Annotated in this window: 53 protein-coding genes and 3 pseudogenes (1 of these 56 running past the window's edge); 18 read left to right on the forward strand and 38 right to left on the reverse strand. The window is 41.9% G+C overall.

Translation table 11 applies throughout. The features are described from left to right. Positions 1-180 precede the first annotated feature (180 nt). Together HRM2_RS24470 and HRM2_RS24475 are read left to right on the forward strand one after the other, a co-directional pair. Positions 181-1,002 (forward strand): ParA family protein, encoded by an 822-nt coding sequence (locus HRM2_RS24470; protein ID WP_012663290.1) that lies wholly within the window; start codon positions 181-183, stop codon positions 1,000-1,002. Between the two features lies 1 nt (position 1,003). Next, positions 1,004-2,293 (forward strand): hypothetical protein, encoded by a 1,290-nt coding sequence (locus HRM2_RS24475; RefSeq protein ID WP_012663291.1) that lies wholly within the window; start codon positions 1,004-1,006, stop codon positions 2,291-2,293. 197 nt (positions 2,294-2,490) lie between these two features. Here the strand turns inward: HRM2_RS24475 and HRM2_RS24480 are convergent, their stop codons facing one another. Next, the gene (locus tag HRM2_RS24480; protein ID WP_012663293.1) at positions 2,491-2,688 is read right to left on the reverse strand and encodes a hypothetical protein; all 198 of its coding nucleotides are present in this window, start codon (positions 2,686-2,688) and stop codon (positions 2,491-2,493) included. A 154-nt stretch (positions 2,689-2,842) separates the two neighbouring features. Continuing rightward, entirely contained in the window at positions 2,843-3,109 is a 267-nt protein-coding gene (locus HRM2_RS26800; protein ID WP_012663295.1) for a hypothetical protein, read from the reverse strand. 84 nt (positions 3,110-3,193) lie between these two features. Between HRM2_RS26800 and HRM2_RS24490 the strand changes: the two genes are divergently transcribed. Together HRM2_RS24490 and HRM2_RS24495 are read left to right on the forward strand one after the other, a co-directional pair. Continuing rightward, complete coding sequence (locus HRM2_RS24490) at positions 3,194-3,511, forward strand: hypothetical protein (RefSeq protein WP_012663296.1); 318 nt, start codon at positions 3,194-3,196, stop codon at positions 3,509-3,511. 62 nt (positions 3,512-3,573) lie between these two features. After that, positions 3,574-4,053, forward strand: a complete 480-nt coding sequence (locus HRM2_RS24495; protein WP_041274330.1) for a hypothetical protein — start codon at positions 3,574-3,576, stop codon at positions 4,051-4,053. 2,435 nt (positions 4,054-6,488) lie between these two features. On the opposite strand, the gene HRM2_RS24500 is transcribed toward HRM2_RS24495, so the two are convergent. Beyond that, complete coding sequence (locus HRM2_RS24500) at positions 6,489-6,770, reverse strand: hypothetical protein (RefSeq protein WP_012663299.1); 282 nt, start codon at positions 6,768-6,770, stop codon at positions 6,489-6,491. A gap of 127 nt (positions 6,771-6,897) precedes the next feature. Between HRM2_RS24500 and mobQ the strand changes: the two genes are divergently transcribed. Continuing rightward, the gene (gene mobQ / locus HRM2_RS25710; protein WP_049770554.1) at positions 6,898-8,637 is read left to right on the forward strand and encodes a MobQ family relaxase; all 1,740 of its coding nucleotides are present in this window, start codon (positions 6,898-6,900) and stop codon (positions 8,635-8,637) included. 442 nt (positions 8,638-9,079) lie between these two features. Here mobQ and HRM2_RS24510 read toward each other — a convergent pair whose 3' ends face one another. After that, positions 9,080-10,036 (reverse strand): coiled-coil domain-containing protein, encoded by a 957-nt coding sequence (locus HRM2_RS24510; RefSeq protein WP_012663302.1) that lies wholly within the window; start codon positions 10,034-10,036, stop codon positions 9,080-9,082. Positions 10,037-10,303: 267 nt separating this feature from the next. Here HRM2_RS24510 and HRM2_RS27275 point away from each other — a divergent pair, with 267 nt between their 5' ends. Then, a complete protein-coding gene (locus tag HRM2_RS27275; RefSeq protein ID WP_012663303.1) occupies positions 10,304-10,474 on the forward strand; it encodes a hypothetical protein in 171 nt (56 codons plus the stop codon). An 18-nt stretch (positions 10,475-10,492) separates the two neighbouring features. Further along, entirely contained in the window at positions 10,493-11,299 is an 807-nt protein-coding gene (locus HRM2_RS24515; RefSeq protein WP_012663304.1) for a metallophosphoesterase family protein, read from the forward strand. 15 nt (positions 11,300-11,314) lie between these two features. Here the strand turns inward: HRM2_RS24515 and HRM2_RS27280 are convergent, their stop codons facing one another. The 5 genes from HRM2_RS27280 to HRM2_RS25715 form a co-directional block, all read right to left on the reverse strand. Continuing rightward, the gene (locus tag HRM2_RS27280; RefSeq protein WP_012663305.1) at positions 11,315-11,851 is read right to left on the reverse strand and encodes a CHC2 zinc finger domain-containing protein; all 537 of its coding nucleotides are present in this window, start codon (positions 11,849-11,851) and stop codon (positions 11,315-11,317) included. 8 nt (positions 11,852-11,859) lie between these two features. After that, the gene (locus HRM2_RS24525) at positions 11,860-12,600 is read right to left on the reverse strand and encodes an ATP-binding protein (protein WP_012663306.1); all 741 of its coding nucleotides are present in this window, start codon (positions 12,598-12,600) and stop codon (positions 11,860-11,862) included. Next, positions 12,593-14,095, reverse strand: a complete 1,503-nt coding sequence (locus HRM2_RS24530; protein ID WP_012663307.1) for a helix-turn-helix domain-containing protein — start codon at positions 14,093-14,095, stop codon at positions 12,593-12,595. The genes HRM2_RS24525 and HRM2_RS24530 overlap by 8 nt, the downstream gene beginning before the upstream one ends. Next, the gene (locus HRM2_RS24535; RefSeq protein WP_012663308.1) at positions 14,052-14,975 is read right to left on the reverse strand and encodes a chromosome partitioning protein ParB; all 924 of its coding nucleotides are present in this window, start codon (positions 14,973-14,975) and stop codon (positions 14,052-14,054) included. Before HRM2_RS24535 ends, HRM2_RS24530 begins: the two co-directional genes overlap by 44 nt. Before the next feature lie 86 nt (positions 14,976-15,061). After that, positions 15,062-15,535 (reverse strand): hypothetical protein, encoded by a 474-nt coding sequence (locus HRM2_RS25715; protein ID WP_012663309.1) that lies wholly within the window; start codon positions 15,533-15,535, stop codon positions 15,062-15,064. 1,304 nt (positions 15,536-16,839) lie between these two features. Here HRM2_RS25715 and HRM2_RS25720 point away from each other — a divergent pair. From HRM2_RS25720 to HRM2_RS24565, 4 genes are all read left to right on the forward strand, one after another. Further along, positions 16,840-19,959 carry a cache domain-containing protein gene (locus HRM2_RS25720; protein WP_232364313.1) on the forward strand — a complete coding sequence of 1,040 codons (3,120 nt, stop codon included), beginning with the start codon at positions 16,840-16,842 and terminating at the stop codon, positions 19,957-19,959. Next, positions 19,952-20,698 carry a PAS domain S-box protein gene (locus HRM2_RS24550; protein WP_012663313.1) on the forward strand — a complete coding sequence of 249 codons (747 nt, stop codon included), beginning with the start codon at positions 19,952-19,954 and terminating at the stop codon, positions 20,696-20,698. The genes HRM2_RS25720 and HRM2_RS24550 overlap by 8 nt, the downstream gene beginning before the upstream one ends. A gap of 563 nt (positions 20,699-21,261) precedes the next feature. Then, positions 21,262-23,910 carry a PAS domain-containing hybrid sensor histidine kinase/response regulator gene (locus HRM2_RS25725; protein ID WP_049770555.1) on the forward strand — a complete coding sequence of 883 codons (2,649 nt, stop codon included), beginning with the start codon at positions 21,262-21,264 and terminating at the stop codon, positions 23,908-23,910. A gap of 422 nt (positions 23,911-24,332) precedes the next feature. After that, positions 24,333-24,893 carry a recombinase family protein gene (locus tag HRM2_RS24565; protein ID WP_012663315.1) on the forward strand — a complete coding sequence of 187 codons (561 nt, stop codon included), beginning with the start codon at positions 24,333-24,335 and terminating at the stop codon, positions 24,891-24,893. Positions 24,894-24,916: 23 nt separating this feature from the next. On the opposite strand, the gene HRM2_RS24570 is transcribed toward HRM2_RS24565, so the two are convergent. The 3 genes and pseudogenes from HRM2_RS24570 to HRM2_RS26355 form a co-directional block, all read right to left on the reverse strand. Then, positions 24,917-25,237 carry a helix-turn-helix domain-containing protein gene (locus HRM2_RS24570; RefSeq protein ID WP_012663316.1) on the reverse strand — a complete coding sequence of 107 codons (321 nt, stop codon included), beginning with the start codon at positions 25,235-25,237 and terminating at the stop codon, positions 24,917-24,919. Positions 25,238-25,242: 5 nt separating this feature from the next. Then, positions 25,243-25,593, reverse strand: coding sequence for a type II toxin-antitoxin system RelE/ParE family toxin (locus HRM2_RS24575; protein WP_012663317.1), 351 nt, complete (start codon positions 25,591-25,593; stop codon positions 25,243-25,245). 397 nt (positions 25,594-25,990) lie between these two features. Then, positions 25,991-26,635: pseudogene (locus HRM2_RS26355) on the reverse strand (DUF4158 domain-containing protein); the annotation flags it as partial. A 147-nt stretch (positions 26,636-26,782) separates the two neighbouring features. On the opposite strand from HRM2_RS26355, the pseudogene HRM2_RS24590 reads away from it, so the two are divergent. After that, a pseudogene (locus HRM2_RS24590) lies at positions 26,783-27,025 on the forward strand (recombinase family protein); the annotation flags it as partial. A 175-nt stretch (positions 27,026-27,200) separates the two neighbouring features. On the opposite strand, the gene HRM2_RS25730 reads toward HRM2_RS24590, so the two are convergent. From HRM2_RS25730 to HRM2_RS24605, 3 genes are all read right to left on the reverse strand, one after another. Then, entirely contained in the window at positions 27,201-27,860 is a 660-nt protein-coding gene (locus HRM2_RS25730) for an ATP-binding response regulator (protein WP_012663322.1), read from the reverse strand. A 125-nt stretch (positions 27,861-27,985) separates the two neighbouring features. After that, complete coding sequence (locus tag HRM2_RS25735; RefSeq protein ID WP_012663323.1) at positions 27,986-31,936, reverse strand: PAS domain-containing hybrid sensor histidine kinase/response regulator; 3,951 nt, start codon at positions 31,934-31,936, stop codon at positions 27,986-27,988. Between the two features lie 383 nt (positions 31,937-32,319). Further along, positions 32,320-33,960, reverse strand: a complete 1,641-nt coding sequence (locus tag HRM2_RS24605) for an IS1634 family transposase (RefSeq protein ID WP_012663325.1) — start codon at positions 33,958-33,960, stop codon at positions 32,320-32,322. A gap of 377 nt (positions 33,961-34,337) precedes the next feature. Here HRM2_RS24605 and HRM2_RS24610 point away from each other — a divergent pair, with 377 nt between their 5' ends. The 6 genes and pseudogenes from HRM2_RS24610 to HRM2_RS24635 form a co-directional block, all read left to right on the forward strand. After that, positions 34,338-34,946, forward strand: coding sequence for a master DNA invertase Mpi family serine-type recombinase (locus HRM2_RS24610; protein ID WP_012663326.1), 609 nt, complete (start codon positions 34,338-34,340; stop codon positions 34,944-34,946). A 593-nt stretch (positions 34,947-35,539) separates the two neighbouring features. Beyond that, positions 35,540-35,737 (forward strand): methylation-associated defense system helix-turn-helix domain-containing protein MAD1, encoded by a 198-nt coding sequence (gene mads1 / locus HRM2_RS24615; protein ID WP_012663327.1) that lies wholly within the window; start codon positions 35,540-35,542, stop codon positions 35,735-35,737. Then, positions 35,734-38,973, forward strand: coding sequence for a helicase-related protein (locus tag HRM2_RS24620; protein ID WP_012663328.1), 3,240 nt, complete (start codon positions 35,734-35,736; stop codon positions 38,971-38,973). Before mads1 ends, HRM2_RS24620 begins: the two co-directional genes overlap by 4 nt. Continuing rightward, positions 38,963-39,727, forward strand: coding sequence for a DUF4391 domain-containing protein (locus tag HRM2_RS24625; RefSeq protein ID WP_012663329.1), 765 nt, complete (start codon positions 38,963-38,965; stop codon positions 39,725-39,727). Before HRM2_RS24620 ends, HRM2_RS24625 begins: the two co-directional genes overlap by 11 nt. Before the next feature lie 16 nt (positions 39,728-39,743). Continuing rightward, the gene (locus HRM2_RS24630) at positions 39,744-41,648 is read left to right on the forward strand and encodes a site-specific DNA-methyltransferase (RefSeq protein ID WP_012663330.1); all 1,905 of its coding nucleotides are present in this window, start codon (positions 39,744-39,746) and stop codon (positions 41,646-41,648) included. A gap of 1 nt (position 41,649) precedes the next feature. Then, positions 41,650-42,039, forward strand: a pseudogene (locus HRM2_RS24635) (DEAD/DEAH box helicase family protein); the annotation flags it as partial. 395 nt (positions 42,040-42,434) lie between these two features. On the opposite strand, the gene HRM2_RS28220 reads toward HRM2_RS24635, so the two are convergent. The 23 genes from HRM2_RS28220 to HRM2_RS24750 all read right to left on the reverse strand — a co-directional run. Continuing rightward, complete coding sequence (locus HRM2_RS28220) at positions 42,435-42,746, reverse strand: recombinase family protein (RefSeq protein WP_012663332.1); 312 nt, start codon at positions 42,744-42,746, stop codon at positions 42,435-42,437. Positions 42,747-42,934: 188 nt separating this feature from the next. Next, the gene (locus tag HRM2_RS24645; protein WP_012663333.1) at positions 42,935-43,834 is read right to left on the reverse strand and encodes a helix-turn-helix domain-containing protein; all 900 of its coding nucleotides are present in this window, start codon (positions 43,832-43,834) and stop codon (positions 42,935-42,937) included. A gap of 327 nt (positions 43,835-44,161) precedes the next feature. Further along, positions 44,162-44,461: a type II toxin-antitoxin system RelE/ParE family toxin gene (locus tag HRM2_RS24650; RefSeq protein WP_012663335.1), complete on the reverse strand. Its 300-nt coding sequence runs from the start codon at positions 44,459-44,461 to the stop codon at positions 44,162-44,164. Continuing rightward, on the reverse strand, positions 44,451-44,675 hold the full coding sequence (locus HRM2_RS24655) for an addiction module protein (RefSeq protein WP_012663336.1): 225 nt from the start codon (positions 44,673-44,675) through the stop codon (positions 44,451-44,453). The genes HRM2_RS24650 and HRM2_RS24655 overlap by 11 nt, the downstream gene beginning before the upstream one ends. Positions 44,676-44,733: 58 nt before the next feature. After that, positions 44,734-45,306, reverse strand: a complete 573-nt coding sequence (locus HRM2_RS24660) for a recombinase family protein (RefSeq protein WP_012663337.1) — start codon at positions 45,304-45,306, stop codon at positions 44,734-44,736. Positions 45,307-45,683: 377 nt separating this feature from the next. Next, positions 45,684-46,256 (reverse strand): hypothetical protein, encoded by a 573-nt coding sequence (locus HRM2_RS24665; protein ID WP_041274333.1) that lies wholly within the window; start codon positions 46,254-46,256, stop codon positions 45,684-45,686. A gap of 315 nt (positions 46,257-46,571) precedes the next feature. Then, positions 46,572-47,411, reverse strand: a complete 840-nt coding sequence (locus HRM2_RS24670) for a hypothetical protein (RefSeq protein WP_012663339.1) — start codon at positions 47,409-47,411, stop codon at positions 46,572-46,574. Positions 47,412-47,532: 121 nt separating this feature from the next. Continuing rightward, positions 47,533-48,081 (reverse strand): DUF4357 domain-containing protein, encoded by a 549-nt coding sequence (locus HRM2_RS24675; RefSeq protein WP_232364312.1) that lies wholly within the window; start codon positions 48,079-48,081, stop codon positions 47,533-47,535. A 100-nt stretch (positions 48,082-48,181) separates the two neighbouring features. Then, positions 48,182-48,493 (reverse strand): recombinase family protein, encoded by a 312-nt coding sequence (locus HRM2_RS28225; protein WP_012663332.1) that lies wholly within the window; start codon positions 48,491-48,493, stop codon positions 48,182-48,184. Between the two features lie 188 nt (positions 48,494-48,681). Beyond that, complete coding sequence (locus HRM2_RS24685; RefSeq protein WP_012663333.1) at positions 48,682-49,581, reverse strand: helix-turn-helix domain-containing protein; 900 nt, start codon at positions 49,579-49,581, stop codon at positions 48,682-48,684. A gap of 327 nt (positions 49,582-49,908) precedes the next feature. Beyond that, on the reverse strand, positions 49,909-50,208 hold the full coding sequence (locus HRM2_RS24690) for a type II toxin-antitoxin system RelE/ParE family toxin (RefSeq protein ID WP_012663335.1): 300 nt from the start codon (positions 50,206-50,208) through the stop codon (positions 49,909-49,911). Continuing rightward, entirely contained in the window at positions 50,198-50,422 is a 225-nt protein-coding gene (locus HRM2_RS24695; RefSeq protein WP_012663336.1) for an addiction module protein, read from the reverse strand. The genes HRM2_RS24690 and HRM2_RS24695 overlap by 11 nt, the downstream gene beginning before the upstream one ends. A 58-nt stretch (positions 50,423-50,480) precedes the next feature. Next, entirely contained in the window at positions 50,481-51,053 is a 573-nt protein-coding gene (locus HRM2_RS24700; RefSeq protein ID WP_012663337.1) for a recombinase family protein, read from the reverse strand. 377 nt (positions 51,054-51,430) lie between these two features. Further along, positions 51,431-52,003, reverse strand: coding sequence for a hypothetical protein (locus HRM2_RS24705; RefSeq protein ID WP_041274334.1), 573 nt, complete (start codon positions 52,001-52,003; stop codon positions 51,431-51,433). 315 nt (positions 52,004-52,318) lie between these two features. Further along, positions 52,319-53,158 carry a hypothetical protein gene (locus HRM2_RS24710; protein ID WP_012663339.1) on the reverse strand — a complete coding sequence of 280 codons (840 nt, stop codon included), beginning with the start codon at positions 53,156-53,158 and terminating at the stop codon, positions 52,319-52,321. Positions 53,159-53,279: 121 nt separating this feature from the next. Continuing rightward, entirely contained in the window at positions 53,280-54,167 is an 888-nt protein-coding gene (locus tag HRM2_RS24715; protein ID WP_012663341.1) for a GIY-YIG nuclease family protein, read from the reverse strand. Between the two features lie 70 nt (positions 54,168-54,237). Further along, the gene (locus HRM2_RS25740) at positions 54,238-54,846 is read right to left on the reverse strand and encodes a hypothetical protein (RefSeq protein ID WP_012663342.1); all 609 of its coding nucleotides are present in this window, start codon (positions 54,844-54,846) and stop codon (positions 54,238-54,240) included. Between the two features lie 88 nt (positions 54,847-54,934). Beyond that, a complete protein-coding gene (locus HRM2_RS27990; RefSeq protein ID WP_012663343.1) occupies positions 54,935-55,084 on the reverse strand; it encodes a hypothetical protein in 150 nt (49 codons plus the stop codon). A 275-nt stretch (positions 55,085-55,359) separates the two neighbouring features. Next, positions 55,360-55,866: a hypothetical protein gene (locus HRM2_RS24730; protein WP_012663345.1), complete on the reverse strand. Its 507-nt coding sequence runs from the start codon at positions 55,864-55,866 to the stop codon at positions 55,360-55,362. A 17-nt stretch (positions 55,867-55,883) separates the two neighbouring features. After that, positions 55,884-56,402, reverse strand: coding sequence for a hypothetical protein (locus HRM2_RS24735; protein ID WP_012663346.1), 519 nt, complete (start codon positions 56,400-56,402; stop codon positions 55,884-55,886). 161 nt (positions 56,403-56,563) lie between these two features. Beyond that, the gene (locus HRM2_RS24740; RefSeq protein WP_012663347.1) at positions 56,564-56,935 is read right to left on the reverse strand and encodes a helix-turn-helix domain-containing protein; all 372 of its coding nucleotides are present in this window, start codon (positions 56,933-56,935) and stop codon (positions 56,564-56,566) included. Between the two features lie 9 nt (positions 56,936-56,944). Continuing rightward, positions 56,945-57,238: a type II toxin-antitoxin system HigB family toxin gene (locus HRM2_RS24745; RefSeq protein ID WP_012663348.1), complete on the reverse strand. Its 294-nt coding sequence runs from the start codon at positions 57,236-57,238 to the stop codon at positions 56,945-56,947. Positions 57,239-57,440: 202 nt separating this feature from the next. Further along, positions 57,441-57,671, reverse strand: the 3' portion of a protein-coding gene (locus tag HRM2_RS24750; protein WP_012663349.1) for a hypothetical protein. It continues 198 nt past the right edge of the window; the window shows 231 of its 429 coding nt (coding positions 199-429); its start codon lies beyond the right edge, outside the window; its stop codon occupies positions 57,441-57,443.

Raw genomic sequence — 57,671 nt, forward strand, 5'->3', positions numbered from 1 at the left:
TTGCCAGATACTGACTCTTCTTAGTTACTCCAGTATCTGTTTTATTATTACATGTAATATTTTTCTCTCTTAAAACACATCATACATATAACCATACAATAGATCAGTAACATTAAAGATGTTGACATTGTTGTTATTTTAGACTATCGGTCAATATATCAGACATTTTAAAGGAGGCCTATGAACAAAAAAGAGTGCTTCATCGGATCAATTTCAAACTACAAGGGTGGTACTGGAAAAACAATTACAGCTGTCAACCTAAGCGCTGGATTGGCCATTCAAAAGAAAAAAGTTCTTATTATTGATATTGACCCCCAAAGCGATACGACCAGGGCGCTTATGCAAGATCCTATGAAAATTAACAACTGCATATATCAATTATTAGACCCTGGTGAAAAGCAACCTATTGATCTCAAAGACTGTATATATTCGACAATACATGAAAACCTCGACATCCTGCCAAATATAACAGAGACTTCGGGATTAGAAATCCCCTTAGCAATAAATTTCCCCGAAAGTAATTGGAACCTTCGAAATAAAATTTATGACTATGTGAAAGACAAATACGATTATGCACTCATTGATTGTCCACCTACCCTTTCTATTTTTGTATCCAATGCTCTGTATGCCTCAGATTTTGTCATGATTCCGGTTGATGCTGGCAGTGGCAATTCACTTGAAGGAGTAAAAGGGGTCCTTGAATTGATGCAGAGTGTACGAGACAACGGCAACCCTAACCTAAGGTTTATCAAGATTTTGATAAATAAAATAGATCGACGCAAATCCGCACACAAGGCTAATATTCAAGAAGCACAAAACCGTTTTGGTGAAGAAAACATTTTTGAAACAACGATCCCCACAAGCTCCGTTTTTGAAACAATTGAAACCATGAGAAAAACATCCGTGTTTTCATATTCACCAACATCAAAAGGAGCACAAGGTTTTAGAACATTTACAAAAGAATTTCTTTCTTTCTTCGAGCCTGAAAGATCAGGAGAATAAGATGGGAAAACCTAAAAGTCTGGCAGACAGGATCGCTGAAACAAAGTCTCAAAATATCTCACAAAATGAAAAAGAGAAAGAGCAAGCTATCCTTAAAGCACTCAACAAACCGAGCAACAGAGCAACAGAGCAGGTGAGCAACAGAACAACAGAGCAAGTGAACAACAGAACAAGTGAGCAAGCAAGTGGCCACTTGTTCGAACAAGAGAGCAACAGAACAAGTGAACAAGTGAACAACAGAGCAAGTGGACAAGAGAGCAACAGAGCAAGTGAACAAGAGGACAACAGGACAACAGGGCAAGTGAGCAACAGAGCAAGTGAGCAAGTGGACGGTTTTTGTATCGATTTAAAACCGACTAATTTAAGACTTAATCAGTATCAAATTCTGTTTGAAATTTACTTCAATCGTCCATTCAAAGTCTCCGGCCCGGAAAGAATAGGCTTACGTTGGAAACCGCCGATAGCCTATGGTACCGTGCGTAACGCTCTTTTAAGCCTCGAAAAAAAAGGATATATTTCCAGACCAAACAGCATTAATGACGGGGTAAAAAAGGGCACTACTTGTCAAGTTTCAGAATCAAAGTGCAAGCCTTTGTTCGGTAGCTCCTCTGTGATAAATAGTGAGCAAGTGAGCAAGTGGACAACAGAGCAAGTAAACAACAGAGCAAGCGAGCAAGTGAACAACAGGACAACAGGACAACAGAGCAACAGGACAACAGAGCAAGCAAGTGCCTCTTATATGACAGACAGACAGATATATAATAATAAAAATCTATCTGTCTTTTTTAAAAATTCTGATTATTGGAATTCTCAAGGATTAACTCTAAAAAAAATAACAAGCTGGTGTGATGAACATGAAATATGCACACCTGATTTTTTGTTACAGCAACTTCAGATAGGCGAACATCATCCAAAAATTAAAGCAGCCAGTTCTCCTATTTCATATTTTTTTAAAAGCGTTTTGAGTGGTGGTCTTGAGCGACCCAATGGATTTGAATTCCCTGAAGAAAAAGCGACAAGATTAAAGGCTGAGGAAGTAGCTAAACAACAAGAAATTATTGCATCAATGGAAAATACTCGACAAAAAGAAAGGGAGCTTGCCGACCAGGAATCATTTTTGATGTTTATGAATGACAATGAGGCTGTTAAGGCTGCATTAGATGAAATTACAAAAGAATATATGACACCAACAATGAAAGCATCTGTGAATGTTTTTTTAAAAAAACAAACAATAGATACACGGCTTGAGAATCGATTGAGATTATATTTTCAAAAAGAAGAAAAAAAATAGGTGGACTTTAATCGTCGTATTTTGGTCTTTTTGGCTTATAGCGGTTTTTTTGATAGTCCTCTATGCATCATGGTTTGTATCGAGCTTTAAGGGGTGTAGGATGGCGCTTAAAAACTCGTTCTCAGTTCTTTTTGTTTTGCTAATGTTTGCAATGTAGGATTTGTTGCTTCCAAACCTTTCCATCAAAGAGGGTACTGTCATGCAAACTGAAGGGCTTTGGGGCCATCCTTGTGATCCCCACCGGCTATGATATCCCAGCCCCACACTCCTAAACAAATTGTTTTACCTTTATTCTTAACGAAGCCTTGAACAGTCCCACCAGCTGTATTCTGTAATTCCTTAAGTTTGGACACTATTTTCGAATCAAGTTTAAATTCTAACTTTTCTTTTGTCATATTGTCTCTTTTTTTAACAGTTAACTATTAAAGCTATGATTTCAGTGAGTTAACTAATATATGAGTTAACTTATAGTTAACAATAATTCTTTCGTGCTGTTTGTTCCTTTGGGTAGTGGCAAATCAATATTTTTGAATATTATAGGGCCATGGATTACCTGCGAGAATGAGAGAAGGGCAATATCTGTTTTCGCTTATCGGTTCGGAGCGAACCTAAAAAATTTAAATGAGTATGGTTCAGGTGTAAGGCTTTTGCAACCTTGTTCAGGCTATGTCCCCCGATATGAAAAACATCTGCGGCTGCCTGCCATAATGAATCCGGGATACGTTCCCTGCCGGTTTTTGTTTTACGCCAGTGTTTAAATTGCTTCTGAACTTTCTTTAATGCTGAAACGGCTGCGGGTGATGGTGCTGATTTCATCGGTTCCTCCTATATGATCATGTTTGGAACCGATAATATCATTCTGAAAAAGTTAAATCACGCAGGCCAGCCGGAAGGACACAAATGATAAAAGCAGATTTTTCACAAATTAAATCAATTTCTGATGAACATAATGTCCCTTTTATTCTAGGTGAATTTGGTGCACCGATGCACACTACTGATGCTTTTTTATATTTTCAAACTATTGTGGAAGAGATTGAAAGTTTGGGGTTCGGTTGGGTACTGCATCATTATCGGGATATTTTAGCTAATGGGTCAGATTGTGGAGAAAATAATAATGTCCCATGTGGTGACTCTCGAGTATTAGGGCCCATTAAAAAATTAACTGTGCAAAAATCTCTGACGGAGACGCCCCAGTGGGGTAATATGCACAATATATAGATGATTAATTTTTTCACAGACCCTTAGGGCTTTATTCAGGCACAGCTATAAGTGTTTCAGATATGATGAACAGTAATTTATTGGGAACGGACATTATGTCGGATGCCTACTACCATAATGAAGAGTTTATTAATCAAGTGACAAAATTGATTGGTTCTGGCGATAATACGCCAGATATTGCGGTGCTCTCGCCAGATACTTTATCCACAACCATTTCAGCCGGAAGCAATGCTGTGGTCTACGGTACGTTAGAGATCAACCATGTCATCGTAGAGAGCGGTGCTACAGTGAAATTGATTAATTTTATTGGGAATAACGAGATCGATATTGAATCCAGCTCAACGCTGTTTAAGGTATCCCGCTCCGGTGCGACTGTGACTTTTGAAGGAACGGACGGCACTCTTGTGAAAGTTCCAGCCACCAGTGATGCTCAATCCATCTTGTTTTCTGATGACACATGGAAACTGAAGATTGAATCTGGAAAAGTTTTACTGGGAGAGCAGGTAATCGAGTTGAGTCAGGCAGCTATGACAGGAAATTGATAACTTACCATCATAGGATAAAGGGGCTTGATCATAAGACCGACCATATTGTTCCGACTATTTTGAAATAAAACAATAAGCACTATGATTACAGGCCTTTGAAGGTGATTTTAAATAAGCTTCTGTATAGGTGGCCCATCTTATGATCAAGCCTGGATAAAGTAATAACAGGTCGTTCGAGGGGACGCTGTGAACGGGAAGCGTTGACGCGGAGGCTGTTGACGACGTCCCTCAACTCAACCTTAGGGTCTGTCAAAAAACAAACTATGCAGAAATCTCTGACGGAGACACCCCATTGGGGCACAAATACTATATGGGGGCGTTTCCGGGAAAACCTACCTTAGGAGAGGTTGTATTAAAAGATAACGTATTGTAAAAAAACAGATTTTTTTTTATTGTTTCCCACCCGAAAGGTGGTTTTCGCAGAAAACCCGCCATATATAGATGGTTAATTTATCAACAGACCCTTAGTCAGAAACCCAAAACCATAGATAGCGGTACAAGGACAAAAACGACAAGCAAATTAAGCGTTGAAGGACAAAAGAATACATAGCTTAGCATTTGTCACAATTTTTTTGTCCAGCTCTCAAGTTTCACAACTTTTTCTTGATCTACATTAACGGCATTCCTTGCTTATTCTTGTATTGCTATACTGTTCGCAGAAGAAAGCCCAAAATAATCAACAACAACCAACTTAAAATAGATCAACCACATTGACTAACGAATAATTGATACTCCAAGAATTTATTTCCTACCCCTGTCCAGCCTTGTTATTTACAAACCCTTGGGAAAACTATTAAAGATGCTCTAAATATTTTTGACTGCAGGCAAAGTGCAGGCAAACTGCAGGCAAACTTTTTAAACGACTGATTTTACAATGTAAATTGTTTTTTTTACAAAGATTATAAAAATAGCAGAACAAAATTCATTGGATCGCCTAAACAAATCTAAATTTCAGGACTGCCGACAATCTGATTCTTCCCCTAATGTTTTGACTTGGGAAAAACATCCCGGATAGACCACATTAGTCAGAAACCCAAAACCATAGATAGAGGTACAAGGACAAAAACGACAAGCAAATTAAGCGTTGAAGGACAAAAGAATATATAGGCTTAGCATTTGTCACAATATCACCAGGAACTACCTTTTTGCTTGCATCAGACATGGTAAAATACCCCTCAAACAAGGGAATGATCGTCAACTTGCTCTTGTTCCCCCAAAAACATAGGCTTAATTATAGATCGATACGCAATAGCATTTATCTTGGGAGGATAGAGTGCTGCAGATTAGCTGCGTCCTTTGTAAAACCACTTTCTGATCGGCTAAAACTCTTCTTTAGGATGGCTAAAACACTGATTGTTGCACCATAAACCTCTTGATTAACAAATAATAAAAGGGAAACATGGGTTTTAGTATTACCGGACCAGAAGCTATATCATTGAGTAAACCCCATATAGGGTAGGCGACCCAAAAATAAAAATAGTACGGCAAAAACCTGGATTGGCTACATTCGGTAGGGTTCCAAAGCCATAAATAGCGCTTCAACAGATAAAACGGCAAGCAAACCATGGGTTGAAGGACAAAAGCATACACAACCCTCCCCTAATTTGAAAAACCGTTGATAAAGCAGTAAAGGCCCTTTTGTCAGGCTTATTGGAAAGCTTGAGATTCAATATATATGGTCGCATAACATAGAATAATAGGAGGATCGGTGGAACAGGCAGCCAAATACATATAGATCGGCATAATTACAAGGCAGCCCGGACATTCAATAGATCATCAAAAGATTTGTTTGTTGTACCTGGATTAAATTAAATATTTCAGAGACTTACTGGTTTATCACAAATACTAACCCACTCACAATACCCAAACATATATAGGCAAGCATCCCTTTTAGTCGATAAGCCAAAACATCGTCTATCATTAACTGGTTTAGATCTAACTTGCTGATAATCAAAAGAATATTTAGGATTACTGCTGCTATATTGGTTGACAAAATATTAAAATAGAATTCCAAAACCAATAGAATTACAAGAATTTAGATCGACAAACTTAGATTAACTACAATTAGATCACCCTAAAAAGATACAATGGAGACTCAATAAAAGGTGGGCCAGACATAATATAGAGGCCAAAATTTAAAGCAAAGACATTCAGTAAAAAACATTAATATTCTCCCAAAAAAGAATTAATTATCCATTTTTAGAGAAACAAAAGATAAATAGAAAGCCAACGGAAGTGTTCATTTTTGAGTCATGTAGTCAACTGTTACTGTTGTACTTAAATTAAAGTCTCTCCCTATGTTACTATTGTGATTTTAAAAATTATAGTAACACTATATTTGTCGAAATAATATTCCTTAAAGCCCGCTTCAATACAGCTCAATGGAGCTGCAGGAACGATTTATGAGATTTATCACCATTTTCATTTTGTTTTTAAGACTCTGTTGGGAATAAATATTCAGATACGAGATCTGAATCTTCTTTTTTTGTCAAATGCGTTTTTATCATTCTCTGTATTTCTACATCATCAAAAATATTATTTTTAATTTCAGCATCAAGCATAATTCCTAGTAAAATATGTATTTTTGTTCTTTTTTTTCTTTCTCTTTCTTTATTCAATGCTTTTTGTTTCTGCAGTTTAGCAGTTATCTGTTTTTGTTTTGCTATTAGTTTATCACGTTGCTTGATTAGTTCTTGTTCTTTTTTTGTACTCATAAACTGATCTCCATTATTATTGGTATTCATCTACAGAAGTATATGGATATGGCAGGTAGTTGTCAAGAGAGCGTGGATGTGATACCCTTGACCCAAAGAGCAAGGGCGCACTTAGGAAATTTGTCCTTTGGAAAATTTCAATCACGTCCTGCGGAGCCAAAAACCCCCCGGCCCAAAAGCCGACCCCCTTGGAAAGGGGGAAAGGAAAAAGCAAAAGATGGCCATATATCATATGTCAGTCAAGCCAGTACAAAGATCAAAGGGCAGATCTGCAACCGCCGCATCCGCTTACCGATCTGCCGAAAAAGTCAAAGACCTTCGAACCGGAGAAGATTTCGACTACACCAGAAAGGGTGGTGTCGAACATAAAGAGATCATCGGCTCAACATTGAGCCGAGAGGAATTGTGGAATCTTGCAGAATCCACAGAGACCAGAAAAAATGCAACGACAGCCAGAGAGTATGAAGTTGCATTGCCGAAAGAACTGGATCTTGAACAATGTATAAACCTCTGCCGTGAATTTGCCGAAAAACTTAATGCAAAACATGGATGTGCAGTTGATATCTGCATCCATGCTGGCCATACCGATAAAGATACGGGCGAAAGCAACGACAACCGTCACGCACACCTTTTAACAACGACTCGCCCCATGATCCAGGCGGGAACCGCCCTGGGGCCTGATAAGTGTGAAAGAGAATGGAGCGACAAGAACCGTAAAGAAGCTGGCCTCTGCTATCGAAACGTTGAATTAAAACAAGAAAGAGAGGAATGGGGAACCCTTGCAAACAAAGCCCTTGCCCTGGCCGGTGAGGAGGCCCGGATCGATCACCGGAGTCTTAAAGACCAAGGGATCGACCGAGAACCACAAATACACGTAGGCCCCACGGCATCTGCAATGCACAAAAAAGGCAAAGCGGCAGAAAGGGCCTTGCTCAACGAATACATCAAAGCAAATAATGCAGAGCTTGATCGCTTAGAACAATTAGTTTCGACACACATAGAGAACATTGACGATATCAATCTTGAAATTGATGACTTGATTTTAGAGGAATATGCCCTCATATACGGTGGTGATCAATATGACGAACCAGCGGAACCAGAAATAACAACGGCCTTGAACCACCCTTCCTTAGTCCAAGAGAATCAGAATTTAACCCCGAAGGCCCAGGAAGCGGAATCTTTTGATCCCTGGGAACATGAAAATATGCAGGAACCCGAACCGAAGACCCAGGAACCAGAGGTAACAACTATCTTGAACCACAAACCTTCAGCCCCAGTGCCCCAGGAGTCTGGCCCGAAGGCCAAAAAGATAGAGGTAAAGACCCCCAGGCCCAAAAAATCTAATAAAAAAGAAATTCGGGCGAGATATGAAGCTGCACAAGCAAAACACCAAGAGATAATAGACTCTTTGAGAGAGTATAAAGAAAATTTAGAGGGGAATTTAGAAGAAAAAAATTTCGCTGAATCAGCTTTAAACCAATTAAACAAAGAACATAAAGAAAAAAACTTTTTTGTGAAGCTTTTTACAGATAAAAAAACAAAAACATATATGTTCGCACTATCTACAATTGAACAGTTAAAAAATTCTATAGATTTTTTAAAAAATAAAATCAAAACAGCGAACATAAATCTTAAAATAGCTGAAAAAAATCTCAAAAGACTTGAATCTATGCCCATTGTTGATGAAATTAAAGCAGATATAGAAAGGGAACAAAAAGCATTGGCTTCCACGATCCAGGAGCAGAAAACCGACATCCCCAGGGCAACAACCGCCTTGAATCATAAAACGCCAGATCAAGAGGACCAGGGATCTGGCCCGAAGGCCCAGGAACCAGAATCGGAAGAGGAATCAGGAATGAGAATGTAATGTGTTTTAACCCTGAACCTTGACGTTACATACTCATAACATTGTCATCGTCATTAATTTGTTGCCACGTTTTTCGAGTAAAATTACCTTTTCTTTGTGATTCAATACATTTTTTGATACACAGGTCGAGTTTGTTGGTGTCCTGCCGACAACACCGGATACATCTCCTAATGTTTGCCCAACATCTTTGTGTTAATCCAATATGGCCGTTCGGCGGTAAAGTATGTTTTTGCATGTCTACCTTTTTTTATTTTTTTGTTCTTCTTTTAAAATTATTTGTCTGCCTACAGATCCCCTCCCCCACCCTTTTATATAAAAAAAATATCACACCAAAAGCTGATATTTTTCTATGAAAAAGGGTGGGGGAGGGTTTGTCAAACAAAGTATAATCAAAGGGGCCGTTGGAAAAGTATTATGCTTTCCCAAAAAATCCATTACAAGTTTAATCGAATCCAGGAAGAGATAGAGTTTGATCATCTATTTTATTTTTTTCTGATTTATCTGTTGCCTCTCTCAATTTATTTTCTGCAAAGTTTTTTTGAGATTCTACAAGTTGTTTTTTTATGTTTTTTAATTCACCAGATAGCAAACCTTTTTCTTCTGCTGCAGACTTCTCTATTTTATTAATTTGAGAGGCATATTCTTTTTCTATTTGATTGACTTGAGAAGAACACTCCAGTCTCACAGTATTAATATCTTGCTGTGCAGTGGATAATTTTGTACGAAGACCTGTTACTTCTCCCCGATATTCTTCCACCATCTTTTTAAGGTCCTCGATACTGCCCTGGTCGTATTTGGTTTGCTGATCTGCAAGGGCAAGGGCAGAATTTTTCTGAGTTAATTCTTTTTCCAACCCGACAACCGTTTTAGACAACTCACGGGCCTGTTTTGCCTCGATATCTAATTCAGTTATCCGAGTATTCAAACCTGATTCCTTTTCTTTCCAAGAGGACTCTTTTTCTGCCCAGGCTGACTTTAAGGTCTCCAGGCTTTCAGCTTTTTCTTCAAGTCCGATCACCTGTTTTTTAAGGTTCTCTTTCTCTTCCTGGATAGTTTTTAATTGCTCGACATTCTCTTTAATTTGGTTCTCAAGCTCCACAACCTTCTTCTGGGCTTCAACCACAGCCTCTTTGGATTTTTCTTCTACAGCTATTTTATCATTGGATGCAAGCTCAAGGAAAGCACACACGACTCGTTCCACTTGGGACAAGGACTGACGGACTTTAATCTGTTCCTTATATATAGGGGATGAGGTATCTGTGTCGACCTGGGCCTGGGTATAAGTGGCAATGAGAGTTTCAATAAAATCTTGTCCTGTTCCACCGGCCGCAGCTTGAAGCTCTTTGAATTTTTCTGCAAGGTCTACATCTACTTTTTGTGACATTGTTGTTTTTTCCATTTTGTTTTTCCTTATTTGTTTTTATTGGTAGACCTTATAACCTTTATTTATAGGTGGTCTACTTAGTAGACTTGTTTACTTAAAGTAAACCTTTCACTTATGATTGTCAATCTATATTCTGGTCTTTTGCTGGGCGAGTGCAGGGTTTTCTAATTGTCTGTGCCATAAACAGTTCAAAGATACGGCCCCTTATATATAAGGTAAGGTACAAACATGAAGTTTTACGCTTAATACAAAAAGGACTTTCAATAGCACCGGAGGATATATATGATCATCTATCACGATTTTAAAGCGCCTGTTCAGCCACCAAAAAAAAATATACAAAAAGAGATCGAGATTGTATTGAAAAAGGAGACCGACAATATTGCACAGATAGATCAGATAATGGGGGGAATACCATTTGAGGACGCCGTTGCAATGGGATTAATTGAAGAATAAGGGTCACACATAAGAAATATGAAGATTCTCTACACGTCTGACTTACATGGAAAATCCTGGAAGTACGATCAGTTGCAAATTGAGGCTCAAAAACATTGTGCAGCCATGGTTATCAATGGTGGAGATATGTTGCCGGCCGGGAAAAGTCTGTTTGACCAGGACAAATTCATTGTTGGCTATCTGCAGGATCACTTTAAGAGCTTCGACAAGATTGGCGTGCCTTATCTTTGCTTTCCGGGTAATGACGACTTGATAGCCTTTGATCCACTATTTAACGAGGTTTGCCAAAAGTATGAGTTGGTCCATAATATTGCTCAACAAAAAACTTCAATCAATAACTTTGAATTTATTGGCATCAACTGGGTTCCAGATTATCCCTTTCGATTGAAAGACCGATGCCGAGTGGATAATCAAAAATTTGTTTTTGAAAGACAATTCGGGTCTGCCATGCTATCAACCTTGTCTGGCTGGAAAAAGATAGAGCACTGGCAAACTTATGCTCAAAGTTTACCAACCATTGAAGAAGAACTAAAAAATCTTCCTTTACCGGACTCCATGGAGAAGGCCATCTATGTTATCCATGCTCCACCTGCTTTTGCAGGTCTGGATGTTTGCACCCATGGGAAACAAGTAGGCTCCAAAGCTGTTTATTATTTTTTAGAACAATATCAACCATTGATGAGCCTCCACCTATGGCGCTCAGTTAAATTGATACAATTCTGCTCAGATAAATTGATACGTTGGTTAACAGAGCAGGCCAATACCCCGCCTAAAAAAATAAAATTAGAACCCCGCAGCTATCCCGCAGGCCCCTGCCTTACTTGATTAACGGGTGCTCAGTTAGCGAAGCTCAATTAAAGCTATTTTGTCAGTTAGAGATTTGATGCAGTCTTCCAGTACCGAGACTCTCTCATGAAGATTCTCAATTGTCTGACGCTCATTGTTTCGAAGCTGTGGGGATGTGATTGGGGCAGATGTTGCTAGTGATTTGAAGATGTCACCAAGGACCACCGGTTTGCTTTGTTTGACAGTATCCCTTGAACGGTTTGGCGTCGGTGGAGGGGAGTGTGCCTCCCTTGATGGGACCGGGATTGTCATTTTTAATGCTTCCAGGTAAGCAACGCTATCAATAAAGCTCAGCTCTTTGACAGTCATCACAAGGTCAATTGTGTTATAGTTTTTTTGACAATTAAAACAGCGTGCCAGATTTGTCTTTGGGTTAATACCGGTGTTGAACCCGTTGCAAACAGGGCATTGGAACCTATAACACCCTTCCTGGGTTTTTGAAGGTATGGCCATGGTTTCAATCAGCCTGTCTATAAGGATGTGGTTACGAAGGGTAAATAGATGTTCACGGGTATAACGGGAACCGGCCATGGCAGTTCCTACCCTTGTCCGGTATTCAGCTTTGCTCGCAAGCTTACACAGTCCTTCATGTTGATTACATGGCTGTTTTCTGTCAAACGGTCAATAAGCGCAGCCGTCAGTTGGTTGTTTTGCAAGAAGGTGGTCCATTGAGCAAACCCGAGATTTGAGGTGATTAACGTGGTCTTTCTTTTATGTCGCCGTTGCATCAGTGTAAAAAATAAACCTACCTGGATCGGCTCTATCTCCACGTAGCCCAACTCATCGATCAGAAGAGTGTCGTATCCCTCGAACATCTTGATGATTTTTGCTTCAGTATGATCTGCAACCGATTGATACAGCAGTTCAACAAGTTCAGGGAAGGTTATAAAACGGCCCTTGTATCCCTTATTGATGTCCTGCATCAAAAAGGATGTGGCAAGTCCAGTCTTTCCGGTGCCCGTGGAGCCTATCCAGATTATGTTCTGTCGTTGTTCCATGTAGTCCGAGTCATAAATGTTAATGACTTTTTTCCTGGATAGATTGGGTTGCCGGTCAAACGGGAAGGTCTCCATGACATACCTTTCCGGTATGCATGCTTTGCTGATCCGAAGTTTTCTGGAGTTCTCTTTCTTGATGGTATATTCATTTTGGATGATCTCTTTCAAGAGTCTTGTGTGCGAGTAGTTATCCTGACCCGCAGTCGTCAGATAGCTGTTCCAATTTGCCAATAATCCTGGTAGCCGGATATACTTGAGCATAGCTTCCAATTCTTTATCCATGGGTATCCTCCAGATCGTCATAAGTGGTCAGGTCTACTTCATCGGCGAACTGCCCCTCAAGAAAGCTTTTACGGTTTATGTACGTCATATCCACATCAGGGCTTTGGATTTTGCAATTTCCCTGTTGCATCTTGAGAACGGCAATTCGTTTAATGGTTTCAATATCGGTGATGCGATAGGTTAAGGCTCTCGCAATTGCTGCGATAAACAATGAGGGCGTCAGTTTTTGGTTCAGGCTGTACATTTGCCGGATGAACCCATGACGTTTTTTACCACTCATCGGTATTACAAATTCATCTATGTACTTACTCACTTCAGAGGAGAGCTCTCTCAAAAGTTTTTCCTGGTTTATTGTTGGTTTTTTTCGGTTGCGAGGCTGACGTATGGGCGGTGGTTGCCCGTCTGGTCCTATCTTTTTATTCTTCGTACCTTCTGGTGGAAGTTGATACTCCCCAAGACACTGCCTGTTGAGATAGATTTTAAGATGGTCGCTGTATTCCAGGGCAATCACGTCATGACGACCGGTTCCCGGTACCCAATAATAATTGCCGTCAACGGGTATATACCCGTATTGATCGGTGACTCTCTGATGTTCACGGTAAGGCTGTGTAATGAATGCGGGCATTTTCGTCAGGAATGTCTGTTCATGGGCAAACAGCTTCTCGGGGATCAGTCTGGTTTTAGCCATAGGCCGGTTCGGCATCCGCACCGTCGCCCAGGCTAACCCTTGTTGATTGAGGTCTTCGAACGTCTTAAAGGTTCGGCCGGGAATGAAGTTTGTCTCCGTTGTATAAAAGCTCCTTTCATTGCCGGCTTTTCTGTTGGGATGATTTTTCTCGTGACAGACAAATTCAAATCCGTACTGGGCTGCAAATCGTTCCATTTCAGGAACAATCACAGCATTCCTGCCGAGCCCCCGCAGACGGGCCAGGTTGGTATTGTCAATGATGCATTCCCGGGCAGCATATCCCCAGAACATTAGTGCCTCATGTAAAAAGCATTTCATGGTAAATCGATCAAAATGACGGTAGAACTTCAGATAACGAACCTTGGAGTAGCGCCAGTAAATGATGCTGGCAACAACCCTGATTCGAACATCACCTATCGGCAGGACGTAGGTGGTGGTGTCATGCTGCATCTCCTGCCCTGGCTGATCAGGAACCTGGCTACAACGTTTATTCTTCTTGCTGTTACCAAGGTCAAGCTCACGGATCATCCGGGTTAATGTTGAATAACCAACATCAAGCTTATGCTCTTCCGTAAGAATTTCATGGATCCGCTGGTTCCAGCCGTTACACTCCTGGTAAACTTTTTTCAGAAGAGCCTCGTCAATCGTGATTTTATCTTTGCGGAGCGGTTCCGGTATCAAACCTTGCTGTTGGATAATGGATATTACCGTGTTGACAGAGATGCCCATATTGCGGGCTATTGTCCGCAGGCTCATTCCCTCTTTATGTAGATAATAGATTGCCTGGCGTTTGTCTTGATCGATCATAAAGTGCCCTCATGGATTGTTCAAATGGTGTTATATGATCTAATAATTCTTTGGTAAGAAGATTAGCCTGGGCCAGGAATGCACCACTTGTAAGGCGATTGTCATAACTTTTGACACAAATGCGCTGCATTTTCCTGAGCGCTTGCTCAAGATCTGTGAGCATCCGCTGTTCATCGCCTATACACCCAGTCTCAGGTTTGGTTGTTTCCTTCAACTGCTTCAGGCACCATGGGATATTACCCACTTCTATCTGTTTGCGCAGTTCGTCCGATCCCTTAAAGTACCCATGGGCAAGCGTTCTGATCTCACGGATACTCAAATGCATACCGGATACAACAGTCACAAATGTATTCACCTCTTTTTTTGTCACTGCGTTTATACGTATAAACGGACGCAGAATATACAGGTAGGCATAGGCAGGGAATCGACCATTAAAAATAGCGGCTTTAACGCACTCGCTCATGTCGACCATGATGCCGCTACGTACACTCACCCAGGCCTTACTTTTTTCAAGTAGGAGGGCAATATCGGCAGTACCCATGGCATGAACACCCTGAAGTTCATCGATCAACCGGGCCTGTTCAAGAATCGTAAGGGATTTGGTCGTGGAACGGCGCAGTAATTCAAGGATGCCAACAGCTTCATCCTGTCCAAGACTATACCAGGGAACAATACCAATGTTGAGTTTCTTGGCACATCGTACCCGTTTGAAGCCATTGAGAAGAATCTTGGGACCGTCCACCGGCGCAACACCTTCCAAGGGTTCCCGGATACCATGGTTCAAGACAGAGTTAATAAGAGCCTGCTCCTCTACCTTTGAACGAAGGCGATACGATTCGTAACGAAGATCTATTTCCGACAATTCAATCTGTTCAATCATGGTGGCTCTCCTGGTCATGGTCATGAAAAAGGATGAATAACCATATCAAATCCTTTTTGCCCATGTCCATCGTGCCATCTTTGCAATCACGGACCAAAGTTCGTGTAACCTGGTGATATTGTTTTAATCTCTACGATTATCGCATCCATCTTTGCAATCAATTCTGGTTCCAGAGGAACCAGCCTGTATTTGCCTGATATCACAGCATTTTGCTTTGATAACGCATCCATCTTTGCAATCGGTTCATGAGGTGGGGATTCTTGGGCTTTTTTACCCCGCCTGGCATTGCGGTAGCGTTGCTTTTCACGGTTCGCATCTGTATACCGCTTGTTTTTCTGACGGTACTGCTTCCAGTAATCGGGGTTATTGTCGGACCAGTCCTGTTGAGATGATTTTTGATCCTCATGATACGTCTGATCAGATTCCATTTTTTCTTTTTGCCACATCCTCTTCCTGGCAAGCTGACATTTCTCTCTTTTGCAGTAATCATGTTTTTTTACTTTGTTGCATACTATGAAAAGGCGGCCACAGTGACGGCAACGTCGCTTTTTAATATTCATCTGCACCTCCGTTTAAGCATGATGCAGTATAAAGGACGTAGCTCTATCTGTGATTAAAAATTATTTTGTACAATGGGTTGGGGAAGATAGGGGAAGGGTTAAGATATAAAATATTGTAACGTCCTAATTCGCGGAATTGACCTTCTTCATTTTATTCAAAAAAAGGCGGGGTAAGCGGGGTGTTAAATGTGGTTAGTTTTAAGGCGGGATAAAGCTGCGGGATAGCCTCCTTTAAATCGTTGATCAAATCGTTAGATTATTTTGTCAGTAGAGGCGTTATATCTATTGCAGGGTATAGCAGGAAGGTAAAGGGAGGTGTATCAATTTATATGAGCATGGGTGTATCAATTTAGCTGAGCGCCATAGGCCTCCACGGTCATATTCATGAATCTGTTGAGATGTCGGGTATCTGGAAAGCAACCATTGGGGAAACTATCTGTATTCAGCCAGGGCAACTAAATCCGTTCACCTATGTGGTGATAGACACAGAGACTATGGATATTAAAAAATATGACGTCAATGCAACCTACTGAAACTATTATTTAATGATTTAATTACAAGGGTTAAATTTCAGATGCTGGAAAGCCTTGGCTGGCAAGGGTTTTAAATCGAATGCTTAGTTTTGACATAAACTAAGCATTCGATTGAAAAAAGTAGGGGTTTTAATATTGTGGAGCTCATGATCCAAACGTTGATCAGCAAATGGAAGCATTAAGTATTCTGTTTAAATTGTTGATCATCGGTTGTGTTATGAATAATGCAAGAATGGTTAACTTTCAGGAATGATTGAATTCGGTGTTTACATATTTAGCTTTTCGGTATGATGGTTTTCGTTCGACCACTATATGTTGTATCAGGAAATGTTAAAAAACGGAGCTATATGAGTACAAGTCAACAGGGTCAAGGCTGAAAATGATTCTGTTCATTTATACCATTTATAGTCGCGAGTAATTCGATTTCAATCTGACCGACGATTTGTTTTGCATTGGAATCTCTATTTATGTATTATCACTTCCACTTACCGGAAATGAACGGTATTAAACTGTATTGGCGGATTAAAAAAGATACACCATGGCCCTTGTATTTGTCGTAAATGGGAAGCATTGCTTTTTGAGCTGGTCGAATACCGGCAGGGATTTGAAAATTATTTCAAAAAACCAGTGGATATCAAGACGCTTGCGAAATTTGCAAATGGTGCTTCTCAGAAGATTGAACGCTTAAAAAAATGGTTTAGAAAACAACTACGTATAAGTTAAGATGTGAAAAATAATATGACCAGTATTAAAAAACTGCTTTTACAGAATATGCTTTTTATAACCTTTATTTCCTTTACCTTTCTCTATTTTTTCTGGGTTGTGAATGAATATGCCAAATTTAATGAAGAATCAGAATCAGTTAAAGAAAACTTTGTTACCTCAGAGAAAGAAAGGCTGAAAACACAGGTTCAAGCCGTACTGGAATATGTTCAGTATATGAGAAACCAGACGGGAAAAAGGCTTCGGGACTCGATTAAAGGGCGTGTGAATGAAGCCTGCGCCATTGCCTTGAACATCTATAATGAAAATAAAGATTCGAAATCCCATGATGAAATAAAAAAAATGATCAAGGATGCCCTAAGGCCTATACGTTTTAAACAGAACCGGGGGTATTATTTTGCCTTTAACATGGAAGGGATAGAAGAGCTTTTTGCCGATAGGCCTGAAATGGAAGGCAAAAACATGATAGCGGTTCAGGGTGCCAAAGGCGAATACGTTGTGCCGGATATGATCGAAATAATAAAGGCACACGAAGAAGGATTTTATTCTTATACCTGGTCAAAGCCGGGAGACTTGGATACAAAATATTTGAAAATCGCCTATGTGAAATATTTTGCACCCTATGGATGGGGAATCGGAACCGGTGAATATATAGAAGATGTCAAAAAAGAAATTCAGGAGGAAGTCCTGGAAAGAATTTCAAAGCTCCGATTCGAAAAAGAAGGCTATTTTTTCGGGAGCATTTACGGGGGGAAGCCTTTATTTACAAAAGGGGAAATTACAAGGGGAGCAGAAAGCATCTGGGAATTGACCGATCCCAATGGGGTTAAAATCATACAGGAACAGAACAGCGCTGCAAAAGAGCCAGGGGGAGGATTTGTTTCCTATTTCTGGCAGAAATTGGATCCAGAGAAACTTTCCCCCAAGCTGTCCTATGTTGTCGGTATCCCGGAATGGGAATGGCTCATTGGTGCCGGGGTATATCTGGATACGATGGATGAAATTATCCTGTTAAAGAAAAAAGCTTTGTATCATGATTTTTTAAAACAAGCTGTTTTATATTTTGCTGTTATGATTTTCCTGTTCTTTCTGATTCTTTTGTGGACCCGATACCAGGCCCATAAGATTCAATCAGGGATCAGGTTCTTTTCAAACTTTTTTAAAACAGCATCTTCACAGGCAACGGCCATTGATCCTGCTGGACTACAGTTTGAGGAGTTTAAGAGTATTGCTGTATCGGCCAATCAGATGATCGAAACGAGGACGAAAGCCATTCAGGATCTCCAGGAGAGTGAGGAAAAATTTCGGATGACATTTCTTTCAAGCCCGGATTCCATCAATCTCAACAGAGTTGAGGATGGAATGTATCTTGAAATAAACAAAGGTTTTACAAAGATTATGGGATACTCTAGTGAAGAAGCTATTGGAAAATATTCGCGCGATCTCAATATCTGGAATGATCCAAAAGACAGAGACCGACTGGTTTCATGGCTGAAAAAAGATGGATTCGTTGAAAACCTGGAAGCAGAATTCACAGGAAAAGACGGGCAAATAAAAGTTGGCCTTATATCTGCACGGATATTGAAAATCGGAAATGAAAATGTCATTCTTTCCATTACCCGGGATATCACCGAGCGTAAGCAGATGGAGGCAGATCGCGAGCGGCACCTTGCCGCCATTGAACAAATAGCAGAAGGTGTTGTCATCACAGATACGGTTGGCAATATAGAATATATCAATCCCGCTTTTAAGAAAATCACAGGGTATCAAAAGCAAGAGTTAATCGGAAAAAATTCGAGAATCCTGAAAAGTGGTGAGCATGATGAGTCGTTTTACCGGCAATTGTGGGAGACGATTTTAACAGGGAACACCTGGAATGGCAGACTGACCAACAAAAAAAAGAATGGCAGTTTTTATATTGAAAAAAACACTATTTCACCAGTGCTTGATAAATCAGGAAAAATAATCAATTTCGTGGCAGTTAAGCGTGATATTACCGATAAAATACGGATGGAGAAAGTGGTTCAGCAATCTCAGAAAATGGAATCCATCGGTACCCTTGCAGGCGGCATTGCCCATGATTTTAACAATATTCTTTTTCCCATTGTCGGTCATTCGGAAATGCTCTTAGAGGATGTCTCTGATGATAATCCATATAGAGAAAGCATCAATGAAATTTATACGGGATCACTGAGAGCCAGAGATCTGGTGCACCAGATTCTTGCCTTTTCACGCCAGGAAAGCAGCGAACTAAAACTGATGAAGATGCAGCCGATTATCAAAGAAGCCTTAAAATTGATCAGATCCACAATCCCCACAACCATTTCCATCAGTCAGAATCTCCAACCCAACTGTGGTACTGTAAAAGCAGATCCCACACAAATTCATCAAATCGTCATGAACCTTGCGATCAATGCCTATCATGCCATGGAAGAAAGAGGAGGAGAATTAAAAGTAAGCCTTAAAAAAGTCGAATTGAGGCAGTATGACTTTATAAACCCGGATATGACAAATGATTCATACGTTTGCCTGACGATAGAAGATACTGGCACGGGTATGGATAAGAAAACAATTGATAAAATCTTTGACCCGTTTTTTACCACAAAAGAAAAAGGTAAAGGAACTGGAATGGGATTATCAGTGGTCCACGGTATTGTTAAAAGCATGAATGGAGAGGTCCAGGTTTACAGCGAACCGGGCAAAGGGACACAATTCCATATTTATCTGCCTGTCGTCAAGAGTGCCAATGAAAAGCAAGAAACCCAGACAAATGAGCCCATACAAGGCGGGACGGAAGGTATTCTGCTGGTGGATGATGAAGAAGGTATCATTACAATGGAAAAGCTGGCCCTGGAGCGTTTAGGATACCGGGTTACTTCCCGCACGAGCAGTATAGAAGCGCTTGAAGCATTCAGGGTCAATCCGGATAAATTTGATTTGGTTATTACAGATATGGCGATGCCAAAAATGCCTGGGGACAAGCTTGCAGTTGAATTGATAAAAATACGTCCTGACATCCCGATATTGCTTTGTACTGGGTTCAGTGAATCCATGTCTGAAGAAAAAATTAAATCTCTTGGGGTTAGGGGACTTTTATTGAAACCAATCATTATTAAGGATCTTGCCAAAAAGATTAGGGAAATTTTGGATGGGAACGAAAATGTCTGATAAACTATTACAAAGGATAAAAGAACTGGAAAGTGAGCTGCAAAGGCATCAATTGAGTGAAAGGCAGCTTGAAGACAGCAATGATAGGCTGGAATCTTTGTTATACAAACTTCCACTGGGTATCGTTATCATTGATTTTGAAACCCAAAAAATTCTTGATGTAAATCCCCTTGCCCTGAGTACATTTGGTTGCTCTTTGGAAGAACTGGTTGGTAAAAAATGCACAGACTATATTTGCCCAGCTGACAAAGGGCGTTGTCCCATTATAGACCAGGGATTATCGCTGGATCGATCTGAACGGGAGGTCATCACCTTCACTGGAGAAAGGATACCGGTTTTAAAAACAGTGATTAAAGATGAGATAGAGGGAAAGGTGGTTCTTATAGAATGCTTTACAGATATCACCGATAAAAAGCGGGCGGATGAAGAACATGTTAAAAGGGAGAAGTTCCAGACAGTAGTGGAAATGGCTGGTGCGGTATGCCATGAATTTAACCAGCCGATCCAGGTCATCAACGGGTATTGTGGCTTATTGATAGACGATATGGAGATAAATGTTGAGAGTAAAGATCAAATCGAAGAAATTCTCAAAGCCGTATCTAAAATGGGTTTACTGACAAGGGATTTAATGAACATTACAGGGTATGAGACAAAACCCTACTTAAATTCTAAAATTGTTGATATCAAACGATCGTCTGCTAAACTTAACGAGGTTGAAAAAAAATTTGTAGATAGGTAAATTCAACTGAATGGGCGACTATATTGTCTATCTACAGTCGCTGTGAGTTCTTAAGCCAAAGGCGTTTAATTCTTCTGGTATTAGTCGGTGTTATGAATATCCCAGCTTCAAAAAAATAAAAAACCAGCACTCAAGGATTATGCAAGAATGGTTAACTTTCAGGAATGATTGAATTCGGTGTTTACATATTTAGCTTTTCGGTATGATGGTTTTCGTTCGACCACTATATGTTGTATCAGGAAATGTTAAAAAACGGAGCTATATGAGTACAAGTCAACAGGGTCAAGGCTGAAAATGATTCTGTTCATTTATACCATATATACGCAGTAGGCAAACCGCTAAAATCATACATTATATTTTGCAGTTTTCATCTTTTTGCTGTAATATTTTTTCTTAATTTTTTAGATACAATGTGAATTATTGAATATTAGGGCGGTTAATCTTTATGATACTACCCATCTAATGAAGGATTTTTCACATCAAAGTGCTGGATAAATGAGCAGTACCATGGCTAAAATTATTGTCCAACAAGAAGCGTATTTGAACTTTTTGGAATATTGAAAATGGAGTTGAGAGATACTGGAATGAATGCAAAACTTGAAATTAAAAGACCCTTAACGTCCTCTTCCCGACTCAAAAAATTTTTGTTTATCTATTTAGCTATTGGAAGTTTGGCTTTAGTCTTAACCTTGTCCAGCGCAATAATATTGCCTCTTTACAGTCGTTTAAAAGCTTCTGAAGATAGAAATATAAAGCATGCTGTAGAAATCCGGGCTATGGCTATAAGCGAATGGGCGAGGCGTTCAAAGGATTTGGCCTGGCAGATAACCAGTCGTACCAGAATCCGGCAAGAACTTAAAAAATATAACAATGGGGAAATCTCATTGGATCAGGTAAAATCTTTTACCGAACCAAAGTTGGCTGATGCCATGAATTTATCCAAAGAAATCCTTGGTATCATACGATTAGATAACAAAGAACAATTAGTTTCAAAATGTGGTTTAAACGTTCCCAAAGAAAAATGGCCGTTGTCTGATATCACTTTAAAAAACATTACAGTATCTCAGCCAAGCATTATTTCAGATTATTCTGTATTTATTGTTAGGGCACCCATACTGAGTCATGACGGCGCTTATGAAGGAGCTGATTTGATTGTGATTGATTTGTCTAATCTAAAGGCGATCACCTCAAATTATTCAGGTTTGGGAAAAACAAGTCAGATTATCTTAGGGTATTCTTTCTTTGACAACTCGATTAATCAAGTATTTCCATTAAAAAGTCAGAATTTGGATGTTGATAATGGGCAGACATTTAACTCTACAGTTGCGACACTTCTTAAAAAAGGTATTAATGGAAATAAGGGGTTAGAGAAAATAGACAAAAATGTGTTTGCGTATACCCCTCTTGTTGATTTCAGTTGGGTACTTTTGATTTCTCAAAGTGAAAATGAACTTTACGCTTCATTAAATAACAAATTGCTAATAATAGGATCGTCATTAATTTTTATTTATTTGGTTTTTATTTTAGGGTTTTGGCTTATCATGAATCCGCTTTCAGGCCGTTTACTTATGCATGCAGAGGAACTTGAAGAATCGATAATAAAAAAGACTCAATATCTTAATGATGAGATTTTAATTCGTCAAAAATCTGAAAAGAAACTGAGACAGAGTGAAGAAATGATGCTCAATTCGCAATCTGTGGCACATATATGTTCTTATTCAACAGATTTGAATGCAGGCGAGATAGAGAAAAGCGCATGGGTCTGTTCGCCTGAATTTTACAAAATATTTGGCATCGATAAAACCTATCCACATACCATAGAAGGTTGGGCCAACTTTATTCATCCAGACGACCGCAAAGAAGTATTTGATTACCATGAATCGGTTGTGAAGGAAAAAAAAATGTTCAGCCGTGAATATAAAATAATCCGTATTAACGATGGTGAAGAACGCTGGGTTCACGGCACAGGAAAACTTGAATTTGATGAAAAAGGAAACCCCGTTAGAATGCATGGGGCAATACAGGACATCACTGAGCGCAAAAATCTCGAATTCCAGGTCCAGCAAGCTCAAAAAATGGAGTCCATTGGCAATCTTGCGGGTGGAATTGCCCATGATTTTAATAATCTTCTCTATCCCATTATCGGATTTGCAGAAATGCTTATAGAGGACCTCCCTCCAAAAAGCCCTGAACATGAAAGTGCACAAGCAATATTTAATGCCGGGAAAAGAGGTTGTGAGCTTGTCAAACAAATACTTGCTTTCAGTCGACAAGTTGATCATCAACTGTCACCCGTTCGTTTTCAAAAAATATTAGCTGAAGTATTTAAACTGACCCGTTCAACAATACCCAGCGATATTGAAATTTATCAGGATATTCAAAAAGACTGTGGTTTAGTGATGGCAGAAGAAACTCAATTGCATCAGATTGCCATGAACCTTATCACAAATGCCTATCATGCTGTAGAGAAGACGGGTGGAAAAATTTCAGTACAACTGAAAGAGATTACATTGGATAATGATGATTTGAAAGACAGACCATTGCAGGTGGGTCAATACGTCATGCTATCTGTTTCCGACAATGGCGTTGGTATCCCTCGGGAAATAATGAATAATATTTTTGACCCTTATTTCACAACAAAAGAGCAGGGCAAAGGGACCGGTCTTGGTCTCGCTGTTGTATACGGAATCTTGAGAGAGCATAAAGGAGATGTAAAAGTATACAGCGAGGTGGGTAAAGGAACGACTTTTAATGTTTATTTACCTGTAATGAAAGAATCTGATGAACCCATTTCAACTGAAAAGGAATTATATAAACTAACAGGTACAGAAAGAATATTATTGGTTGACGATGAAATATCGGTTGTTCGACTTGAGAAACAAATGCTCGAACGTCTTGGCTATAAAGTATCTGCTTGGTCCAACAGCATAGAAGCCCTGGAAACTTTCAATTCTAATCCAGATGGTTATGACCTTGTAATCTCAGATATGACGATGCCAAACATGACAGGAGATCAGCTTGCAAAAGAGTTAATGGCCATACGACCGGATATTCCGATTATCATTTGTACCGGATTCAGTGAACGGATAAACAAGGAACAGGCTGAAGCTAATAAAGTAAAGGGTTTTCTTATGAAACCGGTAGTTAAATCTGAAATGGCTCAAATGGTTCGGAAAGTGCTGGATGAGGCCAAAGTTTATAAAGGAAATTGAGATAGTAAAAAAGTGTTTAATGTGTCTATAATTGACCGCCTTCATAGTTCCATTTTATACCGATCATTTTAACGTGTATGTGTCGCTTTTGAGGGAACTCTTCAAACCACAACATCTGGTATGCGAGGATTTTCTTGTCTTAATCAAACGTTTAAATTCCGAATATCAATTTTGCACCTGTCTGGAGTTATGATTAAGTATCCTATCCTTAAGATTTCTCAGTACCTAAATTTTCAAGCTTATCTTTGGTAAACTTGATACTGCATCCCATCCTTCTTATAACCTTGTTGTCAACAAGGTATACCTTATTGACAGCATTAAAACCCCTGTTAACAAGGTTGTTTTTTAAGTTGTTGACGCTGTTTGCAAGAAGGTCTATAGAGTTGTTGGTATTTTGAGAAGCACTTTTAATAGGGATGGCCATGACTATTTTTACATACGCCAGAGTATCAACTCTCGATCAGCATACGGATTTACAAACAGCAGAGCTAAAGGCCGCCTATCCTAATGCCGTACATCGCCAGGAAAAGAAATCCGGCACCACGATAACTGACCGGGATGTTTTAAACCTGCTGCTCGATATGATTGGCCAGGGCGATAAATTAGTCGTATGGAAACTTGATCGATTAGCCCGGAATATAGGAGACCTTTGCAAAATAGTTTACACTCTGGACATAAAAGGTGCTTCACTTGAGATACTTAATCAGAAGATTGACACCAGTACAGCCACCGGTAGAGCTTTTCTCCAAATGCTGGGAGTGTTTTCAGAATTTGAAACAAATCTAAGAAAAGAACGCCAGCTTGCCGGGATAGCAATAGCCAAGGCCAAAGGTAAGCACCTGGGGAGAAGACCCTCTCTCACAGATGATCAAAAGAAAGAAGTTCAGGTAAAGAACAAAGCAGGGATGAACCCTACCATACTTTCGAATGAATACGGGGTTAGCCGGGGGACCATATATAACGTTTTGAAAGAGGCAACATAGATATGAATTGAATTGAATTCAAATCAGGCAAAGGTTACCCGGGTATCTCCCCTTGAAGAATCTAATCCCGGTGTGTGTATAATAATTTCAACATCACTTCCCAAATAATTAAGACAGGTCAACATCTTGGCCTCGCTGATCCCTCGGAACTGTCCCCGGAGAAGGTCAGATAGTTTGGGTTGAGGTATTTTTAATATTTCAGCTGCCTGTTGTTGAGTTAAATTTCTCTGGCGAACAATTTCTCCAATCTTTGAGGCCAGTATTGCCTTAACAAACATCCTGTCGGCATTCGGTCTTCCCAGATCCTCATAGACATTGGCGCTGCCTTTCTCTATTTCAATCATATTATTTATTTTCCTTTTATAAAATTATCTAAGGCCTTTAAGCGGGATTTGATCAAATCCATATCTGGCCTGGGTGTTGCTATACCCTGGCCTGATTTTTTTTGAAAACAGTGGACCACATAGACTGCATTTGTATATCGAACGGTATAAACGGCCCGATATGTGTCTGTTTTATAGTTCTCCACCACTTCCAATACTCCTGCTCCTCCAAATCCTTTAAGTGGTTTTGCATCGGGGTGTTTCTGTCCCGACTGAGCAAGATGCAATGCAAAGCCAAACATATCCTGCACATCATCGGGCATTTTCATGAGATCCTTTTTGCTGGATCCTACCCACATCAACAGTTTTATTTTCATAATACTATTATTATCCCCATATAGGTATAAAATCAAGAGAGTATAATAACTCTGTCCTCTTGACGGGGTTTGTCATTGTTTTTGGGATACAGCGTTACACTGAATGTTAGCATCCGGCCTTCATTCACCACAGAGCACAGCCCGGCCCTGGGTAAAGCATAGGTCATCCTTGCGATCCTTATTCTGTAGCCTTGCCCATCAATGCCAGATTTTTAAAACCTTGAATTGTTTATTTGAACGGCCATATGTGTCCTTTTAAGCTAATTACAACCCATAGAGCAAAGTATCAGATAAGGTGTAATATTTTCCCACAAGGATGACTTTTGATCAACGCCAATTGCTTTTTCCCTTCAACGACAATTAGAATTCCCGTTTTTATCCCTTTATAACTTGCTGATGGGAATTGGCGCAGCCAAGCCAGCCAGGTGGTCTTGCTGTTTTCCCGGCGTTTCAACAAGTCATCAAGACGGTGCAGGTGTCCGTTCGATAATGGCTCGGACAAGACTTCGTAAATGCGCCGGTTAACGCAGGTGGTTGCTTCAGCGCAAACACGCTCAATAACATCCAGTGCCGGTATGATGATATGCTGGTGACGCAGTTTCTCGAGGACACTGGTGGCCAGCACAATGCCCTTGTCGGTTTGTAAGGCCAGATCGGTTGCTGCATGGACTGCTTGCCGGTAGTGGGCCAAGCCGAACGGTTCTACGCGCAGGTATACCCGCAGTTCGAACAGATGTTCACGCCGGGTTTCCTAACGCTCGGCATACTGTGACCAGCACGCCGCATCGATGCGCAGTTGGCACCCGACCCATTGCAGAAAGGACGCTGGCACGGTGGCGTCTGGCAGCAGACCCTGGCCGGGGTAGCGCAACAAGCACAACTGCACCGCAACACCGAGTCGGCTTGCATCACCGCGTTGTTGACGAATCAACGACAGGTCGGTCTCGCTGAGTGTGTAGTGCCGGATAAGTTCGTCTTCTGAATCTGGCAAAGCCAGCAGGCTTGACCGCTCAGCGGTGGACAGGATGGAACGACGGGGCATTCTGACTCCTTCTTGAAAATTTTGGTTTGTAATAAGCCTGTCCAGCTATTTGGCGTGACATCGGACAATCAAGGCATTGCTATTCTTGGAATTCATTGAAATACTATTCTCAATCGCTTACCATTTCAATGGATTTCGATAAGGATCTCTGGCTGTTTCTTCTTCCATGTCATGACCACCCTTGCTGAAATGGAACGCGAACTGATTGGTGAGCGTACCCGTACCGGGCTGGATGTTGCTCGCCAACTTGACCGCAAAGGCGGTCACAAGCCCAAGATGAACGACAGCAAGATCGAGTCAGCTAAGAAATTGCTGGCCAGTGACGTTCCGTCCAAGGACGTGTCGGTTCCTACGCTATACTACTGGGTCCCAGCCTCTGCGAACGCTTAGCGTACGATTTTTTCCCTTTTCTGAGACGACCCCAATATGCGGGAAGGGTTGTGAATACTATTGCTGTCGGTGGTACGCAAAGTCAAGAGTATCTGATTTATAATATGGGGATTTTCCCCTAAATGTTTAATTCTACCCAAATATATATTCTACCCGATGTTATTGAGAAGTTACACTATAAATGTTTTGAAGACGGTTCCAAATCAACAATTTTACCATGCATATACGGCTTTGATTGATACTTAGTTATGTTCATTATTTTTCGGGTTAATTCAGCTATGCGATTGATGCCGGCCTTAATGTTTTTAATCATCATATAATTTGGATCATCTGGATCAAGGTCCATCAAAAGAAGCTCTGAATACCCGCTGACAGTCTGTAAAGGCTGGTTTAGTTCGTGGCAGACAGCCCCTGCCATCTCAAGAACCCCTTCGAGTTTATTTTGTTCTATCATCTGATTTTGAAGCTGAAGCATACGTGTTCCAACCTCGATTCTGGCCTTAAGTTCGTTATTGTCATAGGGTTTTGAAATATAGTCATCCGCACCTGCTAAAAGCCCCTGGGAAATGAATTCAGACCCTCGCCTGGAGGTTAGCAGAATCAAATAAATAGGTCTTTTTTGTTTTTGCTCTCTGAGCATTTTGCATAAAGCTGCACCGTCCAGATGCGGCATTTCCCAGTCGAGCAGTGCAATGCTCGGGGCATCATCTTCCTGGAGCACGTCATAGGCCTGCTGGCCGTTATCGGTGACCGTAACTTTGTATTCCCACTTGGTCAGAAGAGACTCAAGCATGACCTGGGATGTGAGGTCATCCTCTGCAATCAGAATTTTCATATTTTCCCCATCTTAATTTTTAAGGTTAACCATCATTTCTGTGATTCATCATAGTTATGTTGGGTTTCTAATGTTGGGTTTCGTTCCTCAACCCAACCTACGATAGACTTCCCACCGGCCACCGCCTACTGCCTACTGCCCACCCCACTCCCTGTCATGGTATCGGTTAATCTGAGAAATTCAAAATCAAGAACAGATACCAGCTCTTTTAATTTTACAATGTCACCATTCTTGGCGGCATCTTCCATTTGAACTACCGCTTCATTGAATGCCAAGGCCTTGACAATGGCCGACGCTCCTTTGATCTTATGGATCAGGGCTGCTGTTTCTGGGGCATTGTACCTGGACAATGATTTTTTCAGAGTGAAAATTTGATCGGACATATCCTTTAAGAATGTTGCAGTAACAATCTCTAATAAGTTTTCGTCGCCCAAAAGTTGTTCGAAAAGAGCATCTCGATCAAAAATTCTTTGAGATCTATTTTTATCCTCTCCTATACTTCCCATATCTTCTGAAGGTGAAATTTCATCTTTTTCCAGGTTAACAAGCCATTTTTCCAGGACTTTTACCAGGGCCGAGGGGTTTATGGGTTTGGACAGATAGTCGTTCATACCGGCTTTGAGGCAGTGTTTGCGGTCTTCCTCCATTGCATTGGCAGTCATTGCAACGATGGGTATGTCATGGTCATAGACCTTCGAGTCTGGATCTCGAATTGCCCGGGTGGCATCCAACCCGTTCATCACGGGCATCTGCATGTCCATGAATACAAGATCGTAATGCGTAGCTCCATCAAGGGCTTCGATCGCCTTGGCTCCGTTGGTTACAGCATGGGCAGCAAAGCCCATTTTCTTTAAGATTCCAAGGGCGACGAGCTGGTTGGTAATATTGTCCTCAACTACCAGGATGCGTAATCCTTTGCCTTTAAAGCGGTTTAGTTTTTGACGGGCGATTGAACTGTCATTCATGGGAACAACAACGGCATCTTTTAAGCCGGGGGAGGGGCAGTTCTCTTTCCCTTTTCCCTGATCCTGTTTTTCCATATGTACCGTAAACCAGAAATTTGAACCTTCACCCTGTATGCTTTCTACCCCCATTCGGCCGCCCATCATCTCCGTAAGTTGTTTCGAAATGGCAAGCCCTAAACCCGTGCCTCCAAATTCCCTGGTGGTGGACTCATCTGCCTGGGTGAACTTGTTAAAAATCATTCCCAGTTTTTCTCGTTGAATACCGATGCCCGTATCTTTGACCGAAAAATAGAGAATGACATCTTTATCTGTCTCATGTTCAACCTTCACCTTAATTGAAACTTTGCCAGTGGAGGTGAATTTGACGGCATTTCCTGCGAGGTTGGTTAAAATCTGACCTAATCTGCCAGAATCTCCCCTGAGCCCCAATGGTACATCGGGATCTAAGGTACAGATAAATTCAATCCCCTGTTCATGGGCCTGCATGGCAAGGGGTGGTGTTAAATAATCACAAAAGTCCTGGAGGTTGAAGTCTATAGTTTCCAGGTCGAGCTTACCGGCCTCAATTTTTGAAAAATCCAGGATCTCGTTGATTATCCTTAAAAGGGATTCTCCACTTGCCTGAACAATCCTTGCGTATCTTCGCTGCTCATCGGTCAATTGGGTGTCCATAAGCAGCCCCGTCATTCCGATAATCCCGTTCATTGGTGTTCTTATTTCATGGCTCATGTTGGCCAGAAACTCTCCTTTGGCGAGATTGGCAAGTTCGGCTTCGGTGGCCATCTGGTTTGCCCGGGCCATGGCATCCTCGAGCTGGAAGTTGGTGGCCATAAGCTCCTGCTCCACCTGTTTTGCCTGGTTGATATCCATGTGGGTGCCAAACATCATCAATGGTTTGCCGTCAGCTGTCCAGGTCATCACCTGGCCCCGATCATGGACCCATACCCAATGACCTCTTTTGTGTCGCATTCGGCATTGAATATCGTAGTAGGGGATCTCGCCTGTAAAATGCTTAAGAAGCATCTCATCCGATTTTTCAAGGTCCTGGGGATGTGTAAGTCTATTCCAGGTGCTAACGTCTGCGGGTTCCAGTTCTTCAAGGGTATATCCCAGGATCTCGGCCCACCTCTTATTGTAGACTGTTTCTCCTGTCTGCACATTCCACTCCCAGGTTCCAGTGTTGGTCCCCTTGATCACGTTGGCAAGGCGCTGCCGTTCGTCTTCAAAATTTTGCTGAGCAATTTTTCTTTTACTTATATCCCCGATGAGCCCATGGATCTTGGTCATTACTCCTGAGCTGTTGTGAACCGGCTTGCCATGGGCCGTGATATAGTGGGTGCTCCCATCCGGCCATACTACACGAAACTCATGCTCATAAAATGTTCCCCGAGCGGTTGTTCTATCTCTGGCCTGTCTGAGTCTCGCTCGGTCATCAGGATGTACCGCATCTATAAAATCTTGTAATGTTCCATTGGATCGTTCAGTGTCAAGCCCGAGAAGCAGGCAGGCTTTTGAATCAAGATAAAGCTTTTTCTCCATGGTATCCCAGTGCCAAGGTGCCATACTCGCAGATTCCAGGGCAAGATCAAGGCGCTCCTTATTTTCCCTCAATGCGTCCTCCGCACTCTTGCGATCTGTGATGTCTGTCAAGGTTGTCAGCAAGCAGGGGTTACCATTGACATCAATTCTGGTTGCAGAGAACAAACCAAATTTTTTATCACCTATTTTCGTTCTTATGGTGATTTCCATGTTTTTTATAAAACCCGACTCTTTGACCATGGATGCCACACGGTTTCTATCCTCGGGGTTTGGAAAAAGACCCAGCTCAACCGACGTCTTTCCAATAGCCTCGTTGCGTGTATATCCAGAGGTCTCCACAAAGGCCCTGTTTACGTCTATGAATAATCCCCCATCGATTTCAGAGATGCCCATCAGACTCGCACTTGCGTGAAATGCCTTTGAAAAAAGCTCTTCGGTCTCCCTGATCTTTGTGACATCCTTGGTGACGCAGAACAACGCAGGTCTGTCATCCCACGAACCGGGATGAACCCTGGTTTCAACCTGAATGTATCGTCCAGATTTGCTGATTACTGGTATGGGACAGAAATCCGCGCTCCCCTCGATCATCTCCCCCACAATCTTTTTGGCTTCTGCCCGTCGATCTTCGGGATGAACCATGGCTACATTCAACCCGTTGAGTTCTTCTTCCGAGTATTCGAGCCTGCGGATAGCTGTTTCGTTTGCCTTGAGAATATTGCCCTTAACGTCGAGAACAAATAAAAAATTGTCAATGGAGTTGAAAAAAGAACGAAAATTCGTTTCGCTTTTCTTGAGTCGTTCTTCGGCTGACTTGCGATCGCTTATGTCTATAAAGGTTTCAAGGAGCTTCTCCTTACCGTCAAGCTTAATGCTTTTGACTGATTTTAATATCGGAAGAAGGGTGCCGTCGGCTTTTAATAAAATTCGATCCGCTCTATCTAAATCCATCCCTTTGTCTGTTATCGGGCAGTTGCCCCGGTCATACGGGCAGAGGAAATTATGGCAGACATGTCCTATAATCTCATCCTGGGAAGCTCCAAAAAGCTTTGCCCCTTGTGAATTTATCTGTTCAATCGTGTGTGTCTTTTTGTCGACTATAACTACACCTGCATTTATATCTTCCAGCAAAACGCGTTGAAAGGATTTGTTTTCATGAAGTTTTTTCTCGGCATTCTTACGGGCCGTTATGTCGTGAATTATGTAGTAGAGCCACTTTTGTCCTTTAAAGGGAATGGGGCTTGACGATATCTGTACATCACGGATTTGTCCGTCGGCCAGTCGATGCCTTGATTCAAAGTATTGGTGTTGTCCGGAAAGGGCTGCTTGAATATTTTTTGCCACCTCGTCAGGGGAAAGAGTATTGATGTCTGAAATCTTCATCTGGCGAATCTGTTCAACCGAATACCCGTAGAAGGTGCATGCAGCTTCGTTGGCTTCTGCTATTGCTCCGTCATTCGGATCTATCAACATTTTGATGCACATGGTATTTTCAAACATGGCCCGATATCGGTCTTGGCTTTCTTGCAGTTTTTTTCGTTGCAAGGCGATAGTATGTTTATTTTTTTTGTTCATTTTAAGCTTCTTCTTTGTTCAATCGAATTTGAAATTATAATTTGTGATTTTTGAGAACCCTACAATTTTTACAGGTACTTTACACTTTTTAAGGTCATGCTCTGTTTTAAGGCAGTTTCCCAAAAATAAGGGTGTAATTACACATTTAGCCCACATTGAGCAGGTATGTTTATTCTTTTTCTGAATTATTCGATAATATTTTTTTGCGGGCATTTTTGAACCTGAGAAACATTTTTAAGAACTCGTTTTTAAAACTTTCTTCCATTTTAATCTCCAACAATGCTCAAATAAGGATTCAGAATTAAATAACGCCGAAACGATTCATCGGGCCATGGGTGTTGTCAATTAATTCACATTCTAAAGGCTTTTTTAACGCTGATGCATTAGCATTTCAGGCAGTTGTTTTGAAATCGAGATACCACTTGATAAATCTTTGCAACAGAATCTCCCAAAAGCGTTAATATTTTTCTGCGTAATTCACTAACTCCTTCTAACATTACTTTAACCTGCTGATTTTCCCTAATTACAACATGATTGATCCCCTCCAAAATTTGAAAAATCCATCTCATGGTGGGACGTTTACTGGGTTGTTTAATCTGATTAGGAATGGTTTCATTCAGCTTTTCCAACGCTTTTCTTAAGCGCCTCTGTGCTATAGTGTAAACAAGTAAGGATAAAGTCATCACCATTATCAGGCCTTCAATCCTGGATGGTTTTTCCAGGAAAAACGCAGAGGCAAAACACAAAGAACTCTTCAAAAAGCCAAACCCTTTCTCAACATGATCTTGTTTTTGATAGGCTTGAAGCACCTCAACATCACTCAACTCAGATTTAGGGATATTGCTGCCAATGATAAAGCAAGCCCTTTCCCGCACGATTTGTTTGATTTGTTCCAGGTCTTTTTCAGCTTTAAATTCAATTTGATATTTGATTTCAAAGGGAGTGCTTTTACCAGGTCTACCTTTGCTCAGATATTTTTTATGTTCTTTGATTTCAACCGCTTTCACCTGGTGATATTTCCACTTTTTATGCAATTTCTCCAGGGACGCCCTGGCCTCAGTCTCCGTTTCAAACCTTTGAGCCTGTAAATGATAAAGCGCCTTATCAATCTGAGTTTTTTCTTTAATGCTGGCTTTTTCTACTGTTTTTTCAGAACGATTAAAAGCAGCTTCAGAAAAAACTACAATCCAGCGTTGCTGGATCTCATAATGCTCTATTTCAAGACAAGTATATTTTCTTTGTTCATCCCAACTTTCCCAAATATCATGATTTAAAGCATTCTGAATTGATGTCTTAGCTGGTTTGTTTGTTTCCGGAATTCGAGTGATAAAATTCAAAGAATTTAGGTGGATAGCATTTTCTTTACTATAACCTTTTGAATCCATAATCAGATAGCGTGGGGCTTCCATATCATTCCAGGCTTCTACCAGTTTTTTAGACCGATGCTGGAAAATAGTATTATCATTAGAATTTCCATCCCAACATTTCATCAAAAGCGGAATTCCCCCATCTTGAGATGTCATCATTTCCAAGACCACTTGTTTCAGATCGGGTCGATGATCTTTCGAATAACCATGGGTAATCGTGACCGCTTGAGTATCTTGATCTGGCAGATTTTCACCAGTCACAGAAAAGCTGGTGGTATCTTCGCAGCCAAAGCTACAATCAACCTGTTCCTGCTGACAAACTGATGCTGCTAAACTTCCAAACAACGCCTCACAGCCATAGGCATGAGCCACATCCAGAGTACGCCCTAACTTAAACCGGTTGAAATGCTCGGCTTGCACTCCCGGACGAAATAAGACTTCCAGTGGTTTATTCTCAAAAAACTGAGGTGTCAAAGAAAGAGGACGATCAGTAAAACCAAGACCATTAAGAATCATACCAGCAATCGCTTCTCCATGGCTAATCTCTGACAGATCATGGACTCCTAACAGACTATCAATTTGTTCCACTAATTTCAGGTCTTTAATTACACCGGCTACAACACCATAATGATCTAAACGATTTATTTCTAATTCCATCTTCCTCTTCTCTTTGCATCTTTCTTTGTGGTGATTTAAGTTGGAGGCATCTTAAATCATTTTTTAATTAAATGCACCTGCTCAATGTGGGATTTAGGGTAAATCCGTCATAGAATTTATCAAATGTCAACACACCCAAGGTTTTACGCCAAAACTCTACTTCCCATTTTAGAGCACCTGTAGATCCAATAATTCTGAAAGTTGAAATTTAATTAAATTTTTAAGATGGGTTGCCATATTAATTCCTTAAGGTGACTAAGAAAAATGTACCTTTATTGTAGGCTACAAATCTATATACAAATACACCTTTATTTTATATAAATATAGTCTAAAACAAATACAATAATACATTTAAACTAACATCAAGGATAAACAATATGATTTTTGCCTATATTCGAGTCAGCACGGATCAACAGACCGTTGAGAATCAAAGATTTGAAATTTTAAAGTTTGCCGACCAAAAAAAGATCCATGTTGGAGAATGGATTGAAGAGACAATCAGTGGTACAAAAAAATATCAAGATCGTAAACTGGGCAAGCTCCTGCAGGGTCTCAAAAAAGAAGACATTTTGATTGTCAGTGAATTATCCAGGTTGGGTAGGAACCTTATGGAGGTGATGAGTATCCTGCATGATTGCATGGAAAGAGAAATCAAGGTTTATGCGATTAAAGAGGGGTATGAACTGGGGAATAATATCAACTCCAAGGTCTTGGCGTTTGCCTTTGGGCTTTCTGCCGAAATAGAACGGAATCTAATTTCCCAACGAACAAAAGATGCTCTGGCTCGAATAAAAAGTGAGGGACAAACATTAGGCAGACCCAAAGGGAGCCTATCCAAAGAAACAAAACTCACGGGAAAAGAGGAAGAAATCAAAGATTTACTCAGGAAAAAAGTTTCTGTCAGTGCTATTGGAAGGATTTTAGGAGTACACAGGTTGACGGTGGATAACTTTATTAAAACCAGGGGACTCAGAGAAGATATTTGACAAACCAAGTTTTGTTTCCCAAACCCTATGATGGATTTACCCTAAATGTGCAATTACACCCCACCTTAGTGGATGCGGGCCAGATAAAAAAGCCGTGGCTGAACGGTATAGGTTCAGCCATATGACTTTATATAAGATCTTGGAGGGTCGAAAGAATGTAAAATAAAGGAGGCGGCTACCTTATACCGATGTTAATTTGAATTATGCAATATTAGGTGGGTTATGAATAATGCAAATATGGTTGACTTTTGAAATTCAAAAAAGCTCATATGTTGTGGTTTAAATCATTTTAAGCAAAGTGTGGACTAACAGGGATAGTCCGGAGGAGTCTTGCCACCGAAAAACGGAGCCTGGCCGACAGGTAGTCCTCGCCTCAAATACTTCGGTTGAATCTGCCAAATTTTATATTTCAGACCTCAAATAACAAAAAGTGGATTCATCCTGGAAAACGTCAAAGTTTTATACCATTATCCATGCCAACATTTCATATAAAACCTGATCAAACCCAACTAAACCCGATTGACAAAAACCAGATACCATGTAAAAAGACAGATTGAACCAATTTGAACATATAATCTTCAGAGGTGTAAAAAATGGAAGATCGTTGGTTGTCAGTAGAGGAAATTGCTCAATATCTGGGTATCAGCAAAGATACTGTTTACACATGGATAAGCCGCAAGAAGATGCCCGCCCACAAGATTGGCCGTCTTTGGAAGTTCAGGAAAGACGAGGTCGATACCTGGGTTCGTGACGGAAAAGCAAGAAATTTCAAAGAAGGTGAAGATCAGTGAAGCACTCTTATGGAATACTTGACAACAAATCTCTGGGAAATGTTGTTTCCGAGCTCAAAGGAAATATTGCAATTGGATGCACTCTTTCTGTGGTTTCCGCTCTATTTTCGCTTTATGCGTATGATGAGCTGAAAAAGGAGCTTTCTAAAATCAACAACTTTCGACTCCTTGTGCCACGCCTCAATGATGAAGAGAGTTTTTTAAATAATTTGCACGGAAATCACTTGGACCGCCGCCTCCGAAATCGACTTGATGTCACTCGCATCGCCCGGGAGTGCTCGGAGTGGCTGAAACAGAAATGTGAGGTCCGCCAGTTGCCATCATCGGTACACCAGAATCTTATTCATTTGGCTCATGCCGATAACGGAGAACACCTTGCTATTGTGGGTAGTTCGTCTTTCACCACCGACGGTCTGGGCATTGTTCCATCAGAAGCCCATCACATGAATACCTGCTTCCGCAGTTCTGACGAAGCTCATTCACTAATCAAGTGGTTTGGTGAACTTTGGGATTCGGGAAAAAAGAGTGATGACTTTGGAGACATTCTGCAAGAAGCCCTCGCTCTCATTTACTCTGACAAGACTCCCCAGCTAATCTACTTCCTGACGCTCTTCAATATTTTCAGAGATTTTATTGCTGAACTGGAAGAAGACAAAATCATTAAAACCCAGACCGGAATTAAAAGCACTCAAGTCTGGCAGAAGCTTTACAAATTCCAGCGTGACGGTGTGCTGGGCGCCATCGATAAAATTGAACGCTATAACGGTTGCATCATTGCAGACAGCGTGGGCTTGGGTAAAACCTTCGAAGCCTTGGCAATCATTAAATACTATGAACTGCGCAATGATAGAGTTCTGGTTTTATGCCCTAAAAAGCTGCGGGAAAACTGGACGCTTTATACGGTAAATGACAAACGAAACATCATGGCCTCGGACAGGTTCAATTACGATGTATTGAATCATACCGATCTAACGCGATTGCGTGGCATGTCCGGGGAGATCAATCTGGAAACCCTGAATTGGGGTAACTACGACCTGATCGTCATCGATGAGTCGCACAACTTCAGAAACAATCCGGCCCGTAAGGATGATTCTCTGACCCGTTACTCCAAACTGATGAATGACATCATCAAGGCAGGCGTAAAAACAAAAGTTCTTATGCTTTCTGCGACTCCTGTAAACAACCGGATGAACGACCTGAAAAACCAAGTGGCGTTTATTGTTGAAGCTAAAGATGAGGCTCTAAAGTCAAATGGGATTGCCAGCATTGAGCAGACGCTTAAAATGGCCCAAACTCGTTTTAACGCCTGGTTGACTCTGGATGGAAGCCAAAGGACAACAGAATCGCTGCTGGAGACCCTAAACTTTGATTATTTCAAACTCTTAGACCTTCTGACGATTGCACGTTCCAGGAAGCATATCGAAAAATATTATGATATGTCCGAAATCGGGAAATTTCCAGAGAGGCTCAGACCCGTCAATATCAAGGCGGACATCGATACAGAGGGACGCTTCCCGGCACTTGAAAGCATCAATAGAGACATACGGCTGCTTAATTTGAGTGCCTATGCTCCTTTGAAATATGTCCTGCCGCACAAGGCTGAAGAATATAGCCGCAAGTATGACCGAAAGGTTGCCGGGGGCTCGGTCTTTAGGCAGGTTGACCGTGAGCAGAGTTTGATTCATTTGATGCGGGTTAACCTGTTCAAACGCATGGAAAGCTCCATCAACTCCTTTACGATGACGCTGGAGAAACTTCTTGGCGAGGTGAACGGCCTGATCCAGAAAATTGCAGCCCATGACAACAACGCAGCTGTCGAAGAGTTCGATATCGAAGAGATTGAAATTGAAGATGATGCTTTCTCTCCTTTTGTAGTCGGCAAAAAAGTCAAAGTCCTCATTCAGGACATGGACAAGGTTCGCTGGAAGCAAGAGCTTGAGGAGGACCGGGAGATTCTGGAAAAGCTCATTTCATCTGCTCAGGCAGTTAAAGCCCCGCAAGATGAAAAACTGCGACGGTTGAAGGAACTGATACAGCACAAGGTGACCAACCCGATTAATCCGGGAAATAAAAAAATCATCATTTTCACCGCATTTGCGGACACCGCAAAATATCTATACGAGCATACTGCAAAATGGGCACATAGAGAGCTCGGGGTTTATTCCGCCTTGGTGACTGGCTCTGGTGAAAACAAGACTGAGATGCCCGGTATCCGAAAAGATCTGGCGGCCATTATCACCTCCTTTTCTCCTATTTCAAAAGAGCGGGATAAGATTGATTCTGCTCTCACCGCTGAGATTGACCTGCTGATCGCCACAGACTGTATTTCAGAGGGACAAAACTTGCAGGACTGCGATTATCTGATCAACTATGACATCCACTGGAATCCGGTTCGGATCATTCAGCGCTTCGGGCGTGTTGATCGATTGGGCTCCAAGAATGACAAAATCCAGCTGGTGAATTTCTGGCCCAACATGGAGCTGGATGAATACATCAATCTGGAGGCCCGCGTTTCCGGGCGAATGGTCCTGCTTGATATTTCGGCCACCGGTGAGGAAAACGTCATTGAGTTTACCGATTCCGGGAAAATGAACGACCTCGACTATCGGCGAAAGCAGCTTGAAAAACTGCAGAACGAAGTTCTGGATATTGAGGATGTTGAGGGTGGCATTTCAATCACCGATCTTACCTTGAACGATTTCCGCATGGACCTTAGTGACTACATAAAAGAACATGAAAACCTGCTGGAGCGGATGCCACCGGGAGCTTTTGCTGTTGCCACTATTGACGACTCATTAAAGGGCGAGTTGTCTCCGGGAGTAATTTTCTGCCTTAAAAATGAAGGAGCACAAACCGTTTCGGACACCACCTACGCCCTGTCTCCCTACTATTTAGTCTATGTATCAAACGACGGTTCTGTCATTTTGCAGTTCACCCAAACAAAAAAGATTCTGGACCTGCTGAAAAAGATGAGCATCCATGGAAAATCAATTAATGGTGGAGCCACCACTCGGCTTTCCAGTTTGACACGCAAGGGCTCTGATATGTCGCATTACCGCAACCTGCTATCCAAAGCGGTACAGGCCCTGACCGGCGCAGCAGAAGAACGTGGTGTAGAAAGTCTCTTCTCTCCCGGCGGAACCGTCATTAGTAAAAACAGCTTTAAGGGCATGGATGACTTTGAAGTGGTCAGCTACCTGATCCTTCTGGGTGAGGAGGCAGACGATGCCAGATAATAAAAAAGCAGCCATTGAATATGTCTGGAATGCCATTTCCTTTCCCGAGGCGGCTCTCTTAGGCAAGCGGGTTCCTAAAAAGCAGTTTCTTGAAAGCGGCGAGCTTGTTGCCAGTGACAAAAAGTTGTTTAGGGAAAACGTGAAAAGCGTTTACTGGGAATATACCCTGAAATCCTCAACCTGTCCGGTTCTGCCCTTTAGGGATAATGAGCGGGAATATCTTGAGGTAGCAGTTCTGCAGGTCGAAATGAATTCCCCAAAAGGCCACAAACGAATTGCCGAGATCATCCACAGAGTCATCCCGTATCCCTTGATGCTGGGCTTCTATACCGAAAGCGGAGATATAGCCCTGAGTATCGCTCCCAAGCGTTTCAGCCAGGCCGAGCATGGAGCCTTTGTGGCTGAACGGTTTTTCACCACCGGCTGGATGAATTGTGACGGGCTGAACGAGCGGGAAGCCGCCTTTATCCAATCACTCGCGTGGAGCAATATGCCGCTTCAGAACTACGGGTCTTTATACAATGCCTGGACAGATCGGTTCACTGGATATGAGTGCTCTGTATTGTCTGGGACATTTGCCATCGGCAAAGCGGGTGATCGGCTCGAGCGGTTGACGCGTTGCCGGGAAATTGAATCAAGAATATCGGAACTGCGCGGGCAGCTTAAAAAAGCAGCTTTCAACCGGCAGGTGGAGCTGAATACACAAATCAAGAAATTTGAACAAGAGCTCAAGCAACTGGCTGCGAGTCTTTAATAAGAGAGGTTTAATCATGGAAAAAATGGATGGTAAAACAATGGATATCGTAGCCGAAAACGTTGGCAAGCTGAAGGAGCTGTTTCCTGAAGCCTTCACAGAAGGCAAGGTGGATTTTGAGGCACTAAAGGAAGTGCTCGGCACGTTTGTGGACGACCGCGATGAACGCTACAGCTTTACATGGAACGGTAAAAGCAAAGCCCGGATGATCGCCCAAACACCCAGCACCGGTACTTTGCGCCCCTGCAAGGAAGAATCAATTGATTGGGGCAGCACGCAGAATATTTTCATTGAAGGCGATAACCTTGAAGTGCTCAAACTCCTCCAGAAAAGCTATCACAAAAAAGTGAAGATGATCTATATCGATCCGCCATATAACACCGGCAAGGACTTTGTTTATAAAGACAATTTCAAGGACAACATCAAAAACTACAAAGAGATTACCGGTCAGGTGGATGGTGAAGGCCGTAATCTATCCAACAACCCGGAAACCAGTGGACGCTATCATACCGACTGGCTGAATATGATGTACCCGCGTTTGAAGCTGGCGAGGAATCTTCTGAAGGATGATGGTGTGATATTCATATCAATCGATGACAATGAAGTTTCAAACCTCCGTAAAATGTGTGATGAGGTTTTTGGAGATGAAAATTTTATAGCAATTTTTCCGTGGCGGTCTAGAACGGCCAAAGCAGATGTTCCCTTTGGTGTATCCTGTGATGTTGAATGGATTGTTTGTTATGGAAAGCCGTACTTCGTTGCTGGACGATTGGGTGAACGAAAATATTATCAATCAGATGACTTTTCTGAACCATGGCGAATGCAAGACTCTACGACTAACAAAACTAAAGAAGAACGTCCGAATTCATTTTTCACGATGATTAATCCAAAAAATGGTGAAGAATTTCCTGCTAACGAAACAAGAACATGGTGTGTAACGGAGGATACATTTCCTGAGTATTATAAAAATGGGAAAATTGTATTCCCTGGAGATTATGATTTCCTGAACATAAAACGCCCAGCCTTTCGAGTATTTGAAAACGAGGATCGTGAGAAGGCTTTTAAGAAATATGGGACAGAAGAGGTTCGTATGGCAATCTCTTCATATTTGCCAGAGAAGGATGTTGGGCGAACGGAGCATGGCTCAAAGGAGATTCGCAACCTTTTCGGACCACAAGTATTTTCTTATCCAAAACCAACAGGACTAATTAAGTTTTTTGTTGAGAATATCAGTGATCCAGATGCAATTATTATGGACTTTTTTGCCGGGTCTGGAACAACTGCTGATGCAATGATGCAACAAAATGCTTCTGATAAAGGAAATCGTAAATTTTTACTTGTCCAGCTACCGGAAGTTATCAATCCAACAAAGAATGAGCAGCAAACAGCAGCTCAATATTGTATCCAAAATAAACTGCCCTTAAAAATCACTGAGCTGACAAAAGCACGTATTTCACTTGCTGCTGCAAAAATCAAAGAAGAAAACCCTGAATATGATGGCGACCTTGGCTTCAAGGCTTTCAAACTCGACTCCACTAATATCAAACCGTGGGAAGTTGACTTTGATATGACGGAGCGCACCCTCGAAGACTTCATCTCCAACATCAAAACCGACCGTCGTGAGGAAGATGTCCTTTATGAAATTCTGCTCAAATACGGTCTGGATCTGACCCTGCCTATTAGCGAGCACACCATTGCCGGACAGAAGGTATTCGATATCGGCATGGGGGCACTCATTATCTGTCTTGCAGATGCCATCTCTCTCGAAGTGGTCGAAGGCATCGCCAAGCTGAAGGATGAACTCAATCCGGAAATCATGCGTGTGGTATTCAAGGACTCCGGTTTCAAAGATGATGTGGTGAAAACCAATGCGGTTCAGATTCTCAAACAGGCTGGCATTGTTGATGTAAGGAGCTTGTAAGATGAAGATACAATTTGATCCGAATCTGGACTTCCAGAAACAGGCCATAGAATCCGTTGCCGGTGTATTTGAAGGGCAGGAAATCTGTCAGACCAATTTTACCGTTGCTCCGCTGCAATACACCACCCAGCAGGTTATTCCCGGGATGGAAAACAATCTGGGTATAGGAAACCGCTTGAAACTGTTGGATGAGGATATTCATAAAAACATCCGCAAGATTCAGCTGAAAAATGGGCTGGCTCCTTCCGAAAAAATGGATTCCATGGATTTTACCGTGGAGATGGAGACCGGGACTGGGAAAACCTATGTCTATCTGCGCTCGATCTTTGAAATGAACCGGCTCTACGGATTCACCAAGTTTATTATTGTGGTGCCCTCTATCGCCATTAAGGGTATTTTTGCACGACCCCCAAAAAAGTATATTTTGAAGATTAACCGTGATTTTCGAGATAACTGTATACGCTGGCTTTGAGAAATTGTAATCCTTCATTAAAGTTTTGATCAAGAGCCCTTCAGCCCAGCTTTCTCGTAGCATTGCAACACTATCCTTGTCCAGCTTCTTTCTATTATAAATCCACAATCCTCTCAAACCTGTTGGCTCATGAAAAGTAACCACGATATATAGAGAGAGCGTTGCCCAACTTAAAAAAGTCTCACTGTTAGCCTGGCTGCACATCAATATGCACGGTCGCTACGAGTTCACCAGAGCCCAGGATGTCATTGATATGCAGGCAGTCCTGTAAGAACTGCTCAAGAGATCACTCAAAGAGGAATTGGTCGTATAATCTACAAAATATACTTTTTTGGGGGTTGTACAAAAATACCCATGTTGGATTGTCGGCCTGATGGTTGTATGGTGGGGGCGCCTATCTCTTCCGATTGTGGGTCCGTGTCTGCCTGTGGATCTTCGGCTATCTGCGGTATTGATAGGTACTCCATGTACTCTCTCTCTTGTTTTTCGGTTGCTGACACTCTGACACCATCATTCCAGGGAGTCTGGTCGAGGATTTCCAGGGCAGCGCATTTACCTTTCAAATGTTCAGTGATATTGCAGAGGTCGTTCATGTTCCGGGCAAATCTATCCATCTTCCAGACCACCAGTTTGATTGATGATCAAGAAAAAAAGATTACACAAAATGCAGATTTACAGATGCTTCCATCTTGTTACTGTTGCACTTCAAATATAGACCACTCCCCATGTTACTGTTGCTTTTTTTTGGAGGCTCCCGTTTTGTTACTGTTGCTTTTGGGTTTCAAACTCCTTTAGTGTTGGTTGATATAGAAGATCACTTATTTTTATGATAAAGATTGCCAATAGTTCCTGTGGCCCAGATTGTTTTTCCAGTAAAGGTCTTCAACCCTCTGCCCTCCAGCTCGGACTTGATATCTTTCAATATCATACCCTGGGCTTTCAGCTTGAGAATCAGTTTAATGACCTGCCCTTTATACCCCTCGATGTCGACCTCCATGTCAGGGGTGACAGAACCTGTAGGTATGGTGTCGCCTCCAGTTGGTGGTAGGGTGTAGGATGGTTCCTTTTCCTTAGTGTCTTTGGGCTTCTTCAAGGATTCGCCGTTTTTTACCCCTCCAGTAGGGGTAGTGGTGGTGTCAGCCTTTATTTTGTCCGTAGGTGTCGGGGTGGTGGGAGTGTTTGGTCCTATCTTTTCTGGTGGCGACCCCATGTTGAGTGGTCGGTCTGATGGTTGTATGGTGGGGGCGTCTATCTCTTCCGATTGTGGGTCCGTGTCGGCCTGTGGATCTGGTGTAAGGATGGGGTCAGATAGAAGTTTAATTCTCACACCCTCTAAGGCTTTAATTGTCTGTCCGGCTGCTGGCAGGGTGGCTGCATTGCTGGTCAATAAAGTAGTCAACCCGCTGATGGCTGTGGTAAGGGCATCAATCTTGCCGCCCAGGATATCAAGTTTATCCGGTTGTGGTGGTGTCGGGGAGGCGACGTCATCATCTTTATTTTGCAGATTCCCGATGATCTCATTCTTTGACATGCCCCTTTCATACCATGTATAAATTTTCCCGATCAGTTCGATTGTGTTTTCAGGGTACTTGTAAACTATCCCCACCTTTATAGGGGATGGGAGGCAATCTTTAAAGCGTTTCATATATCGTCGGACAGTATTGTCGCTGATCTTTAATTTATCGGCTATCTGCGGTATTGAAAGATGCTCCATGCGCTCTTCCTTTCTTGTTCTTCGGTTACGGACACCCTGACACCATCGCTCCATGGAGATTATCAAGAGTAGTGGTGACGGTCAAGATGTATTCGGTCCCCGACATTTGAAAAAAAGATCACACAAAATGCAGATTTACAGAGGGCTCCATTTTGTTACTGTTGCACTTGAAATATAGACTACTCCCCATGTTACTGTTGCCTTTTTTTAGGACTCTCCGTTTGTTACTGTTGCTTTTGTTAAAAACAATAATGTAACGCTTTTTGATCCCAAAGTTACAGGTTGGGCTTCAAACTCCTTTACAGGGGACGAAAGACAATCTTTAATTCACACTAAACGATTGTGCCATTCCTGTGGGTTCCGGGATGCATGGAAGATGCTGTAGATATATACCGTCCCTCCAGCGTGTTCATAAAAGATGGCGTATGGAAATCGCCTCACCAGTGCCCGTCGATATTCCTCGTGAACCTTAGCGTGAAGTTCAGGCATGCGACAAATAACCTGGATACAATCGTCCACGCAGTGGAGAAACTCTTCCCCCAGACCAGGTCGACGATATTCATACCAACAATATGCCTCATCAATGTCCTGTTGTGCTTCCGGTGCGATTATTAGTTCAGCGACCATAGAGACTCCGAGTTTTGCGCTTTACATCATCCCACGAAAGCCCCGAAGTCGGGTTATTCATTAAGTTGGTCTTCCGACGAGCCAACTCCTCCTTTTGCCATTCATACACAGGAACATCTGATGGGGAAGCAGCCAGATCGTCCCAGAGATCTTCCAATAGTTGAAGCTTTTCTGGTGGACTCAGGTTGAATATAGAAACTGTATTTAAATTCATTGTTACCTCCTGATAATAGTTTAACTCCAACTTCAAGCGGAATCTTTAATGGTTTCATTTAGTTTGGCAGGGTGTCCATGTCTTTTATCACATTGTAGACTGTACCACGGCAGACTCCGTATTCCTTGGATAGCGTGGTGGGATTCATCCCTGTTTGATTTTTTGTCCGAATTTCTTTTTTCTGCTCATCTGTGAGAGAGGATCTTCTGCCTAGGTGCTTACCCTTATCTTTGGCTGCCGCTATCCCGGCAAGCTGCCGTTCTTTGCGGAGATTGGTCTCAAACTCTGCAAAAACTCCAAGCATTTGCAGGAAGGCCCGGCCCGTTGCTGTAGTCGTGTCAATTTTCTGGTCCAGGATCTCCAAAGCGGCCCCTTTGATGTTTAGGTCCTCAATTATTTTGGTGAGGTCGTTCATGTTCCTGGCAAGCCTATCAAGTTTCCAGACTACCAGTTTATCACCTTTGCCGATCATGTCCAGGATGATGTTTAGGACAAACCTATCCTTTACCGTGGAACCGGACTTCTTTTCCTCCCGGAGCACTGCATCCGGATAAGCTGCCTTCAATGCATTCACTTGCATGTCTGTATTCTGGTCAAGTGTTGATACCCTGGCATAAGTGAAGATGCCCATGATGTCCCCCTCTATTAAAAAGGTCTAAAGTGTCAAAAACACCTTAGACCTTTTTGGAAAGGGTGTCAAAAATTAAAAAAACAACCTTTTTGACGGGGATTATATATGTGTCATAAAGGTATACCTTGTTGACAAAAGGTTATAAGAAGGATGGGATGCAGTATCAAGTTTGCCAAAGATAAGCTTGACAATTTAGGTACTGAGAAATCTTAAGGATAGGATAATAATACTTGAATCTGAATTGCTGGCTCGTTCATGTTTATATATTATAAAGTGGAATATGATCGAACCCCGTTTGATGCTATCTCAGGTCCATATAGTTTAACGTCAGAGTCACACTTTCCTATACGCGACCAACGCCTGAGAATAGTGTGCACTCATTCGTTAGTGTTTTTTATGGATTTAGTAATTAAAGGCTTATGAAGAGCAAAATATTTTATTCTATCTTTGTTCCTACTATTTAAAAACATTTCCTCTAATTGTTTAGAAGCAGATATTTCTTCATTTGCAATTTCAATAAGTGCTATCCACTCATATTCAAGAGGTTCATAGCCTTTCCATGAAAGCATGAAGTCAAAGTGTGCACCGTGTCTAAATAGTCTACCAGGTAAAGGATAATGCTTGCGGTTACCAATAAAAATGCCATACCTCAAATAGGGATGAACATATTTATGAGCAGATGCCTTCTGGCTGTAAGTAATAGCGTCATGAGTTGTTACACTATTTATTTTGGTTTCTATTACTACTCTGGGTTTCCATTTCTTTTCACCTGTAGACTCATAAATAAGAATATCTGTTTCGTACCCCATTTCATTGTATAAAGATGAGCCTTCATCGTACTCAATGATTTCATTAGCATAAGTAAGTTTCTTGCCTGCCTGAACATGGAACCCTGATAGCTCTGTATCAAGTCGTTCAGCGACCAATTTTGCCCATTCTGTTTCTTTCATATATTTCTTCACTAATGTTTAACTCACTGGCTTGTCCATGTGCAGTGGCTTGTTGATAGGCCCGGGTAAGTGGGGTGGATAATTCACCTTAACTGCCGCTGAAGTGTTGCTTCGCTTTGTCCGTCATAACGCAGTTATGCGGCTGCGAAGCAACGCTTCAGCGGTAGCATAAAATCGGACAATTGTCCAGCCCGCTCCCGGATGTCCATTCAACGTCGCTATTCAGCCGCGCGGTTTTTTGCGTCGGCTGAAATAGCTTTGTTGGGCAATTGAGTTTAATTTTCAAGTTCATGCCCTGTTTCAGCAAATTGAGCATTATTTATATGCGCCGATGAACAAACAAGATTTCGAAATTTCTTTCGGATTAACTTCAGAGAATGGGGGGCATCCCACGAAAATTGCAACAGATTTATTTGGCGATAATGTTGCAACTAAATCGAATTGGATTCCTCCAAATGTCATTAGACCAGACCAGCTCTCGGTTGAAGATTCATATTGCATTTCTGATATTGATACAATGCCAGTGCAATTGCCTGTATCGCAAGAAATACTGCCTATTGATTCTGTTATAGGAACACCATTAGAATCAATGCTCACGAGAATGGCTGAGTATATCCCATCAATGTCAGAGTCAGCGTATGTGGTCGTCATCCAAAGAGTATCCGAATCACAATCTGTTGCATTATTTTCAGCTCCAAACTCATACTCAAAATCCAAGTTTTCGTATGTCAGTGTGACCTCAATATTTCCTTGTATGAGCGGAATTGTGATTATTTCTTGTTGTGCGTCGGGATGTGCAGAATCGGCTGAAATTTCATGTGTGCGATAAGCATTACTCCCTGGATATATACATAATGGGTTCTCATTCTCGTTCAATTGGTGACCACAAAGCGCATAGGCGGTTTCACTTTCTACAAATGACTGCAATTCAGAAGTAGATATGTAATATGCCTCACTACAACCGACTGAACGCCCATTGCCTGAATCCCGCCTGACAGTGGAATGAAGCTCACCAGGACTTCCATTCTCATTCAGGATTGCAAATGCATCCTCGAATAGATCTGAATTGTTTTGCTCAGAGTTGCTACTGCCGCCCCCGCCACCGCAAGCCGATATAAAAATTACAATAAAAACAAACGATATTAGATGTCTCATGACCTTTTCCCTCCTATCCGGTGTAATAGATGAGCGTATCGCATTTGTGCGAAAGCTATAAGATGAGCCCCAACGCCGCTAATCAGCCGCGCGGCTTTTTGCGTCGGCTGCATTAGCTTGGTTATGTTTCCGCAAGTAAAATTTCTTCAGCTGCCTTAAGTGATCGTCCGTTTTCATCTATCCAGCTTTGAGGCCCTGACCTGCTAGTTCCGGCAACCAAGACTGCTGCATATGAAGATGAACTCAAAATACTGTCCTTTGTGAGCTTAAAATTCTCTCCATTTGGGACCAACGTTCCATCTGCTATCCATTTTTCACGAATTGACAAAGTTTTTCCGGGCATACTCTTGCTGGTTTTACCTGAAATATCAGAGCCTTTAAAAAGAACGAAGCCATCATCAGTTTGTTGACCTGTAGCGTTTAAATCACGAATAGAAAAATTAAAAATGAATCTTGATAGTTTTGGTTTTGACGGAACTTCATTCTGTAGAGATTCAACAACTTTTATCGGTTCAAGAACTCTATGACCGAGCGTCCCCATGATTATTCTTAAATTATGAATATACTCTTCCATTGAGTCTTTGTCGGCACGTGGAAGCAAAGACTCTGTTGGCGTATTCCCGTTTTCAATTTTATATCTATCCGCCCCTGGCTGCACATCAATATGCACGGTCGCTACGAGTTCACCAGAGCCCGGGAAGTCATTGATATGCAGGCAGTCCTGTAAGAACTGCTCAAGAGATCACTCAAAGAGGAATTGGTCGTATAATCTACAAAATATACTTTTTTGGGGGTTGTACAAAAATACCCATGTTGGATTGTCGGCCTGATGGTTGTATGGTGGGGGCGCCTATCTCTTCCGATTGTGGGTCCGTGTCTGCCTGTGGATCTTCGGCTATCTGCGGTATTGATAGGTACTCCATGTACTCTCTCTCTTGTTTTTCGGTTGCTGACACTCTGACACCATCATTCCAGGGAGTCTGGTCGAGGATTTCCAGGGCAGCGCATTTACCTTTCAAATGTTCAGTGATATTGCAGAGGTCGTTCATGTTCCGGGCAAATCTATCCATCTTCCAGACCACCAGTTTGATTGATGATCAAGAAAAAAAGATTACACAAAATGCAGATTTACAGATGCTTCCATCTTGTTACTGTTGCACTTCAAATATAGACCACTCCCCATGTTACTGTTGCTTTTTTTTGGAGGCTCCCGTTTTGTTACTGTTGCTTTTGGGTTTCAAACTCCTTTAGTGTTGGTTGATATAGAAGATCACTTATTTTTATGATAAAGATTGCCAATAGTTCCTGTGGCCCAGATTGTTTTTCCAGTAAAGGTCTTCAACCCTCTGCCCTCCAGCTCGGACTTGATATCTTTCAATATCATACCCTGGGCTTTCAGCTTGAGAATCAGTTTAATGACCTGCCCTTTATACCCCTCGATGTCGACCTCCATGTCAGGGGTGACAGAACCTGTAGGTATGGTGTCGCCTCCAGTTGGTGGTAGGGTGTAGGATGGTTCCTTTTCCTTAGTGTCTTTGGGCTTCTTCAAGGATTCGCCGTTTTTTACCCCTCCAGTAGGGGTAGTGGTGGTGTCAGCCTTTATTTTGTCCGTAGGTGTCGGGGTGGTGGGAGTGTTTGGTCCTATCTTTTCTGGTGGCGACCCCATGTTGAGTGGTCGGTCTGATGGTTGTATGGTGGGGGCGTCTATCTCTTCCGATTGTGGGTCCGTGTCGGCCTGTGGATCTGGTGTAAGGATGGGGTCAGATAGAAGTTTAATTCTCACACCCTCTAAGGCTTTAATTGTCTGTCCGGCTGCTGGCAGGGTGGCTGCATTGCTGGTCAATAAAGTAGTCAACCCGCTGATGGCTGTGGTAAGGGCATCAATCTTGCCGCCCAGGATATCAAGTTTATCCGGTTGTGGTGGTGTCGGGGAGGCGACGTCATCATCTTTATTTTGCAGATTCCCGATGATCTCATTCTTTGACATGCCCCTTTCATACCATGTATAAATTTTCCCGATCAGTTCGATTGTGTTTTCAGGGTACTTGTAAACTATCCCCACCTTTATAGGGGATGGGAGGCAATCTTTAAAGCGTTTCATATATCGTCGGACAGTATTGTCGCTGATCTTTAATTTATCGGCTATCTGCGGTATTGAAAGATGCTCCATGCGCTCTTCCTTTCTTGTTCTTCGGTTACGGACACCCTGACACCATCGCTCCATGGAGATTATCAAGAGTAGTGGTGACGGTCAAGATGTATTCGGTCCCCGACATTTGAAAAAAAGATCACACAAAATGCAGATTTACAGAGGGCTCCATTTTGTTACTGTTGCACTTGAAATATAGACTACTCCCCATGTTACTGTTGCCTTTTTTTAGGACTCTCCGTTTGTTACTGTTGCTTTTGTTAAAAACAATAATGTAACGCTTTTTGATCCCAAAGTTACAGGTTGGGCTTCAAACTCCTTTACAGGGGACGAAAGACAATCTTTAATTCACACTAAACGATTGTGCCATTCCTGTGGGTTCCGGGATGCATGGAAGATGCTGTAGATATATACCGTCCCTCCAGCGTGTTCATAAAAGATGGCGTATGGAAATCGCCTCACCAGTGCCCGTCGATATTCCTCGTGAACCTTAGCGTGAAGTTCAGGCATGCGACAAATAACCTGGATACAATCGTCCACGCAGTGGAGAAACTCTTCCCCCAGACCAGGTCGACGATATTCATACCAACAATATGCCTCATCAATGTCCTGTTGTGCTTCCGGTGCGATTATTAGTTCAGCGACCATAGAGACTCCGAGTTTTGCGCTTTACATCATCCCACGAAAGCCCCGAAGTCGGGTTATTCATTAAGTTGGTCTTCCGACGAGCCAACTCCTCCTTTTGCCATTCATACACAGGAACATCTGATGGGGAAGCAGCCAGATCGTCCCAGAGATCTTCCAACAGTTGAAGCTTTTCTGGTGGACTCAGGTTGAATATAGAAACTGTATTTAAATTCATTGTTACCTCCTGATAATAGTTTAACTCCAACTTCAAGCGGAATCTTTAATGGTTTCATTTAGTTTGGCAGGGTGTCCATGTCTTTTATCACATTGTAGACTGTACCACGGCAGACTCCGTATTCCTTGGATAGCGTGGTGGGATTCATCCCTGTTTGATTTTTTGTCCGAATTTCTTTTTTCTGCTCATCTGTGAGAGAGGATCTTCTGCCTAGGTGCTTACCCTTATCTTTGGCTGCCGCTATCCCGGCAAGCTGCCGTTCTTTGCGGAGATTGGTCTCAAACTCTGCAAAAACTCCAAGCATTTGCAGGAAGGCCCGGCCCGTTGCTGTAGTCGTGTCAATTTTCTGGTCCAGGATCTCCAAAGCGGCCCCTTTGATGTTTAGGTCCTCAATTATTTTGGTGAGGTCGTTCATGTTCCTGGCAAGCCTATCAAGTTTCCAGACTACCAGTTTATCACCTTTGCCGATCATGTCCAGGATGATGTTTAGGACAAACCTATCCTTTACCGTGGAACCGGACTTCTTTTCCTCCCGGAGCACTGCATCCGGATAAGCTGCCTTCAATGCATTCACTTGCATGTCTGTATTCTGGTCAAGTGTTGATACCCTGGCATAAGTGAAGATGCCCATGATGTCCCCCTCTATTAAAAAGGTCTAAAGTGTCAAAAACACCTTAGACCTTTTTGGAAAGGGTGTCAAAAATTAAAAAAACAACCTTTTTGACGGGGATTATATATGTGTCATAAAGGTATACCTTGTTGACAAAAGGTTATAAGAAGGATGGGATGCAGTATCAAGTTTGCCAAAGATAAGCTTGACAATTTAGGTACTGAGAAATCTTAAGGATAGGATAATAATACTTGAATCTGAATTGCTGGCTCGTTCATGTTTATATATTATAAAGTGGAATATGATCGAACCCCGTTTGATGCTATCTCAGGTCCATATAGTTTAACGTCAGAGTCACACTTTCCTATACGCGACCAACGCCTGAGAATAGTGTGCACTCATTCGTTAGTGTTTTTTATGGATTTAGTAATTAAAGGCTTATGAAGAGCAAAATATTTTATTCTATCTTTGTTCCTACTATTAAAAAACATTTCCTCTAATTGTTTAGAAGCAGATATTTCTTCATTTGCAATTTCAATAAGTGCTATCCACTCATATTCAAGAGGTTCATAGCCTTTCCATGAAAGCATGAAGTCAAAGTGTGCACCGTGTCTAAATAGTCTACCAGGTAAAGGATAATGCTTGCGGTTACCAATAAAAATGCCATACCTCAAATAGGGATGAACATATTTATGAGCAGATGCCTTCTGGCTGTAAGTAATAGCGTCATGAGTTGTTACACTATTTATTTTGGTTTCTATTACTACTCTGGGTTTCCATTTCTTTTCACCTGTAGACTCATAAATAAGAATATCTGTTTCGTACCCCATTTCATTGTATAAAGATGAGCCTTCATCGTACTCAATGATTTCATTAGCATAAGTAAGTTTCTTGCCTGCCTGAACATGGAACCCTGATAGCTCTGTATCAAGTCGTTCAGCGACCAATTTTGCCCATTCTGTTTCTTTCATATATTTCTTCACTAATGTTTAACTCACTGGCTTGTCCATGTGCAGTGGCTTGTTGATAGGCCCGGGTAAGTGGGGTGGATAATTCACCTTAACTGCCGCTGAAGTGTTGCTTCGCTTTGTCCGTCATAACGCAGTTATGCGGCTGCGAAGCAACGCTTCAGCGGTAGCATAAAATCGGACAATTGTCCAGCCCGCTCCCGGATGTCCATTCAACGTCGCTATTCAGCCGCGCGGTTTTTTGCGTCGGCTGAAATAGCTTTGTTGGGCAATTGAGTTTAATTTTCAAGTTCATGCCCTGTTTCAGCAAATTGAGCATTATTTATATGCGCCGATGAACAAACAAGATTTCGAAATTTCTTTCGGATTAACTTCAGAGAATGGGGGGCATCCCACGAAAATTGCAACAGATTTATTTGGCGATAATGTTGCAACTAAATCGAATTGGATTCCTCCAAATGTCATTAGACCAGACCAGCTCTCGGTTGAAGATTCATATTGCATTTCTGATATTGATACAATGCCAGTGCAATTGCCTGTATCGCAAGAAATACTGCCTATTGATTCTGTTATAGGAACACCATTAGAATCAATGCTCACGAGAATGGCTGAGTATATCCCATCAATGTCAGAGTCAGCGTATGTGGTCGTCATCCAAAGAGTATCCGAATCACAATCTGTTGCATTATTTTCAGCTCCAAACTCATACTCAAAATCCAAGTTTTCGTATGTCAGTGTGACCTCAATATTTCCTTGTATGAGCGGAATTGTGATTATTTCTTGTTGTGCGTCGGGATGTGCAGAATCGGCTGAAATTTCATGTGTGCGATAAGCATTACTCCCTGGATATATACATAATGGGTTCTCATTCTCGTTCAATTGGTGACCACAAAGCGCATAGGCGGTTTCACTTTCTACAAATGACTGCAATTCAGAAGTAGATATGTAATATGCCTCACTACAACCGACTGAACGCCCATTGCCTGAATCCCGCCTGACAGTGGAATGAAGCTCACCAGGACTTCCATTCTCATTCAGGATTGCAAATGCATCCTCGAATAGATCTGAATTGTTTTGCTCAGAGTTGCTACTGCCGCCCCCGCCACCGCAAGCCGATATAAAAATTACAATAAAAACAAACGATATTAGATGTCTCATGACCTTTTCCCTCCTATCCGGTGTAATAGATGAGCGTATCGCATTTGTGCGAAAGCTATAAGATGAGCCCCAACGCCGCTAATCAGCCGCGCGGCTTTTTGCGTCGGCTGCATTAGCTTGGTTATGTTTCCGCAAGTAAAATTTCTTCAACTGCCTTAAGTGATCGTCCGTTTTCATCTATCCAGCTTTGAGGCCCTGACCTGCTAGTTCCGGCAACCAAGACTGCTGCATATGAAGATGAACTCAAAATACTGTCCTTTGTGAGCTTAAAATTCTCTCCATTTGGGACCAACGTTCCATCTGCTATCCATTTTTCACGAATTGACAAAGTTTTTCCGGGCATACTCTTGCTGGTTTTACCTGAAATATCAGAGCCTTTAAAAAGAACGAAGCCATCATCAGTTTGTTGACCTGTAGCGTTTAAATCACGAATAGAAAAATTAAAAATGAATCTTGATAGTTTTGGTTTTGACGGAACTTCATTCTGTAGAGATTCAACAACTTTTATCGGTTCAAGAACTCTATGACCGAGCGTCCCCATGATTATTCTTAAATTATGAATATACTCTTCCATTGAGTCTTTGTCGGCACGTGGAAGCAAAGACTCTGTTGGCGTATTCCCGTTTTCAATTTTATATCTATCCGCCTCAATACTTATAGCTGTAAGTCGAGATTCAAGGTACTTTATATGACCCTTTGTTAAATTTTCATCTTTACTCGTAAAAATGATAACTTCATTCCAAAAATCTTGATTTTTATCTTGTTGACTTAGACGTTTGACGACATTTTCAGATTCACCTATATACGCTCGATCACCTGTTTCAGCAGTTTGTTTCTCAAGTAAAAAATATACGCCTGGCCGTTGAGCTTCAGACCAATCTTTAAGCTCATTTAAACGGCTGCGTGGGCATGCTATAGCTTGACCAGACCAATTTGCAATTTCAACATGGCGGATTCCTGATGGTGCCCCATCCGCAAGGTAAATTGTCACTTTTCTACCGAATGCCATTGTTTTCCTCTTTGAAACATAACGCCTGAATTAAGCCGAGCCGCGAAGCGGCTTCGGCTTGAATGAATTGTTAGCGCTCAACCGATTTGGTGACGATGTAGTGTGTTTCATAACCGCGACCGGTTGGCCAATTGTCTCGTTTAACCTCGTGTGTGAACTCTCCGGAGGTTTCTACGGCTGCGCGGCCCGCTGAGATTGCAGAAAGAACATTTGCGGGAATTTCATTTCCTGTTGCTTTGAGGGCAAGGGTCCTTGACGCGGCGGCCAACTCTTTAGTTGCTGCGGAAGCGCTAGCTGGCTGGTTGTAATTTAGTACTAGCTTCACCGTGTCTGCGACATTCGACGTGCCAGTGACGTAGTACGCCAGATTGTTCGGCAGTCCAGCGGATGACGCGCCTATGTCTTTGTACGGAGAGGAGCAGTGGTACTCATCTTCAAAGTCGTGTTTGTATCCGCGTGTTACCAAGATCGGATTCAAGAATGAGCAGGCATCGTTCGGTGACCAACCGACGCGTATGGCTGGCTTTTCTGGCTGTGGGGTGGCGGCAGCCTCCGCTGCATCTGCGGCGACGGCCGCCTCAGTAGCAACTGAGTCGATAGGCGGCGGATTGTGGCTGCTGTCTGAGCAGCCAATCAGAAATGCCACGGCTATAACTAATGGAAGGGTTAGAACTTTCATGCTGCGGTAATCTCCGTTTGAGCGCTAACGCCGCCAGCAGGGGCTGGCGAACCGCGCAGCGGTTTGGCAGTCCCTCTGGCTGGCCTTGTTAGGTACCCTTTTTGGTACTTTCAGGTGGCTGACGCTGCTGGCAGGAAATTTCGTCAATGCACACCATTCCAACTCCATCTGGATTATCTTTTAGATCAAGGATGTTGAAATTTGCCTCACACCTCTTGCATTTACTGTGCTGAATCATTCGAGTTACCTATAAAACTAATGTCATTTTTAATAAATCTATAACCCCAATACAAAATAATCGGGAGGCAGAACAGTAGAGCGGCAGCTGGCTCTTCGAACAGTACCAAGAGGGGGAGTATTGCGTATACGATGCTTACTACGATTGCGATTCTATCTTTCTTTGTCATAGACTTTTCCTTAGTTTGCGATGGATGTTGATTTACTTTGTCACCTAACGCTTGAGCTCAGCCAACCGAAACCGCGTAGCGGTTTTGGGTCGGCTGCAGCGAATTGTTAGGTTAAAAACCTATACAAAAGAGCAATACTTGTAATTGAAAAAATCATTGGGCCAAAAAGCTCAAATAATAATGTAATGCCATTGGAAAACTTTATGAACAGGGTTTTATAAGTACGTCGTATAACTTCATTTTTCTTATTTATTTCGTGTATTTCGCCACTTACCGTACCAATTTCATAATCATCTTCACGCTCGTTATTGAAGCACTCGTCAGCTGTAAGCCCTATAGTGTCGCCAGTTGTTTTCGATGTTTTAGTCGATATGAGGTCGGGCAGGTAGTACTGAAGCAACTCTACCGTGGATAGCATAACAAACCTTATCAAAAAATATGATGATATAGTTAATATAAACCATCCCAAAATAGATTCATTCCCTTCTAAATCCAATCCTATTGCCGTCACCTTATTTGGCAATGTCTTTGTAAGAGAAACAAACAACGCTACGGCAGATGCCAAGAGCATTTTAGTTTTTGTTTTCTCCAGCCCTTCGCTGACTTCTAGCATATATTAATCCATGTCTTTCAATAACTTGTTGAATTGCAACTAACACCACCAAAAGTGTTATAGCAATTAGTGTATGTTGATGTGGGCGTGTTCTTCCGTATACTTTCGGTCGTGTCTTTCAGTGATTGATTTAGATCAGCCCAAGCTTTTGCTGCCGCAGCCGCAGCATCTTGTGCTTGTTGATATTTAAACTGCTGAACTTTCAAAGCAAAATTCATATCTTGCTCTAAATTTGGTGCGTCCGGACGAGGTGCAGTTATCCTGACACTATCTGGATATTGAGTAAGAGGCACCGTTCCGTATCTATTCTGTGCACCGCTAACCCAAGTTGCTGTACAACCTGATAAGTTTAGTTCAGTTTGGCCTTTGATATTCTTTTTTGGAATATATAGAGTCTCTGGCGTATATCCCCAATTTTTTCCATCGCAAACCAACGCAGCTCCTTGCGGGCTTGAGTCAAATTGAATTGCATATTGGCTGTTTGCGCACCCAGACAGAAAAATTACGACAACCATCACAATGTGGAACTTGCTCATCTCGCTCTCCCAAAACCTAACGGTGAGCTCACCTGCCAGGGCTATAACCTCACAGGAAACCGATGAGCTGACACCTGGTCAGGTTTAGCGCTAGGTTAGCGCTTTGATTTGTCTAATTGCTACAACAAAATAAAGTTGTAACAGCTCGTAATCAAGTGCTTTCATGTTGTTCGTAAATTGTAGGGTTTTATCAATATTTCTGCTGAAATACCCAAGCCATTTTGTAGTTTTCTAATCATGTTGATCGATAGAGCACGCTTCTTGTTTAATATTTCCGATACTCTTGCTCTTGATCCCAAAAATGGAATTAAATCCTTGCGGGAAAGACCCTGGCTTTCCATTTGGTGAATGATAGCTTCAACTGGCTCAGGAGGTAAAATAGGATAATGTTTTTCCTCGTATGCCTCAATTAAGGTAACAAGCACATCAAGGCTGTCCCCGTCAGGTGTATCTATTTTTGCGTGCATTAAATTTTCAACTGCTTGCAATGCTTCAGTGTAATCAGTTTTTGTTTTGATAGGTTTAATATTCATGGTTTCACCTCAAATAGTTGTTGCGTCAATTTTGTCATATTCTTTGTGGCTACCCACAAAACGAATATAAACAACACCAAAATCATAATTGACTGCTGCCACGAGACGGTATGTATTTCCTTTAATATTGAAAACCACACGATTATTGGCAACAAAGCTAGCATTTCTATAATCAGTTTTTATATCACTTGGAATTTTCCAGTCCGCTAATTTTGCTTTTGCGTGCCAAGCCTTTAATGACTGTTCGGCATCTGAATAAACTCCCCAAAACTCTCTCAATATTTTTTTCGAAATTATTCTCATATACAAGAATATAGCGCATTACCATTTTGGGATCAAGTTTTTATTTTTACTTTGGATTTAGGAGGTTATTTTTGAGGCGCTAACGATTGAGCTGAGGGGCCGGACGTCTTGAACCCGAGACCTCAGATAAAAGTTTTTATTTTCTTAAACCACATACTTCCGAAAAAGTGCGCAGTACGCCCGGTCCCACTCAAGCGACAGGTTAGCTTTCAATGTCGCTAAGGTGTTGCTCAATTGACTCAGGGTCTTGTAAGCGCCATCCTTTAAAATGGTAGACTCGCTTGGTAACACGCCGCCCTCCCGCACCAACACCCACAGAGGCTGTCTGGCTTGCTTGGTTAACGGACAACCCAACTTTTCCTTTACCTGATGTGTCGTAAAACTCCTCTATTTCCACTTCTTCCGCATTGTCGATACGTCGAGCAATAGCAAG

The sequence above is a fragment of the Desulforapulum autotrophicum HRM2 genome, from assembly GCF_000020365.1.
GTDB classification, from domain to species: domain Bacteria; phylum Desulfobacterota; class Desulfobacteria; order Desulfobacterales; family Desulfobacteraceae; genus Desulforapulum; species Desulforapulum autotrophicum.

What these genes read in the sequence shown, in the direction of transcription:
- HRM2_RS24470 (WP_012663290.1), top strand. Translation starts at nt 181, where the DNA reads ATGAACAAAAAAGAGTGCTTCATCGGATCAATTTCAAACTACAAGGGT.
- HRM2_RS24475 (WP_012663291.1), top strand. Translation starts at nt 1,004, where the DNA reads ATGGGAAAACCTAAAAGTCTGGCAGACAGGATCGCTGAAACAAAGTCT.
- HRM2_RS24480 (WP_012663293.1), bottom strand. Translation starts at nt 2,688, where the DNA reads ATGACAAAAGAAAAGTTAGAATTTAAACTTGATTCGAAAATAGTGTCC.
- HRM2_RS26800 (WP_012663295.1), bottom strand. Translation starts at nt 3,109, where the DNA reads ATGAAATCAGCACCATCACCCGCAGCCGTTTCAGCATTAAAGAAAGTT.
- HRM2_RS24490 (WP_012663296.1), top strand. Translation starts at nt 3,194, where the DNA reads ATGATAAAAGCAGATTTTTCACAAATTAAATCAATTTCTGATGAACAT.
- HRM2_RS24495 (WP_041274330.1), top strand. Translation starts at nt 3,574, where the DNA reads ATGATGAACAGTAATTTATTGGGAACGGACATTATGTCGGATGCCTAC.
- HRM2_RS24500 (WP_012663299.1), bottom strand. Translation starts at nt 6,770, where the DNA reads ATGAGTACAAAAAAAGAACAAGAACTAATCAAGCAACGTGATAAACTA.
- HRM2_RS24510 (WP_012663302.1), bottom strand. Translation starts at nt 10,036, where the DNA reads ATGGAAAAAACAACAATGTCACAAAAAGTAGATGTAGACCTTGCAGAA.
- HRM2_RS27275 (WP_012663303.1), top strand. Translation starts at nt 10,304, where the DNA reads ATGATCATCTATCACGATTTTAAAGCGCCTGTTCAGCCACCAAAAAAA.
- HRM2_RS24515 (WP_012663304.1), top strand. Translation starts at nt 10,493, where the DNA reads ATGAAGATTCTCTACACGTCTGACTTACATGGAAAATCCTGGAAGTAC.
- HRM2_RS27280 (WP_012663305.1), bottom strand. Translation starts at nt 11,851, where the DNA reads ATGGCCGGTTCCCGTTATACCCGTGAACATCTATTTACCCTTCGTAAC.
- HRM2_RS24525 (WP_012663306.1), bottom strand. Translation starts at nt 12,600, where the DNA reads ATGGATAAAGAATTGGAAGCTATGCTCAAGTATATCCGGCTACCAGGA.
- HRM2_RS24530 (WP_012663307.1), bottom strand. Translation starts at nt 14,095, where the DNA reads ATGATCGATCAAGACAAACGCCAGGCAATCTATTATCTACATAAAGAG.
- HRM2_RS24535 (WP_012663308.1), bottom strand. Translation starts at nt 14,975, where the DNA reads ATGATTGAACAGATTGAATTGTCGGAAATAGATCTTCGTTACGAATCG.
- HRM2_RS25715 (WP_012663309.1), bottom strand. Translation starts at nt 15,535, where the DNA reads ATGAATATTAAAAAGCGACGTTGCCGTCACTGTGGCCGCCTTTTCATA.
- HRM2_RS25720 (WP_232364313.1), top strand. Translation starts at nt 16,840, where the DNA reads ATGCTTTTTATAACCTTTATTTCCTTTACCTTTCTCTATTTTTTCTGG.
- HRM2_RS24550 (WP_012663313.1), top strand. Translation starts at nt 19,952, where the DNA reads ATGTCTGATAAACTATTACAAAGGATAAAAGAACTGGAAAGTGAGCTG.
- HRM2_RS25725 (WP_049770555.1), top strand. Translation starts at nt 21,262, where the DNA reads ATGGAGTTGAGAGATACTGGAATGAATGCAAAACTTGAAATTAAAAGA.
- HRM2_RS24565 (WP_012663315.1), top strand. Translation starts at nt 24,333, where the DNA reads ATGACTATTTTTACATACGCCAGAGTATCAACTCTCGATCAGCATACG.
- HRM2_RS24570 (WP_012663316.1), bottom strand. Translation starts at nt 25,237, where the DNA reads ATGATTGAAATAGAGAAAGGCAGCGCCAATGTCTATGAGGATCTGGGA.
- HRM2_RS24575 (WP_012663317.1), bottom strand. Translation starts at nt 25,593, where the DNA reads ATGAAAATAAAACTGTTGATGTGGGTAGGATCCAGCAAAAAGGATCTC.
- HRM2_RS25730 (WP_012663322.1), bottom strand. Translation starts at nt 27,860, where the DNA reads ATGAAAATTCTGATTGCAGAGGATGACCTCACATCCCAGGTCATGCTT.
- HRM2_RS25735 (WP_012663323.1), bottom strand. Translation starts at nt 31,936, where the DNA reads ATGAACAAAAAAAATAAACATACTATCGCCTTGCAACGAAAAAAACTG.
- HRM2_RS24605 (WP_012663325.1), bottom strand. Translation starts at nt 33,960, where the DNA reads ATGGAATTAGAAATAAATCGTTTAGATCATTATGGTGTTGTAGCCGGT.
- HRM2_RS24610 (WP_012663326.1), top strand. Translation starts at nt 34,338, where the DNA reads ATGATTTTTGCCTATATTCGAGTCAGCACGGATCAACAGACCGTTGAG.
- mads1 (WP_012663327.1), top strand. Translation starts at nt 35,540, where the DNA reads ATGGAAGATCGTTGGTTGTCAGTAGAGGAAATTGCTCAATATCTGGGT.
- HRM2_RS24625 (WP_012663329.1), top strand. Translation starts at nt 38,963, where the DNA reads ATGCCAGATAATAAAAAAGCAGCCATTGAATATGTCTGGAATGCCATT.
- HRM2_RS24630 (WP_012663330.1), top strand. Translation starts at nt 39,744, where the DNA reads ATGGAAAAAATGGATGGTAAAACAATGGATATCGTAGCCGAAAACGTT.
- HRM2_RS24645 (WP_012663333.1), bottom strand. Translation starts at nt 43,834, where the DNA reads ATGGAGCATCTTTCAATACCGCAGATAGCCGATAAATTAAAGATCAGC.
- HRM2_RS24650 (WP_012663335.1), bottom strand. Translation starts at nt 44,461, where the DNA reads ATGGTCGCTGAACTAATAATCGCACCGGAAGCACAACAGGACATTGAT.
- HRM2_RS24655 (WP_012663336.1), bottom strand. Translation starts at nt 44,675, where the DNA reads ATGAATTTAAATACAGTTTCTATATTCAACCTGAGTCCACCAGAAAAG.
- HRM2_RS24660 (WP_012663337.1), bottom strand. Translation starts at nt 45,306, where the DNA reads ATGGGCATCTTCACTTATGCCAGGGTATCAACACTTGACCAGAATACA.
- HRM2_RS24665 (WP_041274333.1), bottom strand. Translation starts at nt 46,256, where the DNA reads ATGAAAGAAACAGAATGGGCAAAATTGGTCGCTGAACGACTTGATACA.
- HRM2_RS24670 (WP_012663339.1), bottom strand. Translation starts at nt 47,411, where the DNA reads ATGAGACATCTAATATCGTTTGTTTTTATTGTAATTTTTATATCGGCT.
- HRM2_RS24685 (WP_012663333.1), bottom strand. Translation starts at nt 49,581, where the DNA reads ATGGAGCATCTTTCAATACCGCAGATAGCCGATAAATTAAAGATCAGC.
- HRM2_RS24690 (WP_012663335.1), bottom strand. Translation starts at nt 50,208, where the DNA reads ATGGTCGCTGAACTAATAATCGCACCGGAAGCACAACAGGACATTGAT.
- HRM2_RS24695 (WP_012663336.1), bottom strand. Translation starts at nt 50,422, where the DNA reads ATGAATTTAAATACAGTTTCTATATTCAACCTGAGTCCACCAGAAAAG.
- HRM2_RS24700 (WP_012663337.1), bottom strand. Translation starts at nt 51,053, where the DNA reads ATGGGCATCTTCACTTATGCCAGGGTATCAACACTTGACCAGAATACA.
- HRM2_RS24705 (WP_041274334.1), bottom strand. Translation starts at nt 52,003, where the DNA reads ATGAAAGAAACAGAATGGGCAAAATTGGTCGCTGAACGACTTGATACA.
- HRM2_RS24710 (WP_012663339.1), bottom strand. Translation starts at nt 53,158, where the DNA reads ATGAGACATCTAATATCGTTTGTTTTTATTGTAATTTTTATATCGGCT.
- HRM2_RS24715 (WP_012663341.1), bottom strand. Translation starts at nt 54,167, where the DNA reads ATGGCATTCGGTAGAAAAGTGACAATTTACCTTGCGGATGGGGCACCA.
- HRM2_RS25740 (WP_012663342.1), bottom strand. Translation starts at nt 54,846, where the DNA reads ATGAAAGTTCTAACCCTTCCATTAGTTATAGCCGTGGCATTTCTGATT.
- HRM2_RS27990 (WP_012663343.1), bottom strand. Translation starts at nt 55,084, where the DNA reads ATGATTCAGCACAGTAAATGCAAGAGGTGTGAGGCAAATTTCAACATC.
- HRM2_RS24730 (WP_012663345.1), bottom strand. Translation starts at nt 55,866, where the DNA reads ATGCTAGAAGTCAGCGAAGGGCTGGAGAAAACAAAAACTAAAATGCTC.
- HRM2_RS24735 (WP_012663346.1), bottom strand. Translation starts at nt 56,402, where the DNA reads ATGAGCAAGTTCCACATTGTGATGGTTGTCGTAATTTTTCTGTCTGGG.
- HRM2_RS24740 (WP_012663347.1), bottom strand. Translation starts at nt 56,935, where the DNA reads ATGAATATTAAACCTATCAAAACAAAAACTGATTACACTGAAGCATTG.
- HRM2_RS24745 (WP_012663348.1), bottom strand. Translation starts at nt 57,238, where the DNA reads ATGAGAATAATTTCGAAAAAAATATTGAGAGAGTTTTGGGGAGTTTAT.